Here is a 54389-nt window from a genome sequence, read left to right as displayed (position 1 = left end):
TAGCGATGCGCACCACCGGCCTGGGTGGCGACAGCCAGGTGCATCTGAACACCAGCGGGCTGTCTGGCGGGCTGACATTGGGACCGCGCCGGGTGGTGCCGGTGTCGCTGATTGCGACCGATGCGCCCGATGTCGTGCATGCGGCCCTGGATGAGCAGCTGCGTAATTCCACCGCGGGCGAGTTTGACGGGCGCTTCGTCCGGGCGGTCCCTGGGGTGCCGGTGGCGGGCCTGAGCGAGCGGGAGGCCGGGCTGCTGGCGCGGATCGGGATGCAGGTGCATCCGCTGGGCCAGATCCTGCGCACCCGGATGGAGCATGGCTCGCTGGGCCGGCTGGTGGACCGCGGGCTGGTGCAAGTCTCCGGTGTGACGCCTTCGGATGCCAGCCATGTGCTGGGCCGGGTGGAGGCCTGGGACCGCGAGGCGGCGGAGAAGGCGCTGACGCTGTTTGTCCGCCGGCGGATAGGCAGTGGCGACATGGTGGCAAAAGACGCCGAAACCCTGGCGCAGATGATCATTGATCAGCTGACGGAGCAAACCGCTTTGACCTTGTTAGAGTCTGCTTTTGCCGAAGAAGCCGAGAGTTTTGGCCTGCCGGAGAAGGATTTGGCCCGGCATGTGCTGCTGCAAAGGGGCCTGGCCCGGCACCGTGGCCTGCTGGCGCTGGATGCGTCGCTGAATGTGGATGTGGTGGGGCTGGGCGCCTCTGCCCCCAGCTATTATCCGGCGGTGGGGGAGCGGCTGCATTGCAACATGATCCTGCCGGAACATGCCGGGGTGGCGAACGCCATCGGCGCGGTGGTGGGCCGGGTCACCATGCGGCGCAGCGGCACCGTGACGTCCCCGGCGGAGGGCAAGTACCGGGTGCATCTGGAGAGCGGCCCGGTGGATTTCCCGGCCTCAGACGAAGCACTGGCAGCGCTGGAGGCGGCCTTGGCAGAGGAGGCGCGCGGCGCAGCGGAGGAGGCCGGTGCCGAGGATATCCACGTGCATGTGGAGCGGGATATCCGCTTGGCGCAGGTGGAATCGCGGCAAGTGTTCGTCGAAGGCACGCTGACGGTGGAGGCCAGCGGCCGGCCGAGGGTGGCGCACGCCTAGGCGTCTTGAGCGCTAAAGCGGGTTTTCCGAAAACCCGCTGCCTCCGGCGGGGATATTTTGGGCCAGAAGAAGCAGGGGAGCTTGCTGCGGATCTGGCATGTGAAAAGCCCCGCCGGAGTGCGGCGGGGCTGAAAGCGGCCTGTTAGAGCCTATTCCGCAGCAGCGCCGCGTTTGGGCAGCACCCAGTCGGGGCGCGGGAAATGGCAGGTGTAGCCAGTGGGCAGCCGCTGCAGGTAATCCTGATGCTCCGGTTCCGCTTCCCAGAAATCACCTGCGGGTTCGACCTCAGTCACCACTTTGCCGGGCCAGATGCCGGAGGCGTCGACGTCGGCGATGGTGTCCTCGGCGACCGCTTTCTGGGTGTCGTCCAGGTAGTAGATCGCGGAGCGGTAGCTCATGCCGATGTCATTGCCCTGGCGGTTCAGGGTGGTCGGATCGTGGATCTGGAAGAAGAACTCCAGCAGCTCCCGGTAAGAGGTAACGGCAGGGTCGAAGACGATCTCGATCCCTTCGGCATGGGTGCCGTGGTTCCTGTAGGTGGCATTGGGGACATCGCCGCCGGTATAGCCGACGCGGGTGCTGATGACGCCCGGGCGCTTGCGGATCAGTTCCTGCATGCCCCAGAAACAGCCGCCTGCCAGGACGGCGCGTTCGGTGGTGCTCATTTCACGACCTCCACTTGGTTGATATAGGCGCCATAGCCCTCTGCCTCCATGTCGTCCAGATGGACAAACCGCAGGGAGGCGGAGTTGATGCAATAGCGCAGGCCGCCGCGGTCCATGGGGCCGTCCGGGAAGACATGGCCCAGGTGGCTGTCGCCATGGGTGGAGCGGACCTCGGTGCGGATCATGCCGAGGCTGCGGTCTTCCAGTTCCTGGATGTGGGCGGATTCGATGGGCTTGGTGAAGCTGGGCCAGCCGCAGCCCGATTCATACTTGTCGGAGGAGGCAAACAGCGGCTCGCCCGAGACGATGTCCACATAGATGCCCGGCTCCTTGTTATGGAGCAGCTTGCCGGTGCCGGGGCGTTCGGTGCCCGCGTTCTGGGTCACGTAGAACTCTTCCTCGGAGAGGGCGGCAATGGCGTCCGGGTTCTTGAAGTATTTGGTCATGGTGTCCTCCCGCCTGTTCGCGTTTGGTGCAGAACATGGGGTCTGGATGCGCAAATGCAAAGCCCTGTTACAGGCGGCTCGCAAAGCCGTGTGCTGCGGAGGCCGGGCCCGGGGACAGATGCTCGGTCAGGCAGCGAAGGCACTAGCGAGGTCTCCAGGCAGGTCGAACTCCCGCAGCACCCGGGCGCGGGCGTCTGCCGACATCTTGCGCGCGGTCTTTTCCACGATGCGCTGCACCTTGTCGGCGGGGTGCTTGGCAGCGAAGGGGGCAAAATACCACTTGAGGAAGACAAAGCAGATGATGTCCTCCAGCGCCTGCACCTGGGCGTCGCGCTTGATCCCCTCCTTGCGCAGCATCTTGGCTGCGGCCTCCGTGTCTTCGGCGCCATAGCCTGCGTTCTGCATCAGCGAGGTGACCACATCGGCGTGATGAACAGCCTCGGCCTTGCGCCAGGCGAGGTAGCCGGCCCGGCCTTCGGGGAAGGCCTCGCGGGCCAGCTTCCAGCGTTCCACATGCTGGCCGCGGGCGGCGATCTGCAGCACCTCGGTGGCGTCCGGGAACAGGCGTTGCTGCTCCTGGCTCATCCGCTGGCCATAAAGCAGCGCGGCGGGCTGGCCGTCTTCCAGGGTGGGGTCCTGGGCGTTGGCGGCGTCGATCGCCTCCAGCACCTGTGTCAATTGCGCGCTCATGCCGCGTCCTCCGGTTGGGATCTTGAGATCAGATTAAGCGGTAAGCGCGGAGAGGCGCAACGGGCCGCGCCGCCTTGGCGGCGCCGCGCCCAAGGAGCGGGGGCGGGTGTCAGCCCGGCTTTGCCGCGCGGGAGAGCTCCGCCTTGGGCCGGTCCGCCTGCCTGGCGAGCTGGACGGCCAGGATACCGCCTGTGACGATGGCGACACCCAGCAAGTCAAGCGGGCCCAGTTTTTCGCCCAGCAGGACGCTGGCAACGGCAACGCCGAACACCGGATTCAGGAAATGGAAGGTGGCCGCGCGCACCGCGCCGATGCGGTTCAGCAGCAGCACCCAGATGAAGGTGGCGGTCAGGCCTGGCACAATGGTCGTGTAGGTGAAGGCAGCGGCCAGGCGCCAGGTGGGGGTGACAAAAATCTCCTCTGTCAGCGGCGCGGCCATGAACAGGACGGCCGAGCCGATCAGCATCTGCAGACCGACCACCATCATGAAATTTCCGCCGGAGGTGGCACCGCGCAGGGCGAGGGTTGCGGCGGTCAGTGCCAGCACGCCGATGACGCACAGGCCGACACCCAGCAGGTCGACACCGGCGCTGAGCCGCGTGCTCATGATCAGGGCAACACCCAGGATGCCTGCGGCGAGGCCGGCATAACCCAGCGGCCGCAGCCGTTCGCCGAACAGCGCCCAGCCTGCCAGCGCCACCAGAAGCGGCATGGTGGAGGCGATGATGGCGGCCAGAGAGGCCTCGATCCATTGCATGGCGATAAAGTTCAGGCCGAGGTACAGCGCGTTCTGGCAGATGCCGAAGATCACCGTGGCCCGCCACTGGCCCGGCGTCAGCCGCCAGGTCTGCCCCAGGGCACGGGCGATGGCGACGCCGATCAGCCCGGAGATCAGGAACCGTACCGCCAGGGAAAACAATGGCGAGGCGTCCTGGACGATGATCCTGGCCGAGGTGAAGGCGGAGGACCACATCAGGGCAAAGGCCAGCCCCATGGCAATAGCGCGCGCATCCATCGTGAATTCCTTTCTCCCGCGGTGGACCTTCCGGAATATGCGGGCAGAGATCAAGCCGGGCGGGACCGGTGTCAGCTGAGCCGGGCCGCCAGAATCTGCCAGCTGGCGGCGCCGAAGGCAGCGGCAAAGGCGGCCTCAAATCCACGGCGCAGGCGGATGTAGACGCGGCTGGCCGCCTGGCTGGAGAACAGCAGCGCGTAGCCGTGGAAGATCAGGGTGCTTTGCACCGCGATGGCGGCCATCACCAGCAGCAGCGCCGATACAGAGGTGCCGGGAGGCAGGCCGATGGCGTAGAGCGCGCCGAAGAACAGCACCGCCTTGGGGTTGGTCAGATGCAGCGCCAGACCTTTGCCATAGGCGCTCCGCAGCGTTGGCGCGGCGGCGGCGCGCAGCATTGGCGCACCGGGGCGCAGGGCCGACCGGGCGGAGCGGATGGCAAGGTACATAAGGTATCCAGCGCCGGCATAGCGGACCGCCTCGAACATCCAGGCGTTGGCCAGCATCACCGCGCCCAGCCCGAACGCGGCGGAGACCGACCAGATCAGCGAACCGGTGCAGACCCCCGCGGCCAGCGCCAGACCGGGTTTGCGGCCATGCTGCATCGAGGTGCCGGCAATGGTCAGCGTCGCCGGGCCAGGGCTGGCGGCGCCCAGGAAGGCGGCTGCCAGGATCATCACCAGATTGACGTTTTCCATGATGCCCTCCCTTGGCCGCCACCCAAAGGATGCGTGTGCCGGGCGGTTCTGGCAAGCGGCAACGCTGCGGCGGCGGACGAACCGTCGGCCGGCACGGCCCGCCAGGCAAAAGAAAAGGGCCGCCCGCGGGGGCAGCCCTGAAACCGTCCGGATGATGTCCGGGATCAGCCGTTGACGCTGTCTTTCAGCGCTTTGGCGATGGTCATCTTGACCACCTTGTCGGCTTCCTTGGTGAATTTCTCACCAGTTGCCGGGTTGCGCACTTCGCGCTCGGGGCGCTCGCGGCAGTAGATTTTGCCGACGCCCGGCAGAGTCACGGCACCGCCGCCCGACACTTCGCGGGTGATCAGCGAGCAGACCGCTTCCAGCGCAGAACCTGCAGTTTTCTTGTCACTGCCCATTTCCTCGGCCAGTGCGGCAACAAGCTGGGTTTTGGTCATCGGTTTGGACATTCTTCGTCTCCTTAAAGCTGCCCGAACTGTGGGGCCTCATCGCGAGACATTATCGTTATGTTGTATGGTAACACAACTTCTTGTGTGCTCCGTATAAGGGAAAACAGGCATTTTTTGCCGGAAAACAGCGAAAATCAGCCTTAAAGGAAGGCGGTTTCGTCGAACGAACGCAATTTCCGGCTGTGCAGCCGCTCCAAAGGCATGCCGCGCAAACGCTCCATTGCTCTTATGCCGATTTGCAGATGGCGTGCAACCTGGGTCCGGTAAAAGTCCGACGCCATGCCCGGCAGCTTCAGCTCGCCGTGCAGCGGTTTGTCAGAAACGCAGAGCAGCGTGCCGTAGGGCACCCGGAAGCGGTAGCCGTTGGCGGCGATGGTGGCGCTTTCCATGTCCAGCGCGATGGCGCGGGATTGGGACAGGCGCTGCACCGGGCCGGACTGGTCGCGCAGTTCCCAGTTGCGGTTGTCGATGGTGGCGACAGTGCCGGTGCGCATGATCCGCTTGAGGTCAAAGCCTTCGTATTCGGTGATCTCCGCCACCGCTTCCTCCAGCGCGACCTGGATTTCGGCCAGGGCCGGGATCGGGGTCCAGATCGGCAGGTCGTCGTCCAGCACGTGGTCTTCGCGCAGGTAGCCATGCGCCAGCACGAAGTCCCCCAGCGCCTGGGTATTCCGCAGGCCCGCGCAATGGCCGACCATCAGCCAGGCGTGCGGGCGCAGCACCGCAATGTGGTCGGTGGCGGTCTTGGCGTTGGAGGGGCCGACGCCGATGTTGACCAGGGTGATGCCGTTCCCGTCGTCCCGCTTCAAGTGATAGGTCGGCATCTGCGGCAGCTTGGCGATGTCCGGGATCTTTGCCGATGGATCGGTGATCTGGTGATCGCCGGTGCTGACAAAGCTGGTGTAGCCGGAATTGGGGTCCGCCAGCTGGGCGCGGGCATAGGCTTCGAATTCGGCCACGTAGAACTGGTAGTTGGTGAACAGCACGTGGTTCTGGAAATGCTCGGTGCTGGTGGCGGTGTAATGGGTCAGCCGGGCCAGCGAGTAGTCGACGCGCTGGGCGGTGAACAGCGACAGCGGGCCGATGCCGTTGGCCGGCTGGTAGGTGCCGTTGACGATGTCGTCGTTGGTGGTCGACAGGTCCGGCACATCAAAGACGTCGCGCAGGGTGAAACCGGCGGCGCCGTCCTGGGGCACGGTGAGATCCGGGCGCGAGGCGACCGCAAAATGCACCGGGATCGGGGTGGCCGACACGCCGATGGTCACCGGCTGGCCGTGGTTGCGGATCAGGAGGCCGATCTGCTGGATCAGGTAATTGCGGAACAGGTCCGGCCGCGTCACCGTGGTGGCATAGGTGCCGGGCGCAGAGACATGGCCGAAGCTGAGGCGGCTGTCCACCTGGGCGAAGGTCAGGGTGGAAAAGCGGATCTCCGGGTAAAAGGCGCGGATGCGCTGGTTGTCCGGCGCGCCGTCGGCCATCGCCCGGGAGAACTCCTCGCAGATGAAGCCGGTGGCCTGCCGGTACAGCAACTCCAGCCGGTCGACGGCCTCGGTCGCGTCGTTGAAGCTTTCGTCCGGCGGATGGCCGGGGTGTTTTGTTGTTATCATTGCACGGGCTCGATCACCGGAATTTTCTGGAAAGTGCGGACGTCGACAAGGCCCAGGTCGGAAATCCGGAGTTCCGGGATCACCACCAGCGCCAGCAGCGAATGCTGCATATAGGCGTTGTTCAGGCTGCAGCCGCAGGCCTGCATCGCCTCAACCATCTTCTGCGCCTTGGCGGCGACATCGGTTGCGGGGCTGTCGGACATCAGGCCTGCGATCGGAAGCTCAATCAGAGCAAGCTCCTCACCATCCTTATAAAGGGTAATGCCGCCGCCCGCCTCGGCAAGCCGGTTGGCGGCCAGCGCCATCTGTTCGCGGTCGGTGCCGACCACGATCATGTGATGGCTGTCATGCGCCACGGTGGAGGCCATCGCCATCTTGCCGGTATAGCCGAAGCCCGAGACAAAGGCATTGGTGACGCCGCCAGTGGCGCGGTGGCGCTCGACCAGGGCGATCTGGCAGACATCGCCGCTGCCCTCGACCAGCCCGTCCACCACCGGCAGCTCCGCCTGCAGCGCCTTGGTCGGGGCCTGGTTTTCCACCACGCCAATCACATTGGCGGTGACCGCATTGGCGCCTTCGGGCGCGGTGAGTTCAAAATCCTGCGCTGTTAGCTCATGCCCCAGATGGACGGTGCCGCGGGCGCTGGCGGGCCAGTCGTAATGCGGGCAATCTACCTTGATAGAGCCTGATTCCGCCACGATTTGCCCGCGGGCGATCACCACTTCTATGGGCAGTTCGGTGAGGCTTGAGGTCAGGATCACATCGGCGCGCCGCCCGGGGGTGATGGAGCCGATCTCCCGCTCCAGCCCGAAATGGGTGGCGGTGTTGATGGTGGCCATCTGCAGGGCGACAACCGGGTCGCAGCCGCAGGCAATGGCGTGGCGCACCACCCGGTTCATGTGGCCGTCATTGACCAGTGTGCCCGAATGGCAATCGTCGGTGCAGAGGATGAAGTTGCGCGGATCGAGGCCCTTCTTGGTCACCGCGGTGATCTGGCTTTCGACGTCATACCAGGCAGAGCCCAGCCGCATCATCGAGCGCATCCCCTGGCGCACCCGGGCGATGGCGTCGGCTTCGCAGGTGCCTTCATGGTCATCCGCCGGGCCGCCCGCCACATAGGCCGCAAAATCCGGGCCGAGGTCGGGGGAGGCATAGTGGCCGCCCACCGTCTTGCCCGCGCGCTGAGTGGCGGCGATTTCGGCCAGCATCTTGGGGTCGGCATTGGCGACGCCGGGGAAGTTCATCATCTCGCCCAGACCGATGATTCCGGGCCAGTTCATAGCCTCTTCCACATCCTCGGCGGAGATTTCGTAACCTGTGGTCTCCAGCCCCGGTGCGGAGGGCGCGCAGCTGGGCATCTGGGTGAAGATGTTTACGGGCTGCATCAGCGCTTCGTCATGCATGTAGCGCACGCCGTCCAGACCCAGCACATTGGCAATCTCATGCGGGTCGGTGAACATCGAGGTAGTGCCATGCGGGATCACCGCGCGGGCAAATTCCGCGGGGGTCAGCATGCCGCTTTCAATATGCATGTGGGCATCGCACAGGCCGGGGATCATGTAGCGGCCGTTGGCCTCGATGATCTGCGTCTTTGGCCCGGTGCAATAGGAGGCATCCGGCCCGACATAGGCGATACGGCCCGCCTTGATCGCAATATCATGGTCCGGCAGCTGCTCGCGGGTGTGGACGTTGACCCAGATGCCCTTGCGGATCACCGTGTCGGCCGGCGCGCGGCCTGCGGCGACTTCGATCAATTGCGGGGCGGTGTCGGGCCAGCTTGGGAAAATGTTATCTGACATAATCCAATTGTTCCGATTGCAGGCGGGAAGGCAAGCGGATTGCTTGCATTGCCATCAAAGCTTCATGCGGGCGGTGGAAAGGCACCGAAGACTGACGCATTTGGCATTGCCGCGGCAGAACGATCGCTTGCAGGATGGTTCTGCTGTTCTTGGAGAGGGCCTGGCATGGACTACCAAACGGTGGATGGAGACAGCTTCGGACGGTCCCTGAGCGGGATCGGGATCAATCTGCTAGTGCGGGATGTTCCGGCAGAAGTTGCCTTTTTAGAGACTGTTTTGGGCATGAAGGGCCATCAGGTGACGCAGGATTTTGCCATCGTTACCTATGGCGGACAGGTCTTTCAGCTGCACAGAGACGGGACCTATGCGGAAAATCCGCTGCTGGGGCTGCTGCCGGAAACCCCGCCGCGCGGCGCCGGGATCGAGATCCGCCTGTATGATACCGATCCGGATGAGGCCGTGGCGCGGGCGGAGGCAGCGGGGGTCATCATCCTGCAGGCGCCCGCGGACAAGCCGCACGGCCTGCGCGAGGCCTACATCCTGTGTGATAACGGCTACGCCTGGGTGCCCAGCCGGCCCAAGGGGTAAGCGGCGGGAATTCCTCCCCTTTCGCTGCGGCGATGGCCGGTCCATGCTGGGCGGAACCGTTTGGATGCCGCGAGGGACCGCTGATGCACGCCATTGCCGATACAACTGCCTTGGTCGAGGAAGGGGTGCTGACCCCGGATCAGGCCCGCACCATCGAGGCGCGCTCGCGCGAAGTGATGGTGTCGCTGGCGGTGAATGCGATCCTGTGTTTCGGGATCATCGCCGCCACTGCCGGGTTCATCTTCTGGCTGGCGGACCCGCTGGCGGTGGCAGTGACCGGCATCCTGATGCTGGGCGGCGGGCTGGCGGTGCTGGCGCGCGGCGGCGAGATGTTGCGGATGTTCGGCAATTCCGCCACGCTGATCGGCGCGGGCATGCTGATGGGCGGCGCCGGGATCGAGCTGGTGGACAAATACGAGGACATCGCCGGCTGGGTGATGCTGCCCGCCGGCGCGCTGGTGGCGCTGATCTGCACTTGGCGCTGGCGGCACGGGGCCTGGTCCACGGGGTTTGTGCTGGGCGCGATCCTGCTGATGGGGCTGGCCATGCATCTTGCGGCGATCGAGCTGCTGCTGCAGCAATACGGCATCGGCTCGCCGCTGCGGAACCTGGCACTGCTGTATTATGCGGCGGCGCTGGCCCTGGCAGGCTGGCAGGTTGATGTGCGCTTTGTCACCGCGCTGGCGATTGCGCCCTTTGCACAGATGCTGGAGACCGGCACCGGCTATTTCCATGCGGCTTATGTGTTCTATTCGCCGGAATCGACGCTGACGATCCTGCAGATGGTGCTGCTGATCGTGTTCTGTGTCTGGGGCGCGTCCCGGCTGGCTGAGCGCGACGCCCGGCATCTGCGCATCCTGGCGATCCTGGGGTTTGTGGTTGCAAACCTCTGCGCGCTGGTCGGCTCGCTGTGGGGGGATGTCGTTGGCGAAACCGTCTGGGGCCCGGGCCGCTTCAGCGATGGCTACGAGGACTGGGACGCCTTTTCTGCCGCCCGCGATGCCTTCCGCGACAGCGCGCTGTTCATTTCCGAGAACGTCTATTCGGTGCTGTGGGCGGTGGTGCTGGCGGCGGTTATCTTCTGGGCGGCGCAGCGGCATCAGCGCGGGCTGTTCAACGCGGCGCTGACCTTTGCCGCGATCCATGCCTATACGCAGATCTTCGAATCCTTCGCGGATGAGCCGCTGGCCTATGTGATCGGCGGTCTGGCCGCGATCCCGCTGGCCTGGGGATTGTGGCGGCTGAACCAGTGGATGGCCGCCAAACAGGGCTAACGGTGGGCGGAATCGCCCACCCTACGTAGGGTGGGCAATTTGCCCACCACCGCGCAAGGTCCGCGGAGTGACACCAAACTCCGCTTTGAACGCCCGCGTGAGGGCGCTCGGGTCGTCATAGCCGCAGCGCAGGGCAATCTCCGATACGCTCAAAACAGTCTCTAACACGAGCTTTCTGGCCTGTATCAACCGCAGCCGACGGTAGACGGCCTGCGGCGTTGCCCCCAGTTCGGCCTTCATCCGGGCCTCCAGACCCTTCTGGCTGCGGCCTGCTTTCCTGGCCACGGCAGCAATCGGCAAGGGCGCTTCCAAGTTAGCCTGCATCACCGCAACCGCGCGGGCCACGGACTTGCCGCGCACCAGGATCGGGTCCTGTGTCTCCGTCGCCTCGGGCGCCATGAACAGGGCGGCGACCTCCAGCCGCAGGGCGGCGCCGTGCTGCTCGCCAATCAGCTCCATCATGGTGTCAAAGGCGGCAAGCGCGCCGGTGCAGGTGATGCGGTTGCCATCCCAAACCTGGCGGGCGCGTTCGGCCTGGACCTCAGGGAAAGCCTCGGTGAAGCGGCCCAGCTCCTCCCAATGGATTGTGGCCCGCCGCCCGTCCAGCAGCCCGGCGCCTGCCAGCAGCCAGGCGCCGGTGTCAAACCCCGCCAGTCGCTTGTAGCGGCGCGCGGCGGACTTAAGCGCCCGGGCGGTGGCCACGGTGGCATGGCGCAGGAAGTCATAAGACGGCATCGCGATCAGCAAATCGCCGCTGCATTCGCCTAGCTGCCCATGCGCCCGCACCTCCATGCCGGACGAGGACACCGCCGGTGCGCCGTCCAGAGTCAGGAACCGCCAGGCATAGGCCTGCCGCCCGGCAAAGGTGTTGGCCGCCCGCAGCGGCTCCACCGTGTTGGCCAGGCAATGGGCGGAGAAGGCGTCAAACAGCAGCACATCAATTTGCTGCAACGCAGCAGTATCTTTTGTCCAATTCCGCATGATTATTTCTATCTCTGCACGATAGGCGCACGCAAGCGGCGTACTCTGATCCGCAACAGATTTGCCAAGGAAGACCGCCATGCAGTTCGGGATGACCGAAGAACAGTCTATGATCGTCGAAACCACCCGCGCCTTTGTGGAAAAGGAGCTCTATCCGCATGAGGCGGAGATCGAGCGCACTGGCCATTTGGACATGGATGTGATCCGCGATGTGCAGAAGAAGGCGATGGAAGCCGGGCTCTATGCGGCCAACATGCCCGAGGAGGTGGGCGGTGCCGGCCTCGATACCCTGACCTGGCTGATGTACGAAAAGGAACTGGGCCGTGCCAATTACGCGCTGCACTGGACCGGCGTTGCGCGCCCGTCGAATATCCTGCTGGCCGGCACACAGGAGCAGAAAGAAAAGTACCTGTTTCCCTGCATGAAGGGAGAGAAATGGGATTGCCTCGCGATGACAGAGCCGGATGCAGGTTCCGACCTGCGCGGCATGAAGGCGACTGCGCGCAAGGATGGCGATGACTGGATCCTGAACGGCACCAAGCATTTCATCAGCCACGCGGACATTGCCGATTTCGCCATCTGCTTCATGGCCACCGGGGTCGAGGACACGCCGCGCGGGCCCAAGAAGAAGATCACCGCCTTCTTCGTCGACAAGGGCACGCCGGGATTTGAGGTGCGCGACGGCTACGGCAACGTCAGCCACCGCGGCTATACAAACTCGGTGCTGGAGTTTGACGATTGCCGCCTGCCGTCCTCTGCCATTCTGGGTGAGGCGGACAAAGGGTTCGAGGTTGCCAACACCTGGCTGGGCGCCACCCGCCTGCAAGTGGCCGCCACCTGCCTGGGACGTGCTGAGCGCGCACTGCAACACTCGGTGGAATACGCCGCCGAGCGCAAGCAGTTCGGCCAGCAGATCGGCAAGTTCCAGGGCATTTCCTTCAAGCTGGCCGACATGGCGTTGGAGCTGAAGGCGGCGAACCTCCTGACCTGGGAAGCTGGCTGGAAGTTCGATCAGGGCACTGTGACTGAGGCCGACATGTCGATGGCCAAGCTGAAGGCAACCGAGATGCTGGCCTTTGTCGCCGATGAGGCGATCCAGATTCACGGCGGCATGGGGCTGATGGATGAACTGCCGCTGGAACGCATCTGGCGCGACGCGCGGGTGGAGCGTATCTGGGAAGGCACCAGTGAAATCCAGCGGCACATCATCAGCCGCGAGATGCTGCGCGCCGTCGGAGGCTGATCCATGACCGGGTCCGGGAAACCCCCAGAGAAACCTACCGTTACCATTACCTACTGCACCGGCTGCAACTGGCTGCTGCGGGCCGGCTGGATGGCGCAGGAGCTGCTGCAGACCTTCCAGGGCACCTTGGGCGGGGTGACACTGGTTCCCGGAGACACGGGCGGGATCTTCGAAATCCATGTTGACAAGGAACTGGTCTGGGACCGCAAGCGGGACGGCGGCTTTCCGGATGCGAAAGAGCTGAAGACCCGCGTGCGCGACCGGATTGACCCGGACCGGGATCTGGGCCATCTCGACCGGCCTGCACCTTGAAACCCGGCAGTTTTTCGCCTTCGGCGAGGATATTTGAAGGCCAGAAGAAGAATGAAACCAGATCCAGCCCCCGGAGGGCAGCGCCGCAACCGGGGGGCTTCTCCTGGCGCGGTCATCGGCGTCCCCGCCTGTACCGCGCAACCAGCGTTGCCGCTTCTGGTTAATAAAACCATGTGCTTCTTCTGGCTGAAAATATCCCCGCCGGAGGCTTCCGAACTCTCAACCAGCGGAACCGCTATAGTATGACACGCGACCTTTCCCGCCTTTTCCGTCCCAAATCCATAGCTGTGATCGGCGGCGGCGCGTGGTGCCGCCTGGTGATTGAGCAGTGCCGGAAGATGGGGTTCGACGGCGCCATCTGGCCGGTCCATCCCAAGGCCGAAGACGTCGCGGGCCTGCCTGCCTTCAAGGACGCGGACAGCCTGCCGGAGGCGCCGGACGCGGCCTTTATCGGGGTGAACCGCTTTGCCACAATCGAAGTGGTACGGGCGCTGTCGGCCCGCGGCGCCGGCGGGGCGGTGTGCTTTGCGTCCGGCTTTCTGGAGGCCGCGGCCGAGGACGCTGAAGGCGCGAACCTGCAGGCGCAGCTTCTGGACGCGGCGGGGGAGATGCCGTTTCTCGGTCCCAATTGCTATGGCTTCATCAACTATCTGGACGGTGCGTTGTTGTGGCCGGACCAGCATGGCGGGCAGCGGGCGGAGAAAGGCGTGGCCCTGGTCACCCAAAGCTCCAACATCGCCATCAACCTTACCATGCAGAAGCGCGGGCTGCCGCTGGCCTATGTGGTCACCGCTGGCAACCAGGCGCAGTCGGGTATTGCCGCCATTGGCGAGGCGCTGCTGGAAGACGACCGCGTCACTGCGCTGGGTCTGCATATCGAGGGCTTTGGCGATCTGCGTGCGTTTGAGGCGCTGGCTGCCCGCGCCCGCGAGCTGGGTAAGCCGATTGTCGCACTGAAGGTCGGCAAATCGGCTGAGGCCCGGGCTGCAACGGTTTCCCATACCGCCTCGCTTGCGGGCGGTGATGCGGGGGCGGGGGCTTTGCTCGCTCGCCTCGGCATTCCGCGTCTCGAGGATCTGCCATCTTTTCTGGAGACCTTGAAGCTGCTGCATGTGACGGGGCGGCTGCCTTCGAACCGCATCGCGACAATCAGCTGCTCTGGCGGGGAGGCCAGCCTGGCGGCGGACACCGGCCACCCCCGCAACGTCGTGTTTCCGCCCCTGAATGACCGCCAGAAAACCGACCTGCGCAACGCGCTTGGGCCGATGGTGGCATTGGCGAACCCGCTCGACTACCACACTTATATCTGGCGCGACAGCGAGGCGATGACCAAAGCCTTCTCGGCCATGATGGATCCGCAGCTGGCGATGACCATGCTGATCGTCGACTTCCCGCGCGAGGACCGCTGCGATGCATCGGACTGGGAGTGCACCATTCAGGCCGCCATCGGTTCGCGCGAGCGGACCGGGGCCAATGTCGGCCTCGTCGCCACTCTGCCGGAACTGCTGCCGGAGGCCGTGGCGGCCCGGCTGATGGAAGCAGGCGTAGTGCCTTTCTGCGGCCTGAGCGAAGCGATTGCCGCCTGTGAGGCCGCCAGCCTGCCGCTGCCGGAAACACCTGTGCCGCTGCTGCTGCCGACGCCGGCTGTAGAGCCGGATCTGGTGCCCGAAGCCGATGCCAAGTGGCAACTGGCAAGCTACGGGTTGCGTGTTCCCCGGTCCAAACGGGCGGCCTCTGCCACCAATGCCCGTGCGGTGGCGGTCGATGTCGGCTTCCCGGTGGTGCTGAAGGGCGAAGGCGTCGCGCACAAGACTGAAGCGGGGGCTGTGGTGCTGAACCTGAACTCCGGCCAGGAAGTGAGCGATGCCGCCTTCAGCATGCCCGCGTCGCGCTTTCTTGTCGAGGAAATGGTTGCCGGCGCGGTGGCCGAGCTGCTGATCGGCGTGGTCAAGGACCCGGCGCATGGCTTTGTCATGACGCTGGCGGCGGGCGGCACTTTGACTGAGCTGATGGAGGACAGCGCGTCCTTCCTTCTGCCCGCTTCCGATGCGGACATCGAAGCGGCGCTCCAGTCGCTGCGCATCGCAAAACTGCTGGATGGCTACCGCGGCGCCCCGGCGGCAGACCGCGAGGCGATCCTGCGTGCCGTCCGCGCCGTCGAAGCCTATGTCATGGAAAACGCGCTGGGGCTGGAGGAGATCGAGATCAACCCGCTTTTGTGCACGCCGGCGGATGCGGTGGCCGCAGACGCGCTGATGCGGCGGAAATACTAGGGCTTTGGCCCGGAAACAGAACGGCATGTCCCATGCCAGGAGGAGATGAGATGAGCGACAGCCCCGAGAACAGCCCCGTGAAAACCCGCCGTGACGGCGCCATTCTGGAAGTGACCCTGGACCGGCCCAAGGCCAATGCCATTGATCTGAAAACCAGCCGGGTGATGGGCGAGGTGTTCCGCGATTTCCGCGATGATCCGGAACTGCGCGTGGCGATCCTGACCGGCGGCGGCGAAAAGTTCTTTTGCCCGGGCTGGGACCTGAAGGCAGCGGCTGACGGTGATGCGGTGGATGGCGATTACGGCGTCGGCGGTTTTGGCGGGCTGCAGGAGCTGCGCGATATGAACAAGCCGGTGATTGCCGCTGTGAACGGGATCGCCTGCGGCGGCGGGCTGGAGCTGGCGCTGTCGGCCGACATGATCATCGCTGCCGATCACGCCACCTTTGCGCTGCCGGAAATCCGCTCCGGCACCGTTGCGGATGCGGCCAGCGTGAAACTCCCCAAACGCATCCCCTATCACATCGCCATGGAGCTACTGCTGACCGGGCGCTGGTTCGATGCCGAAGAGGCCAACCGCTGGGGCCTGGTGAATGAGATCGTGGCGGCGGATCAGCTGATGGACCGCGCCTGGGAGCTGGCGCGGCTGCTCGCCTCCGGCCCGCCGCTGGTGTATGCGGCGATCAAGGAGATCGTGCGCGATGCCGAGGACAGCAAGTTCCAGGACGCGATGAACCGGATCACCCGGAGGCAGCTGAAAACCGTGGACGTGCTCTATGGTTCCGAGGACAACCTGGAAGGCGCCCGCGCCTTCGCTGAAAAGCGCGATCCGGTCTGGAAGGGGCGCTGACGCGGTACTCCCGCCAGTTGCGGGACATCTGAAGATGCCCCTGCACAGTTGGGCCGGGCGCCGCGCTTGGCGCGGCGCAATCCATTCGCTGAGAAGCTCTTGAGGAGCAGGTCTGCTCCTCAAGCAGCCAGTCCGATTTTGTGATCCGTCAGCACAGCCTCAAGGGCAAGCCGCGCGTGCCGCGCGGAGGCTGCGCCTCCCTTGACCCTGTGCAAACGGCAGGGGCTACACTTTCTGAAACAAGGTGATAAGCGCGGTGTCGTTCTTGTGCGCGCCGGTGGCACCTAGGCCGTAGATCTGCACTTCGGGCAGGGTCAGGTTCCTGATCCATTGCCCGCGCAGCAGCCGGTCGAAGGCGTCAGCAAATCCCGCCTTTTCGTAGAACTTTGCGTTCACCGACAGCGCAAACCAGGCATCGGGCGCGGCCACGCGCAGCAGGGCAGGCAGCACCTCTGGGCCGAGGTGGCCGTGGGTGAAAGTGCCGGAGGACACCACACCGCGGTAGGAACCGCGCGGAACCGGGATGCCCTCCATCAGGTCGGCCTCGATCACGTCGCGGTAGGCGTCCTTGCGCAGGGCTTCGGCCAGCATCGCAGCGCTGATGTCAGTGGCGTCGACGGGTTCGATCCCAAGTGCCCGCAGCGCCTGGCCGCAAAGGCCGGTGCCTGCGCCGGCGTCCAGCACCGGGCCCTCGCCGCCGGCGGCGGCAAAGGCCTTGGCAGTTTGTGCGGGCAGCAGGTAATCCTGACCGGCGGCGAAGTCCTGGTCGTATGTGCCGGCCCAGTCCGCATAGAGCCGCCGTGATTCCTCAGGCGTGCTCAGCGTATAGGCATCGGTCAATCCCGGTGCTTGCTTTTTCATCGGGCCATCAAAGTCGCTTGGGAGATTCGAATCAACCCTTGCACCCCGGCCACCGCCAACGCATCTAGGTGCCATGGGAAGAACACTGCTTTGTCTTGGATTTGGCTATACCGCCCGGGCGCTTGCGCCGCGACTGCAGGCGGACGGCTGGAGGGTTATCGGAACCTCGCGGGATCCCGTGGAGGCCGATGGCGTGGAGATGATCACCTGGCCCGGGCAAGAGGTGCCGCTGGACGGGGTAACGCATATCCTGAATTCGATCGGGCCGAATGCGGAAGGCGACCCGGTGCTGGCGGCGATCGGCAGCAGGATTGCCGCTGCTCCCGGTCTGGAATGGGTGGGCTACCTGTCCACCACCGCGGTTTACGGCCACCACGACGGCGCCTGGGTCGATGAGGACACGCCGGTCACTCCCTCCAGCCAGCGCGGCGACTGGCGGGCCCTGGCGGAGGCGCAATGGCAGGCGATTCCCGGTCTGCCCCTGCATATCTTCCGCCTGGCCGGTATCTATGGCCCCGGCCGCGGCCCCTTTGCCAAGCTGATGGCGGGCAAGGCGCGGCGGATCATCAAGCCGGGGCAGGTGTTTTCCCGCATCCATGTGGACGATATCGCCCAGGTGCTCGCGGCCTCCATCGCGCAGCCTCGGCCGGGGGCGATCTACAACGTCTGCGACGATGATCCGGCCCCGCCGCAGGATGTGCTGGGCCATGCCGCGGAACTGCTGGGTTTGCCCATGCCTGCCGAGGTGCCGTTTGACGAGGCGGGCATGACCCCGATGGCGCGCAGCTTCTATGGTGAGAACAAGCGGGTGCGGAACTGGCGTATCAAGGATGAGCTGGGGGTGGACCTGCTGTATCCGACCTACCGCGAGGGGCTGCGGGCGGTGCTGGAGGCCGAGGACATGGAAAGCTTTGTGCCGCCGGCGGAACCGCCGGGGGTTTAAGGACAAAGGCCGCCTGCACTTGCAGCCCCCGGTCTAAGCCTGCCTACACAGGCTTCCGCCTTGGGATGAAGCCAGTTAGGCCCGCTTTTCGCCAATCGTCGCGACGCCCAGAACCTGCAGCACCTTGGCCTCGATCTGCGGGGCGTTCATCGCGGCCACCTCGTACATGTCCGCCGGGCTGGCCTGGTCGATAAAGGTATCGGGCAACACCATCGAGCGGTACTTGAGCCCGTTGTCAAAAACGCCTTCCTCTGCCAGAAGCTGCGCGACATGCGAGCCGAAACCGCCGACTGCGCCTTCCTCGATGGTGATCAGCGCCTCGTGGTCCGCGGCCAGCTGCAGGATCAGATCGCGGTCCAGCGGCTTGGCAAAGCGGGCGTCGGCGATGGTGGGCGTGATGCCCTTGGCCGCCAGCGCTTCGGCGGCCTTTTTGACCTCGCCCAGCCGGGTACCGAAGGACAAAAGCGCAACGCGCTTGCCCTGCTGGACCATCCTCCCCTTGCCGATTTCCAGTACTTCCGGGGTTTCGGGCATGTCGACACCTTCGCCCTCACCGCGCGGGTAGCGGAAGGCGATGGGGCCGTCGTCATAGGCTGCGGCGGTGGCGACCATATGGGCGAGTTCCGCCTCATCCGCAGCGGCCATCACAACCATGCCCGGCAGGTTGGCCATAAAGGCAATGTCGAAGCTGCCGGCATGGGTGGCGCCATCAGCACCGACCAACCCTGCGCGGTCGATGGCAAAGCGCACCGGCAGGCGCTGGATCGCCACGTCGTGCACGACCTGATCGTAGCCGCGCTGCAGGAAGGTGGAATACATCGCGCAGAACGGCTTCATTCCGCCCGCGGCCAGCGCCGCGGCAAAGGTGACGCCGTGCTGTTCTGCGATGCCCACGTCAAAGCAGCGCGAGGGGTAGCGTTCGGCCATCAGGCTGAGGCCGGTGCCATCTGGCATCGCCGCGGTGACGGCGCAGATCTTGTCGTCCTTGGCGGCCAGCTTGACCAGCTCATTGCCGAAGACCGAAGTGTAGGAGGGCGCGTTGGAGGGCGCCTTTTTCTGCTCGCCAGTCACCATATCGAACTTGGCGGTTGCGTGGCCCTTGTCGCGGGCGCGCTCAGCAGGTCCGTAGCCCTTGCCCTTCTTGGTGAGCACATGGATCAGGATCGGGCCGGTCGCCCGCGCCTTGACGGTGCGCAGGACCGGCAGCAGCTGGTCCATGTCGTGGCCGTCGATGGGGCCGAGGTATGAGAAGCCGAGCGCTTCGAACATCGTGCCGCCGACCGCCATGCCCTTGAGCATATCCTTGGCGCGTTTGGCGCCTTCGCGGAACGGTTCCGGCAACAGCGAGACCGCGCCTTTGGCAGCCGCCTTCAGCTCCTGGAACGGCTCGCCCGCGTAGAGGCGGGACAGATAGGACGACAGCGCGCCCACCGGCGGGGCAATCGACATCTCGTTGTCGTTGAGGATCACGAACAGCCGCTTGCCCAGATGGCCTGCGTTGTTCATCGCCTCAAACGCCATGCCGGCCGACATCGAGCCATCGCCGATCACTGCGATGGCGTCCCCGTTGCCCTCGGGGATCACACCGCCCAGGTCGCGCGCGACGGCAAAGCCAAGCGCGGCACTGATCGAGGTGGAGCTGTGGGCGGCGCCGAACGGGTCATAAGGCGACTCGGAGCGTTTGGTGAAACCGCTGAGCCCGTCCTTCATCCGCAGGGTGCGGATGCGGTCGCGGCGCCCGGTCAGGATCTTGTGCGGGTAGCACTGGTGGGACACGTCCCAGATCACCTTGTCCCGCGGTGTGTCGAATACCGCGTGCAGCGCGGTGGTCAGCTCAACCACGCCAAGGCCCGCGCCCAGATGGCCGCCGGTGACGGAAACCGCGGAAATGGTTTCCTGCCGCAGTTCGTGCGCGACTTGCACCAGCTGCGCATCCGTCAGCCCCTTCAGATCCGCGGGGCGCGTGATCTGATCCAGAAGCGGGGTCTTGGGCCGGTCGGGCATGGTGTCTCCTTGGGCTGCGCCGGGCGGGGTGCCGGGGCGTGGCGCGCGGGGTTAGCTGTCGCGCGCAATAACGAAACGCGCGGCTTCCTTCAAGGTTTCGGCATCCTCACCATAAAGTGAGAGCGCGGCGCAGGCCTCGTCACACAGGGTCTGCGCGCGGGCTTTCGCCTCTGCCAGCCCCAGGAGCGAGACAAAGGTGGCCTTGCCGGCATCTGCGTCCTTGCGCACGGCTTTGCCCACCTTTGCGGCATCCCCTTCCACATCCAAGATGTCGTCGGCGATTTGGAAGGCAAGTCCCAAGGCGCTTGCGTATTGCCTCAACGGTGCCGGGTCTGCCCCGGCCAGAACTGCGCCGGCGGTGGCGGACCATTCAATCAGGCAGCCGGTCTTGCGGCCCTGCAGCCGGGTGATTTGCTCTAGCGTCAGCGGACCATTTGCGGTTTCGGCCGCAATATCAAGCATCTGGCCCGACACCATACCATCCTTGCCGGACGATTGCGCCAGCCCGCGGATCAGAGTCAGCGCATGGGGCCCCACACTGGGATCTGCCAGCAGCTCGAAGGCGAAACTCTGCAGGCTGTCGCCCGCCAGCACCGCCATTGCCTCATCCCATTTCCGGTGCACGGTGGGCTGGCCGCGGCGCAGGTCGTCGTCGTCCATGCAGGGCAGGTCGTCATGCACCAGTGAGTAGGCGTGGATGCATTCGATGGCGAGCGCGGCCTCGATCGCGGCCTCCGCCGGAACACCGTGCAAGCGGGCGCTTTCCAGCACGAGGAATCCGCGCAGCATTTTGCCGCCAGTGATGGCATAGCGCATCGCGGCGTGCAGGTCGTCGCTGCCCGCCAGCCGTGCCTCCATATGCGCGGTGATGCGGGTTTGCGCGTCTTTCAGCGCCTCCGCAAAGGGGCGCGTCCGGGTGTCTGCGGCGGCGCTCATGGCTCAGCCGGCGTCCAGCGGCTGGGTGCCCTTGGGGGTGCCGTTGGCGTCGAGCGTGATGGCGGCCACCTTTTCCTCGGCGCGTTTCAGCTCGTCCTCGCAGCGTTTCTTCAGCGCCGCGCCGCGCTCGTAAAGCGCAATCGACGCATCCAGCGCCACATCGCCGCGCTCCAGCTGGTCCACCACGCCTTCCAGCTCACGCATTGCCTGTTCAAAGCTCATCTGGTCTACGGGGGTCTCAGTCATGCCGGTGCCTTTATCAGTTCTTCCACATGCGCGCGGGTTGCCGCGGCCAGCGCGTTCAGATCATATCCGCCTTCCAAAGTCGAGACGATACGGCCCTGGCACAGCTCACTGGCAAGCTTGCACAGTTCCGCGGTGAGCCAAGCGAAATCCGCGGTGGTCCAGTTGAGGCTGGCAAGAGGATCGTCCTGATGGGCGTCAAAGCCTGCGGAGATGATGATCAGCTCCGGTTTGAAGGCGCGCAGGCGCGGGAAGGCCTGGCCCTCATAGGCTGCCTGCATTTCTGCCCGGCCCGATCCCGGCGCCAGCGGCAGGTTGAGGATCTGGCCATGGGCGCCGTCCTCGTCCGGGCGGCCGGAGCCGGGCCAGAGCGGCATTTGCTGGCTGGTGATCACAAGCGCGCGCGGCTCATCCCACAGCAGGTCCTGGGTGCCGTTGCCGTGATGGACGTCAAAGTCCACCACGGCTACCCGTTTGAGGCCGTGATGGTCCAGCGCGTGCTTGGCGGCCAGCGCCGCATTGCCGAACAGGCAGAAGCCCATTGCAGTGTCTGTTTCCGCGTGATGCCCCGGCGGGCGCACCGCGGCAAAGGCGTTCTGCACCTCGCCGCCCAGCACCATGCCGACGCCGCGCACCACTGCCCCCGCCGCGCGGAAGGCTGCATCCATTGATCCGGGGGACAGGAAGGTGTCGCCGTCAATCTGTGCCCAGCCTTCTGCCGGGGAGGCCCTGCGCAGGTCCGAGAGGTACGACGCGGGGTGGATGCGGAGAATGTCATCCTCCGCGGCCATCGGGGCTGTCACGCGCCTCAGGTCCAGTGGCTCCAGCGCGTGCAGGATGTGCTCCAGCCTGGCAACCCGTTCGGGGTGGCCGTCCGGGGTCACGTGGTTCAGGCAGTCCGCGTGGGTGATCAGAGCGGTTGTCATTCAGCGTTCCTCCTGCGGCCGGGCTTGGCGCGACCCTAGGGGGCGGCGGCCTTTGGCTGCAAGGGGAAACCCGGGGCGCTGCCCCGGACCCCGGGATATTTTGGGCCAGAAGAAGGAACCGGGAATGCGTTAATCCGGTGCCAGCATGTAACCCGCCCCGCGCACCGTCTGCAGATACTGCGGCTGCTTGGGATTCGGCTCGATCTTGCGGCGCAGCCGGGTGATCTGCACGTCCACCGCGCGTTCCTGCGCCTGGCCGCGGTCGCGGCCCAGGTCCTCGACCAGCTTGGTGCGGGAGACCGGCTCGCCGGGCTGGGCCGAGAAGATTTTCATCAGCTGGCTTTCGGTGCCGGTGAGGCGGATCAGCTCATCGCCCTGCCACATCTCGCCGCGCTCGATGTCGTAGCGGATGGCGCCGAGGTGCAGCACCTTGGGCGCGGCCTCCTGCGCCACGGTGTCGGGCATCCGCCGCAATATGGCGTTCACCCGCAGCAGAAGCTCCTTCGGTTCAAAGGGTTTCGGCAGATAATCGTCCGCGCCGGCCTCCAGCCCGGCGATCCGGTCTTCGGTCTCGCCCCTGGCGGTCAGCAGCAGGATCGGGGTGGACATGGTTTCGCGCAGGGATTGGGTCAGCGAGATGCCGTCCTCGCCCGGCATCATCACATCCATGATGATCAGATCGAAATCCAGCCCCGCCAGCACCCGCCGGGCATGGGCCGCATCGCGTGCCGCGGTCACCAAAAAGCCCGAGCGCATCAGGAACTTCTTCAAGAGGCCGCGGATGCGCTCATCATCGTCCACGATCAGCAGATGGGCGTCATGCATGCTCATGCACCCGTTTCGCGCAGCTTGGCATAGGCGCGGCGCATGTCGGCGTCCATCATCGCTTCCAGCACCTTCTTGAAACCCTGCACCGCCTCGGGGCCTGCGTCCTTGTAGGCGGCGCGCATCCGGGCGCGCTGGGCGTCCGACAGGGTGGCCTCCAGCGCGGCGCCCTGATCGGTCAGGTAGAGGTGGCGTTCGCGCTTATCCAGCTCGCCCACCTTGCTTTCGACCAGGCCGTCGCCGATCAGGGTCCGCAGCACCCGGTTCAGAGATTGCTTGGTGACGCCCAGAATACTTAGCAGATTGTTCACCGTGGTGCCGGGCGAGCGGTTGATGAAATGGATCGCGCGGTGGTGCGCCCGGCCGTATGACAGTTCCGCAAGGATCCGGTCCGGATCGGCGGTAAAGCCGCGATAGGCAAAGAACATCGCCTCGATCCCCTGGCGCAGCTGCTCATCTGTCAGAAACAGCAGGCTTTCGCCGCTGTAACCCTGCCCTGTCCGGCCTTCAGGCATTCGGTGCCCCCTCGTTTGTCTTGCCGGTCAGTTTATGTCAGTGTTGTTGACATTCCAAGAGTGAAGATGTATCGAATCCCAGCTTTGACGCAATATTGTGTCCGGACCGGTCGCAGTTTGCGCAATTATCGAAAATCACCGCAGAGTTTCAGGAGGGTGCGGCATGGCTGGTTATGACGACCGCGACGGAGTGATCTGGATGGATGGGGAGCTGGTCGACTGGCGGGATGCCAAGGTGCATATCCTGACCCATGCGATGCATTATGCGTCTTCCGTGTTTGAGGGCGAACGCGCCTATAACGGCAAGATCTTCAAGAGCCGGGAGCATTCCGAGCGGCTGGTCGCCTCGGCCAAGGCGCTGGACATGCCGATGCCCTATACCGTCGACCAGATCGAGGCAGCAAAAGAAGAGACGCTGAAGGCCTCCGGTCTGCAGGACGCCTATGTGCGCGCGCTGGTCTGGCGCGGCGCGGGAGAGGATATGGGGGTCGCCTCGGCCCGCAATCCGGTGCGGATGGCCATCGCGGTCTGGGGCTGGGGCGCCTATTACGGCGATGCCAAGATGCAAGGCGCCAAGCTCGACATCGCGGAGTGGAAGCGGCCCAGCCCGGAGACCATCCCGGTGCATGCCAAGGCGGCGGGCCTTTACATGATCTGCACCATCTCCAAGCACAAGGCCGAGGCCAAGGGCTGCTCGGATGCGCTGTTCATGGACTACCGCGGCTATGTGGCGGAGGCGACCGGCGCCAACATCTTTTTCGTGAAGGATGGCGAGGTGCATACGCCGCTGCCGGATTGCTTCCTGAATGGCCTGACCCGGCAGACCGTGATCCAGATGCTCAAGGACAAGGGCGTCACCGTGCATGAGCGCCACATCATGCCGGAGGAGATGGAAGGCTTTGAGCAGTGCTGGCTGACGGGCACCGCCGCCGAAGTGACCCCGGTCGGGCAGATTGGTGACTATACCTTTGAAGTTGGCGACCTGACCCGCGAGATCGCTGAGGACTACGAGAAGCTGGTCCGGGCGTAAGCGCACTGCAGGTCTGATTGAAAACCCCCGCCCGTGTGGCGGGGGTTTTTCTTTGCGGCTGCGGCCGCAGGCTGCATGTCACAGAACATAGCGTCCTTTGCCATTTTCCTGCACATTTTCCGGGACTGTGCCATAAACGGGGCTATTGCAGAAAAGTCATTCCAGGCCGGCTGCAGGCTCGGCCCGATACGAAGGAGCAGGAACGCGATGGACCTGAGCATTGCCTATGTAAGTTATCTTGAGCTGGTCCTGCGGCTGGTTTGCGCCGCTGCTGCCGGGGCGCTTCTGGGGCTGGACCGGGAGCTGCGGCACCGCAAGGTGGGCATGCGGACCTATATGATCGTTTCGCTTGGGGCGGCAGGTTTCACGCTAATCACCATGGAAATGTCGATGGAGGCGCTGGCGCTTGAAATGGGCGCTGATCCGACCCGGATCATGCAGGGGCTTGTCGGGGCGATCGGCTTTCTCGGTGCCGGGGCGATCATCCAGGGGGATGAGCGGGTCGGGGGCATGGCGACCGCAGCCAGCCTGTGGGTGGCCGGAGGTGTCGGCATGGCCTCGGGACTTGGGTATTATGTCCACGCGGTGCTGCTGGCGCTGGGTGCCGCTGGCATCCTCGCGATGAGCCGTCTGATGACCAACCGCGGCAGAAAGGACCGGCCGGACTTTCACGACTGACTGCGCGCAGGAACGGGTTTCCAGGGCAATGCCGCTCCCCTTGGCCTTGGCAAGGCTGCGTCTGATCGTTCACATTCCCTTGCAGATCGTCCGGGACCATGGACGGCGGATGCCAGACGCCTAACATCAGGGCCATGTTGGACCTGCTCAGCGATATCCTCACCCGGCTGTCCCTCAAGGGGACGCTTTACTTCCGCACCTCCTTCACCCCGCCGTTCGGGATCCAGGTGCCGGACTACGAAAACGTCGCGCGGTTTCATTTTGTGCAGCGGGGCGAGCTGAACGTGCATGTGCCGGCGAGCGGCGAGACGCTGCGGTTGAAGCAGGGCGATCTGGTGCTGATCCCGCATGGCGCGGCCCATATGCTGCTGTGCAACGAGGTGCAGCCGCCGGAGGCGCTGCCGCTGGAGCAGGTGCTGGAGGATGCAGGCTATGACGGCGGCGGGGTGCTGGTTTACGGCGGCGCGGAGGAGGTGCGCGATACCCAGCTGATCTGCGGCCATTTCTCCTTTGCCGCCATGCCGGGGCGGCGCGGTGCCGGGCATATGCTGATCGACCGGCTGCCGCCCTATATCGTGATAGAAAACTACGGCGAGGCTGCCGGAGCCTGGATCGAGGCGACCTTGCGGATGATCGGCTCCGAGGTGGAGGGCGCCCGCATCGGCGGCGACCTGATTTCGCTGAAGCTGTCCGAGGTGCTGTTTGCCCAGGCCATCCGCGCTTATCTGGAGGTTCAGAGCCCCAGTGGATCGGCGCTGGCGGGGTTTGCCGACCCGCGCATCTCGCGGGCGCTGACAGCGTTCCACAAGGCGCCTGCCAAGGAATGGAGCGTCGAGGGCCTGGCGCGGGAGGCAGGCATGTCCCGCACCGCCTTTGCCCAGGAATTTGCGGCCAAGATGGCGGTGACGCCGATGCAATACCTGACTAGCTGGCGGATGCAGATTGCCTGCCAGGGCCTGACAGAGCAGGGGCTGAATGTGGCCGATGCGGCAGAGATTGCCGGCTATGCCTCCGAGGCGGCGTTTTCCCGCGTGTTCCGCAAACAAGTGGGCATGTCACCCGCGGCCTACCGGCAGCAGCATTGCGCGGCCTGAGGTCCCAAACGCCCGTTGTTTGAACGATCTGCAAGGTTTGCCGGAGGGGCTGAAATTCACCGTCCGGACAGTCTGCGCCACTCTGGGGACAGAGCCGCCGAATGGGCGGCCCGAAAACTTCCGGAAAAAGGACCTGACCCATGCCCCTCCGTTTCGTGACCCGTACTATTCATGCCTATCTTGATTATCCGGTGGCCGCCGCCCTGATGGGGCTGCCGTTTCTGTTGGGTCTTGGCGAAAGCAACCCGCTGGCGCTGTGGCTGTCGGTGGCAACCGGCATAGCCGCCTTTGTGCTGACGCTGCTGACCGACCACCACCTCGGCCTGGTCCGGGTGCTGCCCTACAAGCTGCATCTGACCGTTGACCTGATCGTTGGCCTCGCCTTTCTGGCGGCGCCCTTTATCTTCGGTTTTGCCGGGCTGGATTCGGCCTTCTATCTGCTGAACGGGGCAGCCGTTGTTGCGGTGATTTCGCTCAGCGCGCCGGAGGAAGCCGAGGCCGCCTCCGCCTGATGCCTATTGGCGCAGCAGCCAGTCCACCACTGTTTTGGCCCGGCCCTGTGCGCTGGGCCACAGCACGTAAAACCCTTGGTCGCCCAGCCGCGGCGCCTGCCACAGGATGTCCAGCGGCTGATTGCCCAGGAACATCCGCGGCACCAGTGCGATGCCTTGGCCGTTCACGGCCGCATCCATCGCCAGCGCGGTCTGGTTGAATTGCAGAACCCGGCCAGTGGCCGTGAGCCCTTCCTGCCGCAGCAAGAGGTCCCAGTGCCGGTGCCCGTCCTGGATCAGCGTAAGCTGGGCGATTGCCGGCAGATCCAGGGATTCTTCCTTTGTCAGAGCCAGATCCGGGCTCGCGACTGCCACCAGATCCACCAGCGACAGCAGCGCACAGTTCAACCTGCCCTCTTGCGGTTTGCTGCCCTGGCGGACGGCAATGTCGATGCCATCCCGCTTGAAATCAGCCAGGCTTTCCTCCGCAACCACCCGCAGGTCAATGTCGGGATGGCGGGCCTGGAACTCCGGCAGCCGCGGCACCAGCCATTTCGAGGCAAAGGACGGCGGCACCGACAGCGTCACCCGTTGTACAGCGGGGGCCAGCGTGGCGGTCGCGTCGCGGATCAGCGCCAGCGCCTGGCTGACCGGTGCATGGTAGCTGCGCCCGGTGTCGGTCAGGGTCAGCCCGCGGGCATGGCGGTGGAACAGCTTGTGGCCCAGATCCGTCTCCAGCCGGCGCACCTGCTGGGCCACCGCGCCTTGGGTCAGGTGCAGCTCCTCTGCCGCGCGGCCGAAATTCAGGTGGCGGGCGGCGGCGTCGAACATCCGCAGGGCATTGAGGTTGGGCAGGCGCATCAGGTTCCAGCCAGTAGTTTTCCTGCAGTCTGGCGCGATGAGACATGATTGGTCAAGCGGCCGCTGAGCCGCCATTCTGAAGGCCAGCAAAGGAGTATGAACATGACCAAAGTTGCTCTCTTCACCGCCGCAGGCAGCGGCATGGGCGCGGATGCTGCCCGCCACCTTCACGAACAGGGGTATGAGGTTGCGATCCTCTCCTCCTCCGGCAAGGGCGAGGCTTTGGCTGAGGGCCTGGGCGGGGTGGGCCACACCGGCTCCAACCTAAAGCAAAGCGATCTGCAGGCGCTGGTGGACAAGGCGATGGAGCGCTGGGGGCGGATCGACGTGCTGGTGAATTCGGCCGGCCACGGGCCCAAAGGCGATATCATGGAGATCAGCGACGAGGATTGGCATCTGGGGATGGAATACTACCTGATGAACGTGATCCGCCCTTCGCGTCTGGTGGCACCCATCATGGCAGCACAGGGCAATGGTTCGATCATCAACATCTCCACCTTCGCGGTGTTTGAGCCGGATCCGCTGTTCCCGACCTCCGGCGTGTTCCGGGCGGGGCTTGCGAGTTTCACCAAGCTGTTTGCCGACAAGTTCGCGGCCCAGGGCGTGCGGATGAACAATGTGCTGCCGGGCTTCATCGACAGCCTGCCGGAGACTGAGGACCGCAGGGCGCGCATCCCGATGGGCCGTTATGGCACGGCGCGCGAAGTCTCGGCGCTGATTGCCTATCTGGCCTCAGACGATGCCGCCTATACCACCGGCCAGAACATCCGCGTGGACGGTGCGCTGACCCGTGCGGTCTGAGCTGGCCCGCGTGCAGCGCAGGTGAAAACGCAAAAAAAGCGCTGGTTAGAGCCTTGCTAGATGCCCTTTGGATTGCTCGCAGCCCGGGCCTTGCCGCGCTGCAGGCCCAGCCGGTGCTCACGCCAGATCACCAGCACATTGCCGGCAATCACCAGCGCTGCGCCGGCCAGCATCACCAGCGTTGGCCATTCATCGAACCAGAAATAGCCGATCACGATGGCAAAGATCATCGAGGCATAGTCGTAAGGCGCCAGCATGGAGGCCGGGGCAAAGCGGTAGGAGGAGGTGACCAGGATCTGCGCCACCCCGCCGACCAGCCCGGCGCCAACCAGCAGGGCGGCGGTTTGCGCATCCGGCATCACCCAGCCGAAGGGCGCAGTCAGCAGCGCGAGGCCCGAGGCGGTCAGCGAGAAATAGAACACGATGGCCGCGGTATGCTCGGACTGCACCATGCGGCGGATGTGGATCTGCACAAAGCCGCGTGCGACGGTGGCGCCGACCACGAGCAGGACGCCCAGCATGGCGCCATCCTCCAGATCGCCGCCGAGGCGGGGCCAGATCATGATCAGCACGCCCAAGAGGCCGATGGCCACGGCGCTGATCCGCACCATCCGGATGGTCTCTCCCAGAAACAGCGCCGCCAGGATCAGCGTGAAGATCGGCGTGGCATAGCCGATGGCCGTAACCTCCGGCAGCGGCAGCAGCGCCAGTCCCATGAAGGTCATCCCCATCGCCGAGGTTCCGACCAGACCGCGCCACACGTGAAACATCGGTTTCTTCGTGACCAGCCCGTGCCGAAGCTCTCTGCGCGCGGCCAGCCAGATGACGATCACCGGAATGGCAAAGAAGGAGCGGAAGAACACCGCCTCGCCTGCCGGCACGGTCTCAGAGGTGGCTTTGATAATCCCCGACAAGGCGGTGAACAGCGCAATCGCGGTCACCTTCAGCAGGACCGCCAGCACAGGCCGATGCGATGTTAACGATTTCGCCATGGCGCGACCCTGCGCCCAAGCGCCGCAAAGATCAATGGCTTGATTTCGGCAGGTCAAGGCGCGCAAATGGCGCCGCCAGATGAAGGAGCCGCCGATGTATGACGCCAACCACCTGATCCGCCAGCTGCGCGACTCCTCCATAGGGCGCGAGGAGGATGTCTTTGCCCGGCTCCCGGACGGCGGCACGGTCACCTTCGGCGCGCTGTTTGCGGGCGCGGAGCGGATGGCAGCGGCCCTGGCAGCTCAGGGCGTGCAGCCCGGCGACCGGGTGGCGGTGCAGGTCCAGAAAACCATTCAGGCGATTGAGCTATACCTGGGCACTGTCATGGCTGGCGGTATCTTTCTGCCGCTCAACACCGCCTATACCGGGCCGGAGGTGGCTTACTTTGCCGGCGACGCCTCTCCGCGCGTGGTGGTCTGCGACCCGGCCCGGCTGGAGGAAATCACTGCCATCGCCGGAGGGGCGCAGGTTCTGACGCTGGATGCCGCGGAGCAGGGCAGCTTGCGCGATCTGGCGGAGGCTCAGGACGGGTTTGACCCCGTTTCACGTCAGCCAGACGATCTGGCGGCGATCCTCTACACCTCCGGCACCACCGGCCGCTCCAAGGGCGCGATGCTGAGTCATGATAACCTTGCCTCCAACTCGCTGACCCTGCGCGACTGCTGGCGGTTCACCCAGGACGACGTGCTGATCCACGCGCTGCCGATCTTCCACACCCACGGGCTGTTTGTGGCGACCAATGTGGCGCTGTTTGCGGGCGCCCAGGTGGTATTCCTGCCGGGGTTTGATGCGGATGCGATTCTGGAGGCGATGCCCGCGGCCACGGCGCTGATGGGGGTGCCGACCTTCTATACCCGTCTGCTGGCGGATGCGCGGCTGACGCGGGAGCGGGCGGCGAACATGCGCCTGTTCATCTCCGGCTCCGCGCCGCTGCTGGTCGATACCCACGAGCAATGGCAGGCGCGCACCGGCCACCGCATCCTGGAACGCTACGGGATGACCGAAACCAACATGAGCACATCGAACCCCTACGAGGGTGAGCGCCGGGCCGGCACCGTCGGCTTCCCTTTGCCGGGTGTCGAAGCGCGGGTGATGCGGGATGGCGCCGAGGTGCCTGCCGGAGAGATCGGCGTTCTGGAAGTGCGCGGGCCGAACGTGTTTCAGGGCTATTGGCAGATGCCGGAGAAAACCGCCGAGGAACTGAAGCCGGACGGCTGGTTCATCACCGGCGACATGGCGAAGATCGACGCCGATGGCTATGTCACCATCGTCGGGCGCGAGAAGGATCTGATCATCACCGGCGGGTTCAATGTCTATCCCAAGGAGGTTGAAAGCCTGATTGATGATTTGCCCGGCGTGCTGGAAAGCGCGGTCATCGGCGTGCCGCACCCCGACTTCGGCGAGGGTGTGGTGGCCGTAGTGGTGCCGGAGGGGGAGGGCACCAGCGCCGAGGCGATCAAGACCGCGCTCTCCGGCCAGCTTGCCAAATTCAAGCAGCCCAAGGAGATCATTCTGCTGGACGCCCTGCCGCGCAACACCATGGGCAAGGTGCAGAAGAAAGCCCTGCGCGAAGCATACGCAGGGCTGTTTGCCTAATCTTTGCTCCACCCGGCCGAGAGGCCGGGCTGCGCCCGCCCAGGCAGGCACAGCCCTCAGGTCTTAGTGTGTATGAGCCGCCGCGTGCGCCTCTTCCTGGCGCCATTCCCGCACCGCCTGCGCCAGGATCTGAAAGGCGGAGTTCAGGAACAGACCGCCCATGATGCCGGCCACGATCAGGTCAGGCCAGCCTGTCGCGGTGCCCCAGACGCCAAGTGCTGCAATCATCACCGCCACATTGCCAATCGCGTCATTGCGCGAGCACAGCCAGACCGAGCGCACATTGGCGTCTCCGTCCTTGTAACGGGCCAGCAGCAGCACCGAGATCAGGTTCGCCGCCAGCGCCATGAAACCGATCAGTCCCATGATCTGCGCCTGCGGCACGCCGACGTAAAACACCTGATAGACGGTGGAGCCGAACACCCACAGCCCCATCAGCAGCAGGCTGATACCCTTGCCGAGCGCCGCCAGCGCCCGGGTGCGCAAGGTCGCTCCGATCACCGCCAGCGAAATGCCATAGGTCAGCGCGTCGCCCAGAAAGTCCAGCGCGTCCGCCTTCAGCGCCTGGCTGCCGGACAGCTGGCCCGCGCCCATTTCCACCGCGAACATGCCGGCATTGATGGCGATCACCACCCACAGCCTGCGTTTGTAGTCGTCTGAGACCCCGTCGAATTTTGCGTCGTGATTGCAGCAGCCTGCCATTGCTCTTGTCCTCATTTCCGATTCGGGATCAATGTAGGGCCTCTAGTCACTAGAGCTTCAAGAGGTTTTGCAAATGTTTTCCATTGGCCAGCTGTCCAAGGCCACCGGCGTGAAGGTGCCCACCATCCGCTATTACGAGGAGATCGGGCTGCTGCCGCCGCCGGGCCGCAATGCCGGCAACCAGCGCCGCTACGGTCAGGACGGGATGGATGCGCTGGGTTTCATCAAACATGCGCGCGACCTCGGGTTCCCGCTGGAGGACATCAAGGTGATGATGTCGATTGAGGGGCAGCTGGGCGAGGATTGCTCAGAAGTTCACCGGATCGCCGAGGCCCAGCTGAGCGCAGTGCGCGCGCGGATTTCCCGGCTGGAGCAGCTGGCAGGAGAGCTGGAGCGCATCACCCATCTGTGCGGCCACGGGCAGGGCGGCGAATGCAAGGTGCTGGCGGCGCTGGGGGATCACGGGCAATGTGAAGGCGAGCATTCCTGAACGGCCAAGGGCGAAGCTGCCACAGCACGCTTCACCCTTGGAAATAGGACTAAGCCCTTCTTAGGGTCTGATATTCAGCCGATATGGCCCTGGTTTTCACCGATCTGGCCGCGGTGCAGCAGCAGGTGGTCCAGGATCACGCAGGCCATCATCGCCTCGGCCACCGGCACCGCGCGGATGCCGACGCAGGGGTCGTGGCGGCCCTTGGTGATCACCTCGGTGGCGGAGCCATCCTTGCGGATCGACTTGCGCGGGGTGAGGATCGAAGAGGTCGGCTTCACCGCAAACCGCACCACCACGTCCTGCCCGGTGGAGATCCCGCCCAGGATGCCGCCGGCGTGGTTGGAGGAATACTCCGGACCTTTGGCGCCCATGAAAATCTCATCGGCGTTTTCCGAGCCCTTGAGGCGGGCGGCGTTCATGCCTTCGCCGATCTCGACGCCTTTGACCGCGTTGATTGACATCATCGCGGCGGCCAGATCAGTGTCCAGCTTGCCATAAACCGGCGCGCCGATGCCTGCGGGGACGCCGCGGGCGACCACCTCCACCACCGCGCCAACCGAGTCATGTGCCTTGCGCAGCGCCTGCAGGTAGTCTTCCCACTCCTGCACTGCGCCGGCATCGGGGATCCAGAAATCATTCTGCTCGATCGCGTCCCAGTCAAAGCGGCTGCGGTCGATCTCCAGCGCGCCCATTTGGGTCATGTAGCCCTTGATCTCCAGCCCCGGCACCAGCGCCTTGATTGCTTCACGTGCAACACCGCCCGCGGCAACCCGCGCCGCGGTCTCGCGCGCCGAGGAGCGGCCGCCGCCGCGGTAGTCGCGGTTGCCGTATTTCTGGAAATAGGTGATGTCGGCATGGCCCGGACGGAAGGTCTGGGAAATCTCGCCGTAATCCTTGGACCGCTGGTCGGTGTTTTCGATCATCAGCTGTACGGGCGTGCCGGTGGTCATGCCGTCGAACACGCCGGACAGGATCTTCACCGCGTCCGGCTCATTGCGCTGGGTGGTGTTCTTGTTCTGGCCGGGGCGGCGCTTGTCGAGCCACTGCTGCAGCATTTCCGGCTCCAGCGGCACATTCGGCGGGCAGCCGTCGACGGTGGCGCCAAGCGCGGGCCCGTGGCTTTCGCCCCAGGTGGTGACGCGGAAGAGGTGTCCAAAGCTGTTCATCGACATGAGGCGCGGTCTCCTTTGCGGGACGTGCTTAGCGGGCAGGGGCCTGTGTCTCAAGAGGGTTTCTCTGCGGCAAACGGGGCAAGGGGGCGCTGCCCCCGCCGCCTGCGGCGGCTCCCCCGGGATATTTCCTGCCAGAAGAACTGGGGGCCGGCGCTGGCAGCGGTCCAGTTTGCCTGAAGCATAGGTCCTGGCCGGGCTTTGGCTTGTCATTGCTGCGCTCCGGGCCTAAGGTCCGCGCCACCTCGGGGTGCGCTGCGGCGCTGAGATGACACCCGTTGAACCTGAACCGGATCACACCGGCGGAGGGAAGGTACTGGACAGCCTCCACCCTTGCCCAAAGCCGCAAAGGAGGATGGCATGAAACATCTTGCATTTGCAGCGGGACTGCTTGGCGCCTCGGCCGCTTTTGCCGAAACGCCCGAACTCACCGTTTACACCTACGACAGCTTTGTCTCCGACTGGGGTCCCGGCCCGGTGGTGGAAAAGGCGTTTGAAGAGGTCTGCGGCTGCGACCTGAAACTGGTTGGCGCTGGCGACGGCGCGGCGCTGCTGGCACGGGTGAAGCTGGAGGGCGAACGCTCCGACGCTGATGTGGTGCTGGGGCTCGACACCAACCTGACCGCGGCGGCCAAGGAAACCGGCCTGTTTGCGGAGCATTCGGTCAGCGCCGATTATGCGCTGCCGGTCGAGTGGAGCGACGCGACCTTTGTGCCCTATGACTGGGGCTACTTCGCCTTTGTGCATAACGCCGATGCGGCGGCGCCTGCGGATTTCAAGGCGCTGGCCGCCAGCGACATGAAGATCGTGATCCAGGACCCGCGCTCCTCGACTCCGGGTCTGGGCCTGCTGTTGTGGGTCAAGGCCGCCTATGGCGACGAGGCGCCGGAAATCTGGAAGGGCCTCTCTGACAACGTGGTGACTGTGACCAAGGGCTGGTCCGAGGCCTATGGCATGTTCCTGGAAGGCGAGGCTGATATGGTGCTCTCCTACACCACCTCGCCCGCCTATCACCTGATCGCGGAGGAAGACGGCTCCAAGGCGGCGGCGGCCTTTGACGAGGGCCATTACATGCAGGTGGAAGTTGCCGGCAAACTGGCAAACAGCGACCAGCCGGAGCTGGCCGATCAGTTCCTGGCCTTCATGGTGTCGGATGCCTTCCAGTCGATCATCCCGACCACCAACTGGATGTATCCGGCGGTGACGCCCGCGGGCGGCCTGCCCGAAGGCTTTGATACCCTGATCGCGCCGGAGAAATCGCTGCTGCTGAGCGAGACGGAAGCCGCAGAGGTGCGCGATGCGGCGCTGGGCGAATGGCTGGACGCGCTCAGCCAGTAAGCGCCCTGCCCGGGATCGGCGCGGCCCTTTTGGTGGCTGCGCTGATTCTGGGAACCCTTGGGGCTGTTGCCCTGAGGGCTGAATCAGGCACGGGCTTTGGTGCCAGCGACTGGGCCGCGCTGCGGTTCACGCTGACCCAGGCGGGCCTGTCGGCGCTTTTGAGTGTTGGCCTCGCCATCCCCGCCGCCCGCGCACTGGCGCGGCGGCGGTTTCCGGGGCGGAGCCTGCTGATTGCGCTGTTGGGCGCGCCTTTCATCCTGCCTGTCATTGTGGCCATCCTTGGCCTGCTGGCGGTGTTTGGCCGGGCTGGCTGGCTGAGCAGCCTGCTGGGGATATTCGGTTTGGACCCTGTGCAGATTTACGGGCTGCACGGGGTGGTGCTGGCGCATGTCTTCTTCAACCTGCCGCTGGCGACCCGGCTGATCCTGCAGGGCTGGCAGGAGATCCCTGCCGAACGCTTCCGCTTGGCAGCACAGCTGGACGCCGGGCCGCTGGCGATGTGGCGGCTCTTGGAAGGCCCGATGCTGCGGCGGGTGGCGCCCGGTGCGCTGGCGGTGGTGTTTGCCATTTGCCTGTCCAGCTTTGCGGTGGCGCTAACCCTGGGTGGAGGCCCAAAGGCAACGACTATCGAGCTCGCCATCTATCAGGCTTTCCGGTTTGATTTCGACCTGGGCCGCGCGGCGCTCTTGTCTGGGTTGCAGCTGCTGCTGACTGGTGCCGCCGCGCTGGTGGCGCTGCGGGTGTCGGCGGGCGAAGGCTTTGGTGCCGGCCTTGACCTTGCGGTGCGGCGCTGGGACGGGCAGAGCGCCCTGGCGCGCAGCTTGGATGGCTTTTGGATTGTCCTGTCCGCCGCGTTCCTGCTGCTGCCGCTGGCGGCTATCGTGCTGGCAGGCCTGCCGGGTGTTCTGTCGCTGAAAGCGTCCGTCTGGCAGGCGGCGGGAAACTCCGTTCTGGTTGCCGCGCTCAGCACCGTGATCCTGCTGGGGCTGGCCTTGCCGATGGCCGCCGCCGCGGCTGCCGGGCGTGCTGGTCTGACCGAGCTGTCGGGTATTTTGGGTCTCGCGGCCTCGCCGCTGGTGATCGGCACCGGGCTGTTCATTCTGATCTATCCCATCGCTGACCCCTTTGCGCTGGCGCTGCCGGTGACGGCGCTGGTCAATGCGGTGATGGCGCTGCCTTTTGCCATGCGCATTCTGGTCCCGCGGGCGCGGGAGGTGCTGGGGCGGTATGGCCGCCTGTCGCTGTCGCTGGACATGCAGGGCTGGGCCTTTGTGCGCCGGGTCTACCTGCCGCGGATGCGGGCGCAGACCGGGTTTGCCGCGGGATTGGCGGCGGCGCTGTCGATGGGCGACCTCGGTGTGGTGGCGCTGTTTGCCGACCCGGATTTTGCAACGCTCCCTTTGCAGATCTACCGGCTGATGGGGGCCTACCGGATGGAGGCGGCGGCCGGCGCGGCGCTGCTGTTGCTGATGCTGTCGATGGGGGCATTCTGGATTTTGGACCGCGGGGGGCGCTGGCATGCTGAGGCTTGAGAACTGCCGGATCATGAACGGCGATTATGCGGTAGAAGCGGATCTGGAGATCGCAGCCGGCGCCTGCGTCGCGGTGATCGGGCCTTCTGGCGCCGGCAAATCAACGCTGGTGGAGGCGGTGGCGGGTTTTCTGCCCGTTACCCGCGGGCGTATCTCGTGGAACGGCGCGGACCTGACCGGCACGCCGCCGGGCAAGCGGCCGGTGGCGATGCTGTTTCAGGACGGCAACCTGTTTCCGCATCTGACCGTGGCGCAAAATGTGGCGCTGGGGCTGCATGCGAACCTGCGGTTGAGCGAGGCGGAGTGGAGCCAGGTCGGGGCGGCGCTGGAGCGGGTCGGCCTGGGTGGCGTGGGCACGCGCAAGCCTGCGGCGCTGTCGGGCGGGCAGCAAAGCCGGGTGGCGCTGGCGCGGGTGCTGGTGCAGGGGCGCGATATCCTGCTGCTGGATGAACCCTTTGCCGCGCTTGGTCCAGCGCTGAAGGCAGAGATGCTGGATCTGGTCTCAGACCTTGCGCGGGAAAGTGGCGCGACAGTGCTGATGGTCAGCCATGATCCCAATGACGCCCGCCGGATCGCGGATCAGGTGGTGCTGGTGGCGGAGGGCACGGCGCACCCGCCGCAGGCGACGGCGGAGCTGCTGGACAACCCGCCGCCGGCCTTGCAGGCGTATTTGGGAACGGCCTGACCCCGCTGCCGGGAACGGCCTGCGACGGGGTGTAAATGAAAAGGGGTTTCGCTGCGAAACATCCTTTATTAATATATGGTTAAATTGAGAATTGTGGAGTGAGGACGGTTGCCCGCCGCCTGCGCGGCGGGCCAGTCAGTTGTGTAAGGCACTGTAAAAAGCAGATTTATGCAGCCAGTGCCGCCTCCCGCGTTTTGGTGATCATCAGCGCAGCATTGGCAGCCTCGCGCCCCTTCTCCACGAAGTGAGCGCGGTAGATCGCGTTGTGGTGCTCCGTCTCCTGGTAGTGGTGCGGGGTCAGCGAGACCGACAGCACCGGCACCCCGGTGTCCATGCTTGCACGCATCAGCCCGTCCACCACGGCCTGAGCCACAAAATCATGCCGGTAGATGCCGCCATCCACCACGAAGGCGGCGCAGGCCACGGCGGCGTATTTTCCGGTCTTTGCCAGCTCCTGCGCCAGCAGCGGCATTTCAAAGGCGCCGGGCACGTCGAACACGTCGACCTGCTCTGCCGGGATCAGCTGCAGGAAGCCCTCCAGCGCCCGGTCGACAATGTCAGCGTGCCATTGCGCCTTGATGAAGGCATAGCGGGTGTGTGTCATGTGGTAATCTCCTTGTGGTTCTGACACGTCACCCAAGGCGATCACGAACAGACGGGCGCACGCCTGGCGCCGCCCTTCTGCACGTTCTCTTCCATCCGGACTGTGACCGTCGGCTCTGGAGTTGCACCAGATCTGCTGACACTCCCAAAACCATGGAAGCCGCTCGCGGGCTTGCGGGACTGGCCGCTTACCGCCGGTGGGGAATTCCGCCCCGCCCTGAGAACGGCGAGACTTTGGCAAGCAGCGGAGATGCCTGCAAGCGGGAATTGCGGAACGGGGTCAGGTCTCGACCAAGTTGTAGTGCTTGATGGTGCGTGACTCGACCAGTTCGGCCTCAGCCGGGTCGATGTGCGGACTGGTGTAATCCTCACCCGCAAAAGTCTTGAGCGAGGCCAGATCCTTCCAGACCATCACAAAGCTGAACTCCCGCGGAGTCTCGGAGCGCGGTGCGCCAGGCAGGACAGAGACGATTCCGTCGGTGCCTTTCATCAGCGGGATCGCGGTTTCATGAAAGAACTTGCTGAACTCGGCTTCCTTGCCGGGCCGGATGACGACCTGGAATATCCGCATGATCATTGGAGGCCTCCTGTCACGTGTTACACTGGACCAGTTTAGCACAGTGCGGTGATTGCCCCTTTCCCTCAGGCCCGCTTGCAGTAGGCTGCGGCCAAACAGCGGAGGATATTTCTGATGAAACTCACTTATTCCCAAGCATCCCCTTTTGCCCGCAAGGTTGTGGTGCTGCTGCGTGAAACCGGGCAATTGCAGGATGTCGAAATCCTGGATGTCACAACAACCCCGCTCAGCCCCAGTCCGGATGTGAAGGCCAGCAATCCGCTGGCCAAGATCCCGGCACTGGAGCGCAATGACGGGCCGGCTCTCTATGACAGCAGGGTGATCTGCGCCTATCTGGATGAGCGCGCCGGCGGCAAGCTGTACAGCCGCGGCTGGGACAGCAAGGTGCTGGAGGCGACCGCCGACGGGATCATGGATGCGGCGGTGCTGATGTCCTACGAGAAACGGCTGCGCCCGGAGGACAAGCAGTGGGACGGCTGGCTGAATGCGCAGCGGGACAAGGTGCTGGGCGGCTGCGCGGCACTGAATGCGCGCTGGATGAGTCATCTGCGGGGGCCGCTGGATATCGGTCAGATCGCGGTGGCCTGTGCGCTGGCCTATGTGAACTTCCGCCACCCGGACACAAACTGGCGTCAGGGCAACGAGGCGCTGGCGGAGTGGTTCGAGACATTCGAATCGCGCCCGTCGATGCAAGCGACAAAACCGCCGGCGGCTTGACCCCGGCCTCTTGAAACGGACTGGTGCCGCAACGATATGGGTGCGGCACTGTCACCCAGGCGTGACAGAATTGCCGTCTGCGGCTTTCTGCGCGCCCATGACCGCTGGACGAACGGCTCTCTCCCCGCTAGACACGCGCCAGAGTCACTGCGAGCAATCGCGGTGCATGCGCATGTTTGCCCTAAACGGGCGCTGGAATTGGAGAAAACCTCGTGTCCCACGCAGAAGACCACGAAGGAACCCGGAGAGATTTCCTCTACTACGCCACTGCCGGCGCCGGGGCAGTGACCGCGGGTGCCGCCGTATGGCCCCTGGTCAACCAGATGAACCCCTCCGCCGACGTGAAAGCGCTGTCCTCGATCCTGGTCGATGTCAGCGGCGTGGAAGTTGGCACGCAGATTTCGGTCATGTTCCTGGGCAAGCCGGTGTTCATCCGCCGCCGCACCCAGGAAGAGATCGAGGCGGCCCGCGAAGTGGAGCTGTCCGAGCTGATCGACCCGCGGTCGGAAAACGCCAACAAGCCGGGCACCGACGCGGCTGACGCGAACCGTACCCTGGACGAAACCGGCGAATGGCTGGTGATGATGGGTGTCTGCACCCACCTGGGCTGTGTGCCGCTGGGTGACGGCGCAGGCGAATTCAACGGCTGGTTCTGCCCGTGCCACGGGTCGCACTACGACACCGCCGGCCGGATCCGCAAAGGCCCGGCGCCTGAGAACCTGCACATTCCGCTGGCCGAGTTCACCGACGCCACCACCATCAAGCTGGGATAAGGAAACGCGCTCATGTCCGGTATTCCCCACGACCATTACGAGCCGAAGACAGGCGCAGAGAAGTGGCTGCACAGCCGCCTGCCCATCGTCGGCCTGATCTATGACACCATCATGATCCCCACCCCCAAGAACCTGAACTGGTGGTGGATCTGGGGCATCGTCCTGGCCTTCTGCCTGGCGCTGCAGATCGTCACCGGCATCGTCCTGGTGATGCATTACACCCCGCATGTCGACATGGCCTTTGCATCCGTTGAGCACATCATGCGCAACGTGAACGGCGGCCATATGCTGCGCTACCTTCACATGAACGGCGCCTCGCTGTTCTTTGTTGCCGTCTACATCCACATCTTCCGCGGCCTGTACTATGGCTCCTACAAGGCGCCCCGCGAGATCACCTGGATCGTCGGCATGCTGATCTACCTGATGATGATGGGCACCGCCTTCATGGGCTACGTGCTGCCGTGGGGCCAGATGTCCTTCTGGGGCGCCACCGTGATCACCGGCCTGTTCGGCGCCATCCCCTTCATCGGCGAACCGATCCAGACCTGGCTCCTGGGCGGGCCGGCGGTGGACAACGCCACCCTGAACCGCTTCTTCTCGCTGCACTACCTGCTGCCGTTCGTGATTGCGGCGCTGGTGATCGTGCACATCTGGGCCTTCCACACCACTGGCAACAACAACCCCACCGGCGTTGATGTCCGCAAGGGGTCCAAGGAAGAAGCCAAGAAAGACACCCTGCCGTTCTGGCCGTACTTCGTGATCAAGGACTTCCTGGGCCTGGCCGTTGTGCTGGTGATTTTCTGGGCAATTGTCGGCTTCATGCCGAACTACCTGGGCCACCCGGACAACTACATCGAAGCCAACCCGCTGGTGACGCCCGCGCACATCGTTCCGGAATGGTACTTCCTGCCGTTCTACGCGATCCTGCGTGCCTTCACCTCCGAAGTCTGGGTCGTGCAGTTTGCCTCCTTCATCACCGGCGGCATCGTGGATGCGAAGTTCTTTGGCGTGATCGCCATGTTCGGCGCGATCCTGGCGATGGCCCTGGCGCCCTGGCTGGACACCTCGCGCGTCCGTTCGGGCCGCTACCGCCCGATGTTCAAGTGGTGGTTCGCGCTGCTGGTGATCGACTTCTTTGCCCTGATGTGGCTGGGCGCGATGCCGGCGGAAGAGCCCTATGCGTCGTTCTCGCTGATCGCATCGGCCTATTGGTTCGGCTACTTCTTCGTGATCCTGCCGCTGCTGGGCGTGATCGAGAAGCCGCTGCCGCAACCGGCGACCATCGAAGAGGATTTCGAGGCCCACTACGGCAAGAAATCTTCTGCTGAAGCCACTCCTGCCGAGTAAGAAGAAGGAACACCTAGCAATGTTCAAGAAACTGGCAACCGGTGCCGCCTTCGCTCTGGCCCTGATCCCTGCTGCGTCTTTCGCAGCAGGCGGCGGCGAGCAGCACATCACCGACTACGACTTCTCGTTCGAGGGGCCGTTCGGCACCTATGACCGCAACCAGCTGCAGCGCGGCCTGCAGGTCTACACCGAAGTCTGCGCAGCCTGCCACGGTCTGAAGCTGGTGCCGATCCGCACCCTGTCGGACGAAGGCGGCCCGCAGATGCCCGAAGATCAGGTGCGCGCCTACGCAGCTGACAACTTCAGCGTCTACGATCCGGCACTGGACGAAGACCGCCCGGCCAAGCCGGTCGACAACTTCCCGGAGAACAACAACGCTGGCGCCCCGGACCTCAGCATGATGGCCAAGGCGCGTGCGGGCTTCCATGGCCCCTACGGCCTGGGCCTGAACCAGCTGTTCAAAGGCATGGGCGGTGCCGAATACATTGCCTCGCTGCTGGCTGGATACACTGGCGAGACGAAGGAAGAAGCAGGCACCACCTTCTATGAAAACACCGCCTTCCCGGGCGGCTGGATCTCGATGGCGCCGCCGCTGTCGGATGAGCAGGTGGAATTTGCCGACGGTCACGCCAATGACGTGGAGGCCATGTCGCAGGACGTCGCGGCTTTCCTGATGTGGACTGCCGAGCCCAAGATGATGGCCCGCAAGCAAGCCGGTTTTGTCGGCGTGCTGTTCCTGACCGTGCTGTCGGTGCTGCTGTACCTGACCAACAAGAAGCTGTGGGCGCCGGTCAAAGGCAAGGACTGAGTTCAGTTCCGCTGACTGTGTGAAGCATCAAACCCCCGCAAGCGCCGCTTGCGGGGGTTTTCCGTTTCCAAGGGGGAAAGCGCCCCGGGGAGACTTCGGGCCAGAAAAAAGCAGCGCGGCTCAGGCCAGCGGGCTGACCGTCAGATGCGGCAGCCCGTTGGAGGTTCTCTGCGGCGAGCGGTCGTCTGCATTGATGACCGCCGACACCCGCTGGCGCCAGGACGAGAAGCTGTCGAACTGAACCACGTCCACCGGCGTGTCGAAGTGCAGTGTGATCCGCCGGTGGCCGCTACTGCCGCAGGCCGCCAGCCCGTGAACATAGCCGGTGAAGGGCTGGCCGAGATAGCGCCCCTCGACCCGCATCCCCACCCGCAGTTCCGGCGCGTTCGAGGCGCGGGCGCTGAGCGTGTTCCAGTCGCGGAAGCCGTAGTAGTGGGCGATCCGCTCCAGGGCGGTGCTGTGGCTGATGGGCTGGCCCTGGGCCACGGAATGCTTGCGCAACAGCCGTGCTTCGGCCTTGAGCTGCGGCACGGGGGGCAGGGCAGAGTTAGTCTGCATGGATATACCTTTCGCAAAAGGGTGCATATGCCGTTGCAGACAGGGCTCGCGTTGCTGTCCGGGCGTGCACCCAGGCGTCAGGATAAACCTTGTCCGAATTTCACCATGGCCAGAGGCCGCGAGCGGCAGGTATCCGGGACCTGTGATGTGAGATTTAGCGGGAAATTCGGAGGAAGGCAATTCCCCGCAGCCTCAAGCCACCAGCTGGTTGCCTGCCACACCGGTAATCTCGGCCGTGACGATCCGGCCTTCTTCCTGCGGTGCGGCAAATGTCACCTCGGTGAACTGCTCGGTGCGGCCCATATGCGGGTTTTCCATCAGGATGCGGTGGGTCTTGCCGATCTGCGCAGCCAGGTGGCGCTCCACTTGCGCATCGCCGGCCGCACGCAGGCGGGCGGCGCGCTCCTTGATCACATTGCCGTTCACCTGGTTCGGGATTCTGGCGGCCGGGGTGCCTTCGCGCTTGGAATAGGGGAAGACGTGCAGCCAGGTCAGGCCGCAGTCGGTGACCAGCTTCAGCGAGTTCTCGAAATGGGCGTCGGATTCGGTCGGGAAGCCCGCGATGATATCGGCGCCAAAGGTCATCTCCGGGCGCAGGCGGCGGGCTTCCTCGCAAAACGCGATGGCGTCGTCGCGCAGGTGGCGGCGGGCCATGCGTTTCAGGATCAGGTCGTCGCCGTGTTGCAGCGACAGATGCAGGTGCGGCATCAGCCGCGGCTCGGTGGCGATGGCCTGCATCAGGTTCTCGTCCGCCTCGATCGAATCGATGGAGGAGATGCGCAGGCGCGGCAGGTCCGGCACCAGTTTCAGGATCCGCATCACAAGGTCGCCCAGGAGCGGCTGTGCGGGCAGATCGGCGCCCCAGGAGGTGAGGTCCACGCCCGTCAGAACCACCTCGTTGTAGCCCCTGTCCACCAGCCGCTTGATCTGGTCGATCACCACGCCAGCAGGGACCGATCGGGAGTTGCCGCGGCCGTAGGGGATGATGCAGAAGGTGCAGCGGTGGTCGCAGCCGTTCTGGACCTGCACATAGGCGCGGGAACGGGTGCCGAAACCGTCGATCAGATGGCCTGCGGTTTCGGTCACCGACATGATGTCGTCGACCTGGACCTTTTCCGTGGTGCCAATGAAATCCGGCCCCTTGGCGATCTGCTGCCAGGTTTCGGCCTGCATCTTTTCGGTGTTGCCGATGACGCGGGTGACCTCTTCCATCGCGGCAAAGGTTTCCGGCTCTGTCTGGGCGGCGCAGCCGGTCACGATGATCGGCGCCTCCGGATTTTCCCGGCGCAAGCGGCGGATCTCCTGGCGCGCCTTGCGCACGGCCTCCGCCGTCACCGCGCAGGTGTTCACCACCACGGCGTTCTCCAGGCCCGCCTGCTGGCTCAGCTCCTTCATCGCCTCGGTCTCATAGGCGTTCAGGCGGCAGCCAAGGGTGGTGAACTTGGGCACGCTCATGCCAGTGACTCCAGGAATTCACGGGTGAAGGTGCCGTCGAACACATGCATGGTCGGGCCGGTCATCCAGACGCCGTCCTCTGCCCAGTCGATCCACAGGGTGCCGCCATCGAGGTCGATCTGCACCTTGCGACCCGTCAGCCCGCGGCGGGCGGCCGCAACGGCTGTCGCGCAGGAGGAGGAGCCGGAAGCCAGAGTCACCCCCACACCGCGCTCCCACACGCGCATGCGGATGCGGTCGGGGCCGGTCACCTGGGCAACCTGCACATTGGTGCGCTGAGGGTAGAGCGGGTGGTGCTCATAACGGGGGCCGAATTCCTCCAAGGGGATAATTTCGGCGTCCTCGACAAAGAAGGTGCAATGGGGGTTGCCCATGCCGGTTGCCGTGGGGCCGCCCTCAATTGGCAATTCCAGCGTGTCAACTTTCTCGGCCAGGGGAATGTCCTGCCAGTCCAGCTGCGGCGCCCCCATGTTGACGGCGGTGAGCCCGTTGCCGGCGTCGCGGGCATAGAGGTCGCCGCGGTCCGTGGTCAGGTGCAGCTCCGGTTTGCCGGTTTCAAGAATCAGATGGCGGGCAATGCAGCGGGTGGCATTGCCGCAGGCGCCGGAGGTGGAACCGTCGGCGTTGTAGAAGGTCAGATGCGCATCGCCCTTGCCGCTTGTAATGACGGTCAGCTGGTCGAACCCGACGCCGAACTGGCGGTGGGCGATTCCCCTGGCCATTGCCGGGGTGATGGCAATGTCCTGCGCGCGCGCGTCGACAACGACAAAGTCGTTGCCCAGCCCGTGCATCTTCATGAAGGGGAGTGCGGTATCTGCGGAGGTGCTCATGGCGGGCATATAGACCCGGCGCAAAGATGAATCCAGCCTTCGGTTAGAAAAGTTGAAAAAAGGGGTTGACCCCCCGCGCTACTCCCCCTAGATACGCCGCCTATCGGGACAGTGAGACACACGCTGCCAAGCAGTTCCGAAGCGAAATAAGTGCTTGAACCTTTTGGAAAAAACACTTAGACCGCGACGAAGAAGTGGGCCGTTAGCTCAGTTGGTAGAGCAACTGACTTTTAATCAGTGGGTCGCAGGTTCGAATCCTGCACGGCTCACCACTTCCTCCCAAAACACCGCTGAAAACAAGTAAGATGTTGATCCCCTTCGGGGATTCTCTCGACCGTCCAGGCGAGGGGAAGAGCGTGTCGGGGGAGTTGCCAAACCTCTCCTGCCTTTGGGGCAAAATTCCGTGTGCCTGTGTTTAACACTTCCAGTCGCTTGCTGTGCTGGTGAACAGCCCGGCGCAAGGTTCCAAGACTTCCTGCGGAAACGCGGCAAAGGCGCCGCCGGTAAGCGCATGGATCAGGAATTTCAAATCTTTAGAAGCAGAAAGCAGGGTTTACAGGTCCGTTGTTTGGAGGTCTGACTAGGTGGAAGGCTATTCCAAAAGGATTTTCAGATGGGTGAGGTTCTGTTTGCACTGCCGGAGACGCCGGTGATTCCGGTTGCCGGGGAAGCTGCGGGCTATCCTGTAGGGCGGGTGTTTTGTGTCGGACGCAACTATGCGGCCCACGCCGCTGAGATGGGCAATGAAGTGGACCGGGAGGCGCCGTTCTATTTCACCAAGGCGGCCGCCAATGCGGTGTTGTCAGGTGCAGAAGTGCCCTATCCGCCGGGCACCGGGAACTTTCATCATGAGATGGAGTTGGCCGTGGCCATCGGCGCACCGGTGTTCCGGGCCTCTGCCGAGGAAGCACGGCAAGCGATCTTTGGCTACGGCTGTGCGCTGGATATGACCCGGCGGGATCTGCAGATCCGCGAGCGGCAAAAGCAGCGGCCCTGGGATCTGGGCAAGGATCTGGAGAACGGCACGGTCCTGGCGCCGCTGACCCGGGCGGCGGACTGGGGCGGGCCGGAAAAGCAGCGGATCTGGCTGGAGGTGAACGGGGAGATCCGGCAGGACGCCACGCTGGATGAGATGATCTGGTCCGTGAAGGAGATCATCTGCCATCTGTCCGGCTTTTACCACTTGCGGCCTGGAGACCTGATTCTGACCGGTACGCCTGCCGGTGTCGGGCCGGTGCAAAGCGGCGACCGGATGCATGGCGGAATTGACGGGCTGGCGCCGGTGGAGCTGTCCTTGACTGCTGCGGAATGACGCAAGGCGGGCGAGCGGATGTTTATTGTTGCTTTGCGCTGGCTTCAATATGTATCAATTTGAATGTGATTGCGGGGGGCTTCGTAACATATCAAGCGGAAAATCTGCCTGGGACAAAAGTCAGCAGGCGGATTTCATGAGTAGAAAATGCATAATCTGCTGTTGATGGTTACAAACGCACCTAATAGCAGAGAGGCAGCCGGTTCGTTAAACGAACCTTCGGCGGGGCTCTGACGGCAGAAACGGAAAGATAAACGCTGGATTCCGCAGCAAAGTTGCGAAGGCGGGAATCCGGTAAGGGATGAGGTCAAAGGGAGGACGATATGACCACTCGGAGAAAGCTACTGGGCGCCGTTGGCGCGGCAGCTGTCGCGGCATTCTGCGCGGCACCGGCATTTGCGCAGGAGGTGACGCTGAAACTTCACCAGTTCTTGCCGGCGCAGGCAAACGTGCCGAAACTGATCCTGGATGTCTGGGCGGACAACGTCGAGGAATCCTCTGGCGGGCGCATCAAGGTTGATCGCTTTCCGTCGATGCAGCTGGGCGGCAAGCCGCCAGAGCTGATGGACCAGGCCATTGACGGCGTCGCGGATATCGTCTGGACCGTGGTGGGCTATACCCCGGGCCGCTACCCCTCGACCGAGGTGTTCGAGCTTCCGTTCATGATGACCAATGCGCGGGCCGTGTCGCACGCCTATTGGGAAATGTTCGACAAGCACATGAAAGACACCGAGTTCAAGGATGTGAAAATCCTGGGCACCTGGGTGCATGGGCCGGGCATGATTCATACCGCCGATCCGGTGGAAACGCCGGAAGACCTGGAAGGCATGAAGATCCGCGGCGGCGGGCGTTCGGTCAACGCGCTGCTGACCGAGCTGGGCGCGACCCCGGTCGGGATGCCGGTTCCGGCGATTCCGGAAGGCCTGTCCAAGGGCGTGATCGACGGCACCACCATTCCGTGGGAAGTCACCGCGGCGCTGAAGGTTCCGGAACTGGTGGAAAACCACACCGAGTTCACTGGCAAGGCGCTATATACCCTGACCTTCGTTCTGGCGATGAACAAAGAAAAGTATGAGAGCCTGCCGGATGACCTGAAAAAGGCCATCGACGACAACTCCGGCCTGGAATTCTCGGTCTTTGCCGGCGGCACCCAGGCGGATTCCGACGGCCCCTCGCGCGAGATGGCGCTGGATCTGGGCAACAACGTGATCACCCTCGACGAAGAGCAAACCGCGGTCTGGCGTGAACGCGCGCAGCCGATCTATGACCAGTGGATCGCTGACATGAAGGAAAAGGGCCTCGATGGCGCTGCCCTGATCGAAGAAGCCAGCGCGCTGATCGAGAAATACACGCCGCAGTACCAGTAAGGCGTTTGTATTGATAAAAGTGAAGGGCCGCGCGGCATTGGCACTGCGGCCCTTTGCACACCGGAACAAGGCAACTTAACCATGCACAAGCTCATGATGCGGCTGGCCAAATCAATGGCCTACCTGGGCGGTGCGGTCCTCACTCTTCTGATCATTCTGACATGTGTTTCGATCGCTGGGCGCCTGCTCAACGGTTTCTTCCATGGCGATTTGATGGAGCGGATCGCGCCAGGGTTTTCAAATTGGATGACGGGCTGGGTCGGGCCAGTGAACGGCGACTTTGAACTGGTCGAGGCCGGGGTGGCGTTTGCCATCTTCGCCTTCCTGCCATTGTGTCAGATCACTGCTGGCCATGCGTCGGTTGATGTGGTGGCCGATGCCTTCCCGCGCGGCGTGAAGCGGTTTCTGCGGATGGTTACCGAAGTGGTCTTCGCCGCGGTGCTGGTTCTGATTGCCTGGCGGCTGGGGGCAGGGCTTGCCGGTAAATACACCAATGGCGAAACCTCCTTCCTGCTCGAGTTTCCGGTTTGGTGGGCCTACGCCATCAGCCTGGTGGCGGCCGTCGTGGCAGCCATCGTGGGCATCTACATGGGTGCAATCCGCACCATCGAATTTTTTACCGGCCGGATCCTGGTCTGGGACGGCGTGGAGGGTGAACAGTGACGGCTCTTGAAATTGGCATCGCCTCCTTCCCGGTTCTGATGCTGCTGATCTTTCTGCGGGTTCCGATCGGGCTTTCGATGTTTCTGGTCGGCCTTGGCGGGCTGATCTGGGTCACGGATGGCACCCAGGTCGCCTTCGGGCGGCTGAAAAGCGAGACCTATACCACCTTCTCCTCCTATTCGCTGACCATAGTGCCGATGTTCCTGCTGATGGGGCACTTTGCAACGCTGGGCGGCATGTCCACTGCGCTGTTCAAAGCGGCTGAAGGGTTTTTGGGCCACCGCAAGGGCGGTGTCGCGATGGCGGCCATCGGCGCCTGTGCCGGCTTTGGCGCGATCTGCGGCTCGTCTCTGGCGACCGCAGCCACCATGGGCCGGGTGGCGCTGCCCGAGCTGAAGCAATACGGCTATGCCGGCGGCTTTTCCACCGCCACACTGGCAGCCGGCGGCACGCTGGGCATTCTGATCCCGCCTTCGGTGGTGCTGGTGATCTATGCGATCCTGACGGAACAGAACATCGCCAAGCTGTTTCTGTCGGCCTTCATCCCGGGCCTGCTGGCGGCACTAGGTTATGTGGTTGCGATTTCCATTTATGTGCGCCTGTTCCCGGAAAGCGCGGGCACCCGCCCGCCGGTTCCGATGCGCGACCGTTTTGCCGCGCTGTTCCATGTCTGGCCGGTGCTGCTGGTGTTCGGCCTTGTTGTCGGCGGTATTTACCTGGGCTGGTTCACCCCGACCGAGGGCGCGGCCGTGGGGGCCTTTGGCACCGGGTTTATTGCCTGGACCAATGGCGGGCTGACCCGCGATACGCTTGCCGACAGCTTCCTGGTGACGGCGCGCTCCACCGCGATGATCTTTTTCATTGTGCTGGGTGCGGGATTCTACAACGGCTTCCTGGCGCTGACCAAGGTGCCGCAGGAGCTGGCCGACTTCGTCGTGAGCCAGGGTCTCAGCCCCTGGATGGTTCTGGCGCTGATCCTTGCCTTCTATCTGGTGTTCGGCTGCCTGATGGATTCGCTGTCGATGATCCTGCTGACGATCCCGATCTTCTTCCCGGTGATCTCTGCCATGGACTTTGGCTTGCTGTCGCTGCCCGCGATGCAGGCGGATGCCGCGATGGAGGTGCTGAAGGCCGGTGTCCCTGAGGGGATGGGGGCAGAGATGCTTGCCTCGATACAGGATGCAATTGCCACCGGGGCTGAACTGACCCGGGAGCAAATGAAGGAACTGGGCATCCGGGTGACCGAAGGCCGGGTGAACCGGATTGAGGCGGAATATGTCGCGATCTGGTTCGGTGTGCTGGTGCTGATCGTGGTGGAGGTTGGCCTGATCACCCCGCCGGTTGGCATGAACCTGTTCATCATCAACGCGATGGACCGCAAGACCAAGATGATCGACACCTATAAGGCGGTCATGTTCTTTGTCGCCTCCGACCTGATCCGGGTGGTCATCCTGGTGGCCTTCCCGATCATCACGCTGCTGCCGCTGATGCTGATGCAGTAAAGCGTTGCCCTCTCCCGTCTCGCGCGGGGGAGGGTCTGCGGCCAGCCGGTCTCAAGATGGAAATATTTTGTGACACCGGTCTGGATTGACCAGACTCACCTTTTGGGGTCCGCTGATCCTGTCCGTCACCACACACAGGGGAGACCAGCCATGCCCATCAGCCGCAGCAAATCCGACGCGCCGAGGGTCAAGGCGCTGTCCGCCAAGGTTTCGGGGCTGCAAGGACCCTGTCTGGGCTGCACCAACTGCGTTGGATTGTGCGAGGCGCTGATTGATGCGCTGGTGCTCCCGGATCTGGTCCTGAGCCGCAAGCGCGGCGGTTCGTGACGCAGCGGTGCCGGCGGCCTTTGCCGTTTACTATCTCAAACCCGCGCCGGTAGGATGCGCCTGCAGAAACGGTCGGGGCGGCATAACATGGCAGGGCAAAACACTTTCGTTCACGAAATCCGCGTCGGCTGGGGCGACTGCGACCCGGCGCGGATTGCCTATACCGGACGGCTGCCTGCCTTTGCGCTGGAAGCGATCGACGCCTGGTGGGAGCATCACCTGGACGGTGACGGCTGGTACCAGATGGAACTGGACCGGGGCACCGGCACGCCGTTTGTGCACATGAGCATCGACTTCCGGTCTCCGGTCACGCCCCGGCACCGGCTGATGTGCGAGGTCTGGCCGGCGGCTTTGGGCAGCAAGTCGGTGACTTTCCGGGTCAATGCGCGGCAGGACGGCGTTCTGTGTTTCGAAGGCAAATTCGTCTGCGTCTTCATCGCGCCCGACACCTTCACGGCCAAACCGGCACCCGGCGACTACCGTGCCGTGATCGAGGCGCAGCTGCGGCCGGAATGACGCTGCTCAGCGCAGCCAGCCATCAGCGAAAACCACTCTGCTGACGCCTGCAAACCGCGCCACCCGGTCCAGCTCGGCCTCCAGCCGCCGTGTGCGGGACCGCGGCCATTTCATATCGCTTTCCGGCCAGACAGCGGTCACGCGCAGCAGGTCTGCGTCCCGGTCCGCTTTCATGTCGATGCGGCCCGCAAGGCGGTCGCCCTCCAGAAGAGGGAAGACGTAGTAGCCGTATTGCCGTTTGGGGGCGGGGGTGAAAACCTCGATCCGGTAGTGGAAGCCGAACAGCCGCTCGGCCCGTTTGCGGTCGCGCAGTGCGGGGTCGAACGGGCTGAGCACCCGCATCCGGCCAGGTGCCGGCCCCAGTTCCCCGGCTTCTCCGACAGTGCCAGGACGGCTGAACACCTTGCGCAAACTGCCATCGGCCTGCTCGACGCAGATCTCCTCAAGCCCGCCCTGGCGCAACTGCTGCGCACACCAGGCCTTGGCTTCCGCCGGAGAGGCAGTGTCCCAGAAGGCGGCCAGCTCTCCCGATGTGGCAAAGCCCAGGCGGTCCAAAGCGGCAGAGCACAGCCAGTTCACCGTCGCCGCCTCATCGCAATGGGCAGTGGGGCGCAGATGCTCCTCAATCACCCGTTCTGTCAGGTCATAGCGTTTCTGGAACCCCTCGCGACCCACCACCGTCAGCGCTCCGGAGCGCCAGAGGTATTCCAGCGCGGTTTTGGACGGATGCCAGTCCCACCAGCCTCCAGAGCTCTTTTTCTCGCCCTTGCCGAGGTCGGAAGAGCTGACGGGCCCGTGGTCGCGGACGTGGTTCAGGACGGTTTCAAATTGCGCCTCGAAACCGTCGCGCCGCCAGTTGCGCCAGCGTTTGCGCAGCAGCTCGGTGTCGCGCCGGAACCTTAGATGCCACTGAGGGTAAAACGCCATCGGGATCATCGCGGCGTCATGGGTCCAATGCTCAAACAGCCCGCGGTCCCGTTCGTAGAGCCGTTTGAGGTTCTGCGCCCGGTAACCCGGCCGGCGGGAATAGAGGATTACGTCATGGGCGCGCGCAACCGTGTTGATGCTGTCGAGCTGCACGAACCCCAGCCGCTGGATCAGCTCCAGCAGATCAGCCCCTTTGGCCGGGCCTGCGGGCTGCTCCAGCAGCGCGTGGCGGTCCAGAAACAGCCGCCGCGCACTGTGGTTGCCAAGCCGTTGCAGCGCCATCAGCGCCGTTTCAGCGTGTCGCCATAAGAGATCGTGGGGGTCAGCGTGATCTGGGTTTCGATTTCGGCGTCGGGGTCTTCCAGCTGTGCGGCGATGATCTCAGCCGCCTTGCGGCCGATTTCCAGGCGGCAGGCATCCATGGTGGCGAGCTTGCGGGGCAGGCCTTGCAGCAGCTCCACGCCGTTGAAACCGGCGAGGCCGATCTGGCCAGGCACGTCGATGCCCTGATCCAGCAGATAAAGCAAGCCGCCTGCTCCGATCATGTCGTTGGAATAATAGAGAAAATCCAGCTCGGGCGAGCGCTCCAGCATGGCCTGGGTCATCTCGCGCCCCTTGGCCAGGGCTGAGCCGCCGGAATAGAACTCGCGGTCCTCGATCTCCACGCCCTCCTTGGCCAGCGCCTCGGTGAAGCCTTCGAAGCGTTTGCGGGCGCGGTGGTCGAGCGGCATCTTGGTGCCCATGAAGCCGATATGGCGGTAGCCTGCCTTCAGGATCGCCTTTGCCATCTCGCGCCCTGCACGGCGGTGAGAGATGCCAACCATCGCGTCCACCGGCTTGCCGTCGGTATCCATGATCTCCACCACCGGGATACCGGCGCTGCTCAGCATGGCACGGGCGGCTTCGGTATGCTCCAGCCCCGCGATGATCACGCCGGAGGGGCGCCACGAGAGCATCTCGTACAGCACTTTTTCCTCTTTTTCGGGCTGATAGTCAGTGACGCCGACAACCGGCTGCAGCTCGGTGTTCTCCAGCACTTGGTTGATGCCGGTCATCACCTCCGGGAACACCATGTTGGACAGTGACGGGATGATCACAGCCACCAGGTTCACCCGGTTCGAGGCCAGCGCGCCCGCAATCTTGTTGGGCACATAGCCCAGTTCCTTTGCGGCGCTCAGCACCTTAGTGCGCGTCTTCTCCGACACGTCGCCGCGGTTGCGCAGAACCCGGCTTACAGTCATTTCGGAAACACCGGTTGCTTCGGATACATCGCGAAGGGTAAGCGGGCGCTTGCTGTCCGTGGTCACGTTCCTGAGCCTCTTGTTATGTCTGCCTTTGACGTTAGCGCAGACATCACTTGCTGCACAATGGAAACTGCGCGCGGCAAAACGGCTTTGGGCTGTGCCGATCCCATTGTGATCGCAGGACGGATTTGCTATCGCGGAAAGACGCGGCCCCGTGGCTCAACTGGATAGAGCAGCCCCCTCCTAAGGGGCAGGTTGCAGGTTCGAATCCTGCCGGGGTCGCCATTAAAATCAGTATCTTAAAGGAAATCACGCCGTTTAGATGGGCTTATCCGGAACGATACCCGGAACGAAACTTCCTATTTGGGTCGGCTCTTGAGAAGGCGTGAAATCGCGTCTTACACGTTCAAAACTTGCGATTTTTGCCGCTGATGTGGGAAACGCGGCGTCGCCTTGCCGAAGACTCTTGCTATAGACACCAGTCTGATTCAATTTATGGGTGAGCACGAGACGGCATAGAGGCAAAAAATTGAACCAGCAGAACATCGGAGGGGCCCAACAGCCCGTGGCACTTCCAGTTTCTCAAACTGAAAGCGCCCACGAAGAGCGTAGAGAGATTTTATCACAGATAGCAGCAGCAAGAGATTCCAAGGTGTTGCTGTATGTCACCAGTGACCGGCCTGCGATGGAAACCCAAATCGGCCCGGATGTTGATGACATTTTTGTTGAGCATTTGGATGAGCTTTGGCCTGCACAAAAAATCACTGTAGTTCTCTACACAACCGGCGGGAACACAGCGACAGCCTGGAGATTGATCAATCTGCTCCGAACGTTTTGTGAGGAGCTGGAAATCATCGTTTTGGTCAAGGCGCTTAGTGCTGGCACGCTGATGTGCCTTGGCGCAAACCGGATCGTGATGTCAAAACAATCCACACTTGGGCCAATTGATCCAAGCGTGAACAACCCTATGAATCCGCATGTGCCAGGGACCAACCCGCCGCAAAGGGCCCCAGTGAGCGTGGAGGCAGTTCAGGGATATCTGGATGTGGCAAAGCAGCTTGGTGTGGAAGACTCCAACAGTCTTGCAACCGTTTTGACGCACCTGTCGTCCCAGATTCATCCATTGGTCTTGGGGCAAATTTTCAGGACCAGAACACAGATACGAGATCTGGCGACGAAGCTCCTGGTTCATCAGGAGATTGAAGGCCAGAAGAAAGAACAAATCATCGACTTCCTCTGCAGTGAAAGTGGAAGCCATGACCACACAATCAACCGCCGCGAGGCAGAGTTGCTTGGTCTCAAAATTGAGAAACCGAGCGAAGAATTTTACGCGATATTAAGAAATCTATATAAGAATGTCAGTGCAACACTGAAACTACGAGATCGGTTTGCCCCGGACGTAGAGCTTGCAAACCACCCGGCTGTGCACTACCGGGTGCGGCGTGGATTGATTGAAACGGTAGAAGGCGGAAGCCATCAATTCATCACCGAGGGTGTCCTGCAGAAGGTGCAAGTGCCGCAAAATGGCGCACCACCTGCGATTGGCTTTCAGGACAATCGGCTGTTTGAAGGGTGGAAAAGGGAGGATCAACCGTGAATTATTTAATGCAAACATCAGATGTCAGCTTCATCGAGAGAGAAAGTTCTGCAGCGGAACTTTCCTTCACAACAACGACCGCACGCACGGACACTTTTGCAGAATATATGCGCAGCGCGATATTGTTTGATCAAGGAACAATTGTGGTCCCGGTTGAAGAGATCGACTTCACGCAAATCTCGCCTGTTTGACGTTTCCTACAGCAAAACACTTCAAGGCAGGCTTTGGCCTGCCTTTGTATTTTCTGGGCAAGATGTTTTTTAGCGCTGCCGGAGTGCGCAGACTGTTGATGGCAAATCCTATCCGGTCGCACGCTCAGATGGTGCCAAACAAGCGCTAAAGATTGAGCAACGGTTCAGGACATGACCGCTAAGGGCGGGCAATGGTGGGCCTGAAATTATTGTTGCTACCTTGCTACTTGGGTGGTTGCTCCCTCTACCCATCTCAGAATGACCCTGTCTTGGTTTCCTGGATCGTCGGTGTTTTGTCGATCCCTGCACTTCGCTCGAAAGGCGCGCTCCCCTCCGCTTGTTCGGAATGACAATGACCTGCCCCCCGCTGGTCC

The 54389-nt window shown here is 63.9% G+C and carries 57 protein-coding genes, 2 tRNA genes and 2 riboswitches (1 of these 61 running past the window's edge); of the genes, 32 read left to right on the top strand and 27 right to left on the bottom strand.

Going from position 1 to position 54389, the window contains the following annotated elements; all coding sequences use genetic code 11:
* A protein-coding gene (locus B2P87_RS06130; RefSeq protein ID WP_141891700.1) for a hydantoinase/oxoprolinase N-terminal domain-containing protein crosses the window boundary here: on the top strand, window positions 1-1097 show its 3' portion. The gene continues 910 nt to the left of window position 1, outside the view; only the last 1097 of its 2007 coding nucleotides appear in the window; its start codon lies beyond the left edge, outside the window; its stop codon occupies window positions 1095-1097.
* Between the two features lie 149 nt (window positions 1098-1246).
* Here B2P87_RS06130 and msrA read toward each other — a convergent pair whose 3' ends face one another.
* From msrA to ade, 8 genes are all read right to left on the bottom strand, one after another.
* Entirely contained in the window at window positions 1247-1762 is a 516-nt protein-coding gene (gene msrA, locus B2P87_RS06125; RefSeq protein ID WP_141891701.1) for a peptide-methionine (S)-S-oxide reductase MsrA, read from the bottom strand.
* The gene (msrB, locus tag B2P87_RS06120; protein ID WP_058287416.1) at window positions 1759-2208 is read right to left on the bottom strand and encodes a peptide-methionine (R)-S-oxide reductase MsrB; all 450 of its coding nucleotides are present in this window, start codon (window positions 2206-2208) and stop codon (window positions 1759-1761) included. Before msrB ends, msrA begins: the two co-directional genes overlap by 4 nt.
* Window positions 2209-2334: 126 nt before the next feature.
* On the bottom strand, window positions 2335-2898 hold the full coding sequence (locus tag B2P87_RS06115; RefSeq protein WP_058287417.1) for a DUF4202 domain-containing protein: 564 nt from the start codon (window positions 2896-2898) through the stop codon (window positions 2335-2337).
* Window positions 2899-3007: 109 nt separating this feature from the next.
* Window positions 3008-3913: a DMT family transporter gene (locus B2P87_RS06110; RefSeq protein WP_141891702.1), complete on the bottom strand. Its 906-nt coding sequence runs from the start codon at window positions 3911-3913 to the stop codon at window positions 3008-3010.
* Window positions 3914-3984: 71 nt separating this feature from the next.
* Window positions 3985-4608, bottom strand: a complete 624-nt coding sequence (locus B2P87_RS06105) for a LysE family translocator (protein WP_141891703.1) — start codon at window positions 4606-4608, stop codon at window positions 3985-3987.
* 164 nt (window positions 4609-4772) lie between these two features.
* Window positions 4773-5060, bottom strand: a complete 288-nt coding sequence (locus tag B2P87_RS06100) for an HU family DNA-binding protein (protein WP_008553440.1) — start codon at window positions 5058-5060, stop codon at window positions 4773-4775.
* A gap of 140 nt (window positions 5061-5200) precedes the next feature.
* A complete protein-coding gene (locus B2P87_RS06095; RefSeq protein WP_141891704.1) occupies window positions 5201-6667 on the bottom strand; it encodes an AMP nucleosidase in 1467 nt (488 codons plus the stop codon).
* The gene (gene ade, locus B2P87_RS06090; RefSeq protein WP_141891705.1) at window positions 6664-8466 is read right to left on the bottom strand and encodes an adenine deaminase; all 1803 of its coding nucleotides are present in this window, start codon (window positions 8464-8466) and stop codon (window positions 6664-6666) included. The genes B2P87_RS06095 and ade overlap by 4 nt, the downstream gene beginning before the upstream one ends.
* 165 nt (window positions 8467-8631) lie before the next feature.
* Here ade and B2P87_RS06085 point away from each other — a divergent pair, with 165 nt between their 5' ends.
* Together B2P87_RS06085 and B2P87_RS06080 are read left to right on the top strand one after the other, a co-directional pair.
* Window positions 8632-9054, top strand: a complete 423-nt coding sequence (locus B2P87_RS06085; protein WP_141891706.1) for a VOC family protein — start codon at window positions 8632-8634, stop codon at window positions 9052-9054.
* 83 nt (window positions 9055-9137) lie between these two features.
* Window positions 9138-10328: a hypothetical protein gene (locus tag B2P87_RS06080; RefSeq protein WP_208764506.1), complete on the top strand. Its 1191-nt coding sequence runs from the start codon at window positions 9138-9140 to the stop codon at window positions 10326-10328.
* A gap of 21 nt (window positions 10329-10349) precedes the next feature.
* Here the strand turns inward: B2P87_RS06080 and B2P87_RS06075 are convergent, their stop codons facing one another.
* Complete coding sequence (locus B2P87_RS06075; RefSeq protein WP_141891707.1) at window positions 10350-11309, bottom strand: GlxA family transcriptional regulator; 960 nt, start codon at window positions 11307-11309, stop codon at window positions 10350-10352.
* 79 nt (window positions 11310-11388) lie between these two features.
* On the opposite strand from B2P87_RS06075, the gene B2P87_RS06070 reads away from it, so the two are divergent.
* From B2P87_RS06070 to B2P87_RS06055, 4 genes are all read left to right on the top strand, one after another.
* Window positions 11389-12552, top strand: a complete 1164-nt coding sequence (locus B2P87_RS06070; RefSeq protein WP_141891708.1) for an acyl-CoA dehydrogenase family protein — start codon at window positions 11389-11391, stop codon at window positions 12550-12552.
* A 3-nt stretch (window positions 12553-12555) separates the two neighbouring features.
* Window positions 12556-12864: a SelT/SelW/SelH family protein gene (locus tag B2P87_RS06065; RefSeq protein ID WP_141891709.1), complete on the top strand. Its 309-nt coding sequence runs from the start codon at window positions 12556-12558 to the stop codon at window positions 12862-12864.
* A 242-nt stretch (window positions 12865-13106) separates the two neighbouring features.
* Window positions 13107-15137: an acetate--CoA ligase family protein gene (locus B2P87_RS06060; RefSeq protein ID WP_141891710.1), complete on the top strand. Its 2031-nt coding sequence runs from the start codon at window positions 13107-13109 to the stop codon at window positions 15135-15137.
* Between the two features lie 50 nt (window positions 15138-15187).
* A complete protein-coding gene (locus tag B2P87_RS06055) occupies window positions 15188-15985 on the top strand; it encodes a carnitinyl-CoA dehydratase (RefSeq protein ID WP_141891711.1) in 798 nt (265 codons plus the stop codon).
* Window positions 15986-16210: 225 nt separating this feature from the next.
* Here the strand turns inward: B2P87_RS06055 and B2P87_RS06050 are convergent, their stop codons facing one another.
* Complete coding sequence (locus B2P87_RS06050) at window positions 16211-16846, bottom strand: class I SAM-dependent DNA methyltransferase (protein WP_141891712.1); 636 nt, start codon at window positions 16844-16846, stop codon at window positions 16211-16213.
* Between the two features lie 73 nt (window positions 16847-16919).
* Between B2P87_RS06050 and B2P87_RS06045 the strand changes: the two genes are divergently transcribed.
* The gene (locus B2P87_RS06045; protein ID WP_141891713.1) at window positions 16920-17789 is read left to right on the top strand and encodes an SDR family oxidoreductase; all 870 of its coding nucleotides are present in this window, start codon (window positions 16920-16922) and stop codon (window positions 17787-17789) included.
* A gap of 75 nt (window positions 17790-17864) precedes the next feature.
* Here the strand turns inward: B2P87_RS06045 and dxs are convergent, their stop codons facing one another.
* From dxs to B2P87_RS06015, 6 genes are all read right to left on the bottom strand, one after another.
* On the bottom strand, window positions 17865-19793 hold the full coding sequence (gene dxs, locus B2P87_RS06040) for a 1-deoxy-D-xylulose-5-phosphate synthase (protein ID WP_141891714.1): 1929 nt from the start codon (window positions 19791-19793) through the stop codon (window positions 17865-17867).
* A gap of 51 nt (window positions 19794-19844) precedes the next feature.
* On the bottom strand, window positions 19845-20729 hold the full coding sequence (locus B2P87_RS06035; protein ID WP_141891715.1) for a polyprenyl synthetase family protein: 885 nt from the start codon (window positions 20727-20729) through the stop codon (window positions 19845-19847).
* Between the two features lie 3 nt (window positions 20730-20732).
* Entirely contained in the window at window positions 20733-20975 is a 243-nt protein-coding gene (locus tag B2P87_RS06030; RefSeq protein ID WP_019297546.1) for an exodeoxyribonuclease VII small subunit, read from the bottom strand.
* Window positions 20972-21898: a histone deacetylase family protein gene (locus B2P87_RS06025; protein ID WP_141891716.1), complete on the bottom strand. Its 927-nt coding sequence runs from the start codon at window positions 21896-21898 to the stop codon at window positions 20972-20974. Before B2P87_RS06025 ends, B2P87_RS06030 begins: the two co-directional genes overlap by 4 nt.
* Window positions 21899-22027: 129 nt before the next feature.
* On the bottom strand, window positions 22028-22729 hold the full coding sequence (locus tag B2P87_RS06020; protein ID WP_141891717.1) for a response regulator: 702 nt from the start codon (window positions 22727-22729) through the stop codon (window positions 22028-22030).
* Window positions 22726-23238, bottom strand: a complete 513-nt coding sequence (locus tag B2P87_RS06015) for a MarR family winged helix-turn-helix transcriptional regulator (RefSeq protein WP_058287434.1) — start codon at window positions 23236-23238, stop codon at window positions 22726-22728. The genes B2P87_RS06020 and B2P87_RS06015 overlap by 4 nt, the downstream gene beginning before the upstream one ends.
* 163 nt (window positions 23239-23401) lie before the next feature.
* Here B2P87_RS06015 and B2P87_RS06010 point away from each other — a divergent pair, with 163 nt between their 5' ends.
* The 4 genes from B2P87_RS06010 to B2P87_RS05995 all read left to right on the top strand — a co-directional run bounded on the left by B2P87_RS06010 (window position 23402) and on the right by B2P87_RS05995 (window position 26552).
* A complete protein-coding gene (locus tag B2P87_RS06010) occupies window positions 23402-24268 on the top strand; it encodes a branched-chain amino acid aminotransferase (protein ID WP_141891719.1) in 867 nt (288 codons plus the stop codon).
* Window positions 24269-24475: 207 nt separating this feature from the next.
* Window positions 24476-24946: an MgtC/SapB family protein gene (locus B2P87_RS06005; RefSeq protein ID WP_008557545.1), complete on the top strand. Its 471-nt coding sequence runs from the start codon at window positions 24476-24478 to the stop codon at window positions 24944-24946.
* A 134-nt stretch (window positions 24947-25080) separates the two neighbouring features.
* Window positions 25081-26040, top strand: coding sequence for an AraC family transcriptional regulator (locus B2P87_RS06000; protein ID WP_141891720.1), 960 nt, complete (start codon window positions 25081-25083; stop codon window positions 26038-26040).
* A 140-nt stretch (window positions 26041-26180) separates the two neighbouring features.
* Window positions 26181-26552: an SPW repeat domain-containing protein gene (locus B2P87_RS05995; RefSeq protein WP_141891721.1), complete on the top strand. Its 372-nt coding sequence runs from the start codon at window positions 26181-26183 to the stop codon at window positions 26550-26552.
* A 3-nt stretch (window positions 26553-26555) separates the two neighbouring features.
* Here the strand turns inward: B2P87_RS05995 and B2P87_RS05990 are convergent, their stop codons facing one another.
* Window positions 26556-27392, bottom strand: a complete 837-nt coding sequence (locus B2P87_RS05990) for a LysR substrate-binding domain-containing protein (RefSeq protein ID WP_141891722.1) — start codon at window positions 27390-27392, stop codon at window positions 26556-26558.
* Window positions 27393-27488: 96 nt separating this feature from the next.
* Between B2P87_RS05990 and B2P87_RS05985 the strand changes: the two genes are divergently transcribed.
* Window positions 27489-28193 carry an SDR family oxidoreductase gene (locus B2P87_RS05985; protein WP_141891724.1) on the top strand — a complete coding sequence of 235 codons (705 nt, stop codon included), beginning with the start codon at window positions 27489-27491 and terminating at the stop codon, window positions 28191-28193.
* A 56-nt stretch (window positions 28194-28249) separates the two neighbouring features.
* On the opposite strand, the gene B2P87_RS05980 is transcribed toward B2P87_RS05985, so the two are convergent.
* The gene (locus tag B2P87_RS05980; RefSeq protein ID WP_141891725.1) at window positions 28250-29185 is read right to left on the bottom strand and encodes a DMT family transporter; all 936 of its coding nucleotides are present in this window, start codon (window positions 29183-29185) and stop codon (window positions 28250-28252) included.
* A gap of 94 nt (window positions 29186-29279) precedes the next feature.
* Between B2P87_RS05980 and B2P87_RS05975 the strand changes: the two genes are divergently transcribed.
* Window positions 29280-30782 carry a malonate--CoA ligase gene (locus B2P87_RS05975; RefSeq protein ID WP_141891726.1) on the top strand — a complete coding sequence of 501 codons (1503 nt, stop codon included), beginning with the start codon at window positions 29280-29282 and terminating at the stop codon, window positions 30780-30782.
* A 63-nt stretch (window positions 30783-30845) separates the two neighbouring features.
* On the opposite strand, the gene B2P87_RS05970 is transcribed toward B2P87_RS05975, so the two are convergent.
* The gene (locus B2P87_RS05970) at window positions 30846-31484 is read right to left on the bottom strand and encodes a cation transporter (RefSeq protein ID WP_058287443.1); all 639 of its coding nucleotides are present in this window, start codon (window positions 31482-31484) and stop codon (window positions 30846-30848) included.
* Window positions 31485-31557: 73 nt separating this feature from the next.
* Between B2P87_RS05970 and B2P87_RS05965 the strand changes: the two genes are divergently transcribed.
* Window positions 31558-31974 (top strand): MerR family transcriptional regulator, encoded by a 417-nt coding sequence (locus B2P87_RS05965; protein ID WP_058287444.1) that lies wholly within the window; start codon window positions 31558-31560, stop codon window positions 31972-31974.
* 74 nt (window positions 31975-32048) lie between these two features.
* Here B2P87_RS05965 and aroC read toward each other — a convergent pair whose 3' ends face one another.
* Window positions 32049-33149: a chorismate synthase gene (aroC, locus tag B2P87_RS05960; protein ID WP_141891728.1), complete on the bottom strand. Its 1101-nt coding sequence runs from the start codon at window positions 33147-33149 to the stop codon at window positions 32049-32051.
* Between the two features lie 233 nt (window positions 33150-33382).
* Window positions 33383-33474, top strand: a riboswitch (TPP riboswitch).
* A gap of 32 nt (window positions 33475-33506) precedes the next feature.
* Here aroC and thiB point away from each other — a divergent pair.
* The 3 genes from thiB to B2P87_RS05945 are packed head-to-tail and all read left to right on the top strand — an operon-like array spanning window position 33507 to window position 36701.
* On the top strand, window positions 33507-34484 hold the full coding sequence (gene thiB / locus B2P87_RS05955; RefSeq protein WP_141891729.1) for a thiamine ABC transporter substrate binding subunit: 978 nt from the start codon (window positions 33507-33509) through the stop codon (window positions 34482-34484).
* Window positions 34460-36016: a thiamine/thiamine pyrophosphate ABC transporter permease ThiP gene (locus B2P87_RS05950; protein ID WP_141891731.1), complete on the top strand. Its 1557-nt coding sequence runs from the start codon at window positions 34460-34462 to the stop codon at window positions 36014-36016. Before thiB ends, B2P87_RS05950 begins: the two co-directional genes overlap by 25 nt.
* Complete coding sequence (locus tag B2P87_RS05945) at window positions 36003-36701, top strand: ATP-binding cassette domain-containing protein (RefSeq protein ID WP_141891733.1); 699 nt, start codon at window positions 36003-36005, stop codon at window positions 36699-36701. The genes B2P87_RS05950 and B2P87_RS05945 overlap by 14 nt, the downstream gene beginning before the upstream one ends.
* A 166-nt stretch (window positions 36702-36867) precedes the next feature.
* Here B2P87_RS05945 and B2P87_RS05940 read toward each other — a convergent pair whose 3' ends face one another.
* The gene (locus B2P87_RS05940; protein ID WP_141891734.1) at window positions 36868-37305 is read right to left on the bottom strand and encodes a 6,7-dimethyl-8-ribityllumazine synthase; all 438 of its coding nucleotides are present in this window, start codon (window positions 37303-37305) and stop codon (window positions 36868-36870) included.
* Window positions 37306-37384: 79 nt separating this feature from the next.
* Window positions 37385-37533: riboswitch (FMN riboswitch) on the bottom strand.
* A gap of 51 nt (window positions 37534-37584) precedes the next feature.
* On the bottom strand, window positions 37585-37881 hold the full coding sequence (locus B2P87_RS05935; protein WP_141891735.1) for an antibiotic biosynthesis monooxygenase family protein: 297 nt from the start codon (window positions 37879-37881) through the stop codon (window positions 37585-37587).
* A gap of 114 nt (window positions 37882-37995) precedes the next feature.
* On the opposite strand from B2P87_RS05935, the gene B2P87_RS05930 reads away from it, so the two are divergent.
* The 4 genes from B2P87_RS05930 (at window position 37996) to B2P87_RS05915 (ending at window position 41526) form a co-directional block, all read left to right on the top strand.
* The gene (locus B2P87_RS05930; protein ID WP_141891736.1) at window positions 37996-38598 is read left to right on the top strand and encodes a glutathione S-transferase; all 603 of its coding nucleotides are present in this window, start codon (window positions 37996-37998) and stop codon (window positions 38596-38598) included.
* Between the two features lie 212 nt (window positions 38599-38810).
* On the top strand, window positions 38811-39371 hold the full coding sequence (petA, locus tag B2P87_RS05925) for a ubiquinol-cytochrome c reductase iron-sulfur subunit (RefSeq protein ID WP_058287451.1): 561 nt from the start codon (window positions 38811-38813) through the stop codon (window positions 39369-39371).
* A gap of 12 nt (window positions 39372-39383) precedes the next feature.
* Window positions 39384-40718, top strand: a complete 1335-nt coding sequence (gene petB / locus B2P87_RS05920; protein WP_141891737.1) for a cytochrome b — start codon at window positions 39384-39386, stop codon at window positions 40716-40718.
* A gap of 19 nt (window positions 40719-40737) precedes the next feature.
* Window positions 40738-41526 (top strand): cytochrome c1, encoded by a 789-nt coding sequence (locus tag B2P87_RS05915; protein WP_141891738.1) that lies wholly within the window; start codon window positions 40738-40740, stop codon window positions 41524-41526.
* 120 nt (window positions 41527-41646) lie between these two features.
* Here B2P87_RS05915 and B2P87_RS05910 read toward each other — a convergent pair whose 3' ends face one another.
* The 3 genes from B2P87_RS05910 to dapF all read right to left on the bottom strand — a co-directional run bounded on the left by B2P87_RS05910 (window position 41647) and on the right by dapF (window position 44378).
* Entirely contained in the window at window positions 41647-42084 is a 438-nt protein-coding gene (locus B2P87_RS05910; RefSeq protein ID WP_058287453.1) for a glyoxalase superfamily protein, read from the bottom strand.
* Between the two features lie 192 nt (window positions 42085-42276).
* Entirely contained in the window at window positions 42277-43539 is a 1263-nt protein-coding gene (gene mtaB / locus B2P87_RS05905; protein ID WP_141891739.1) for a tRNA (N(6)-L-threonylcarbamoyladenosine(37)-C(2))-methylthiotransferase MtaB, read from the bottom strand.
* Entirely contained in the window at window positions 43536-44378 is an 843-nt protein-coding gene (dapF, locus tag B2P87_RS05900) for a diaminopimelate epimerase (RefSeq protein ID WP_141892131.1), read from the bottom strand. The genes mtaB and dapF overlap by 4 nt, the downstream gene beginning before the upstream one ends.
* Window positions 44379-44565: 187 nt before the next feature.
* Between dapF and B2P87_RS05895 the strand changes: the two genes are divergently transcribed.
* The 7 genes from B2P87_RS05895 to B2P87_RS05865 all read left to right on the top strand — a co-directional run bounded on the left by B2P87_RS05895 (window position 44566) and on the right by B2P87_RS05865 (window position 50056).
* A tRNA-Lys gene (locus tag B2P87_RS05895) sits at window positions 44566-44641 on the top strand.
* 341 nt (window positions 44642-44982) lie between these two features.
* Window positions 44983-45681 carry a fumarylacetoacetate hydrolase family protein gene (locus B2P87_RS05890; protein WP_141891740.1) on the top strand — a complete coding sequence of 233 codons (699 nt, stop codon included), beginning with the start codon at window positions 44983-44985 and terminating at the stop codon, window positions 45679-45681.
* A 323-nt stretch (window positions 45682-46004) separates the two neighbouring features.
* Window positions 46005-47048 carry a TRAP transporter substrate-binding protein gene (locus B2P87_RS05885; RefSeq protein ID WP_058287457.1) on the top strand — a complete coding sequence of 348 codons (1044 nt, stop codon included), beginning with the start codon at window positions 46005-46007 and terminating at the stop codon, window positions 47046-47048.
* Window positions 47049-47129: 81 nt separating this feature from the next.
* Window positions 47130-47711: a TRAP transporter small permease gene (locus tag B2P87_RS05880; RefSeq protein WP_141891741.1), complete on the top strand. Its 582-nt coding sequence runs from the start codon at window positions 47130-47132 to the stop codon at window positions 47709-47711.
* Window positions 47708-49213: a TRAP transporter large permease gene (locus tag B2P87_RS05875; RefSeq protein ID WP_141891743.1), complete on the top strand. Its 1506-nt coding sequence runs from the start codon at window positions 47708-47710 to the stop codon at window positions 49211-49213. The genes B2P87_RS05880 and B2P87_RS05875 overlap by 4 nt, the downstream gene beginning before the upstream one ends.
* 150 nt (window positions 49214-49363) lie before the next feature.
* The gene (locus B2P87_RS05870) at window positions 49364-49540 is read left to right on the top strand and encodes a hypothetical protein (RefSeq protein ID WP_167510273.1); all 177 of its coding nucleotides are present in this window, start codon (window positions 49364-49366) and stop codon (window positions 49538-49540) included.
* Window positions 49541-49627: 87 nt separating this feature from the next.
* Window positions 49628-50056, top strand: coding sequence for an acyl-CoA thioesterase (locus B2P87_RS05865; protein WP_141891744.1), 429 nt, complete (start codon window positions 49628-49630; stop codon window positions 50054-50056).
* Window positions 50057-50062: 6 nt separating this feature from the next.
* Here B2P87_RS05865 and B2P87_RS05860 read toward each other — a convergent pair whose 3' ends face one another.
* The gene (locus B2P87_RS05860) at window positions 50063-51265 is read right to left on the bottom strand and encodes a winged helix-turn-helix domain-containing protein (RefSeq protein WP_141891745.1); all 1203 of its coding nucleotides are present in this window, start codon (window positions 51263-51265) and stop codon (window positions 50063-50065) included.
* A complete protein-coding gene (locus B2P87_RS05855; RefSeq protein ID WP_008555117.1) occupies window positions 51265-52290 on the bottom strand; it encodes a LacI family DNA-binding transcriptional regulator in 1026 nt (341 codons plus the stop codon). Before B2P87_RS05855 ends, B2P87_RS05860 begins: the two co-directional genes overlap by 1 nt.
* 145 nt (window positions 52291-52435) lie before the next feature.
* Between B2P87_RS05855 and B2P87_RS05850 the strand changes: the two genes are divergently transcribed.
* The 3 genes from B2P87_RS05850 to B2P87_RS05840 all read left to right on the top strand — a co-directional run bounded on the left by B2P87_RS05850 (window position 52436) and on the right by B2P87_RS05840 (window position 54015).
* Window positions 52436-52512: transfer RNA gene (locus tag B2P87_RS05850), tRNA-Arg, on the top strand.
* Between the two features lie 280 nt (window positions 52513-52792).
* Window positions 52793-53824: an SDH family Clp fold serine proteinase gene (locus B2P87_RS05845; protein WP_286852230.1), complete on the top strand. Its 1032-nt coding sequence runs from the start codon at window positions 52793-52795 to the stop codon at window positions 53822-53824.
* Window positions 53821-54015: a hypothetical protein gene (locus B2P87_RS05840; RefSeq protein ID WP_141891747.1), complete on the top strand. Its 195-nt coding sequence runs from the start codon at window positions 53821-53823 to the stop codon at window positions 54013-54015. The genes B2P87_RS05845 and B2P87_RS05840 overlap by 4 nt, the downstream gene beginning before the upstream one ends.
* Window positions 54016-54389: the final 374 nt, after the last annotated feature.

The organism is Leisingera sp. UBA4491 (genome assembly GCF_002388965.1).
Classification (GTDB): domain Bacteria; phylum Pseudomonadota; class Alphaproteobacteria; order Rhodobacterales; family Rhodobacteraceae; genus Leisingera; species Leisingera aquaemixtae.
This window is presented reverse-complemented; position numbering and strand designations above follow the sequence as displayed.

Coding starts and splice junctions, on each gene's coding strand:
- msrA (WP_141891701.1), bottom strand. CDS start 1,762: ATGAGCACCACCGAACGCGCCGTCCTGGCAGGCGGCTGTTTCTGGGGC.
- msrB (WP_058287416.1), bottom strand. CDS start 2,208: ATGACCAAATACTTCAAGAACCCGGACGCCATTGCCGCCCTCTCCGAG.
- B2P87_RS06115 (WP_058287417.1), bottom strand. CDS start 2,898: ATGAGCGCGCAATTGACACAGGTGCTGGAGGCGATCGACGCCGCCAAC.
- B2P87_RS06110 (WP_141891702.1), bottom strand. CDS start 3,913: ATGGATGCGCGCGCTATTGCCATGGGGCTGGCCTTTGCCCTGATGTGG.
- B2P87_RS06105 (WP_141891703.1), bottom strand. CDS start 4,608: ATGGAAAACGTCAATCTGGTGATGATCCTGGCAGCCGCCTTCCTGGGC.
- B2P87_RS06100 (WP_008553440.1), bottom strand. CDS start 5,060: ATGTCCAAACCGATGACCAAAACCCAGCTTGTTGCCGCACTGGCCGAG.
- B2P87_RS06095 (WP_141891704.1), bottom strand. CDS start 6,667: ATGATAACAACAAAACACCCCGGCCATCCGCCGGACGAAAGCTTCAAC.
- ade (WP_141891705.1), bottom strand. CDS start 8,466: ATGTCAGATAACATTTTCCCAAGCTGGCCCGACACCGCCCCGCAATTG.
- B2P87_RS06085 (WP_141891706.1), top strand. CDS start 8,632: ATGGACTACCAAACGGTGGATGGAGACAGCTTCGGACGGTCCCTGAGC.
- B2P87_RS06080 (WP_208764506.1), top strand. CDS start 9,138: ATGCACGCCATTGCCGATACAACTGCCTTGGTCGAGGAAGGGGTGCTG.
- B2P87_RS06075 (WP_141891707.1), bottom strand. CDS start 11,309: ATGCGGAATTGGACAAAAGATACTGCTGCGTTGCAGCAAATTGATGTG.
- B2P87_RS06070 (WP_141891708.1), top strand. CDS start 11,389: ATGCAGTTCGGGATGACCGAAGAACAGTCTATGATCGTCGAAACCACC.
- B2P87_RS06065 (WP_141891709.1), top strand. CDS start 12,556: ATGACCGGGTCCGGGAAACCCCCAGAGAAACCTACCGTTACCATTACC.
- B2P87_RS06060 (WP_141891710.1), top strand. CDS start 13,107: ATGACACGCGACCTTTCCCGCCTTTTCCGTCCCAAATCCATAGCTGTG.
- B2P87_RS06055 (WP_141891711.1), top strand. CDS start 15,188: ATGAGCGACAGCCCCGAGAACAGCCCCGTGAAAACCCGCCGTGACGGC.
- B2P87_RS06050 (WP_141891712.1), bottom strand. CDS start 16,846: ATGAAAAAGCAAGCACCGGGATTGACCGATGCCTATACGCTGAGCACG.
- B2P87_RS06045 (WP_141891713.1), top strand. CDS start 16,920: ATGGGAAGAACACTGCTTTGTCTTGGATTTGGCTATACCGCCCGGGCG.
- dxs (WP_141891714.1), bottom strand. CDS start 19,793: ATGCCCGACCGGCCCAAGACCCCGCTTCTGGATCAGATCACGCGCCCC.
- B2P87_RS06035 (WP_141891715.1), bottom strand. CDS start 20,729: ATGAGCGCCGCCGCAGACACCCGGACGCGCCCCTTTGCGGAGGCGCTG.
- B2P87_RS06030 (WP_019297546.1), bottom strand. CDS start 20,975: ATGACTGAGACCCCCGTAGACCAGATGAGCTTTGAACAGGCAATGCGT.
- B2P87_RS06025 (WP_141891716.1), bottom strand. CDS start 21,898: ATGACAACCGCTCTGATCACCCACGCGGACTGCCTGAACCACGTGACC.
- B2P87_RS06020 (WP_141891717.1), bottom strand. CDS start 22,729: ATGAGCATGCATGACGCCCATCTGCTGATCGTGGACGATGATGAGCGC.
- B2P87_RS06015 (WP_058287434.1), bottom strand. CDS start 23,238: ATGCCTGAAGGCCGGACAGGGCAGGGTTACAGCGGCGAAAGCCTGCTG.
- B2P87_RS06010 (WP_141891719.1), top strand. CDS start 23,402: ATGGCTGGTTATGACGACCGCGACGGAGTGATCTGGATGGATGGGGAG.
- B2P87_RS06005 (WP_008557545.1), top strand. CDS start 24,476: ATGGACCTGAGCATTGCCTATGTAAGTTATCTTGAGCTGGTCCTGCGG.
- B2P87_RS06000 (WP_141891720.1), top strand. CDS start 25,081: ATGTTGGACCTGCTCAGCGATATCCTCACCCGGCTGTCCCTCAAGGGG.
- B2P87_RS05995 (WP_141891721.1), top strand. CDS start 26,181: ATGCCCCTCCGTTTCGTGACCCGTACTATTCATGCCTATCTTGATTAT.
- B2P87_RS05990 (WP_141891722.1), bottom strand. CDS start 27,392: ATGCGCCTGCCCAACCTCAATGCCCTGCGGATGTTCGACGCCGCCGCC.
- B2P87_RS05985 (WP_141891724.1), top strand. CDS start 27,489: ATGAACATGACCAAAGTTGCTCTCTTCACCGCCGCAGGCAGCGGCATG.
- B2P87_RS05980 (WP_141891725.1), bottom strand. CDS start 29,185: ATGGCGAAATCGTTAACATCGCATCGGCCTGTGCTGGCGGTCCTGCTG.
- B2P87_RS05975 (WP_141891726.1), top strand. CDS start 29,280: ATGTATGACGCCAACCACCTGATCCGCCAGCTGCGCGACTCCTCCATA.
- B2P87_RS05970 (WP_058287443.1), bottom strand. CDS start 31,484: ATGGCAGGCTGCTGCAATCACGACGCAAAATTCGACGGGGTCTCAGAC.
- B2P87_RS05965 (WP_058287444.1), top strand. CDS start 31,558: ATGTTTTCCATTGGCCAGCTGTCCAAGGCCACCGGCGTGAAGGTGCCC.
- aroC (WP_141891728.1), bottom strand. CDS start 33,149: ATGTCGATGAACAGCTTTGGACACCTCTTCCGCGTCACCACCTGGGGC.
- thiB (WP_141891729.1), top strand. CDS start 33,507: ATGAAACATCTTGCATTTGCAGCGGGACTGCTTGGCGCCTCGGCCGCT.
- B2P87_RS05950 (WP_141891731.1), top strand. CDS start 34,460: ATGGCTGGACGCGCTCAGCCAGTAAGCGCCCTGCCCGGGATCGGCGCG.
- B2P87_RS05945 (WP_141891733.1), top strand. CDS start 36,003: ATGCTGAGGCTTGAGAACTGCCGGATCATGAACGGCGATTATGCGGTA.
- B2P87_RS05940 (WP_141891734.1), bottom strand. CDS start 37,305: ATGACACACACCCGCTATGCCTTCATCAAGGCGCAATGGCACGCTGAC.
- B2P87_RS05935 (WP_141891735.1), bottom strand. CDS start 37,881: ATGATCATGCGGATATTCCAGGTCGTCATCCGGCCCGGCAAGGAAGCC.
- B2P87_RS05930 (WP_141891736.1), top strand. CDS start 37,996: ATGAAACTCACTTATTCCCAAGCATCCCCTTTTGCCCGCAAGGTTGTG.
- petB (WP_141891737.1), top strand. CDS start 39,384: ATGTCCGGTATTCCCCACGACCATTACGAGCCGAAGACAGGCGCAGAG.
- B2P87_RS05915 (WP_141891738.1), top strand. CDS start 40,738: ATGTTCAAGAAACTGGCAACCGGTGCCGCCTTCGCTCTGGCCCTGATC.
- B2P87_RS05910 (WP_058287453.1), bottom strand. CDS start 42,084: ATGCAGACTAACTCTGCCCTGCCCCCCGTGCCGCAGCTCAAGGCCGAA.
- mtaB (WP_141891739.1), bottom strand. CDS start 43,539: ATGAGCGTGCCCAAGTTCACCACCCTTGGCTGCCGCCTGAACGCCTAT.
- dapF (WP_141892131.1), bottom strand. CDS start 44,378: ATGCCCGCCATGAGCACCTCCGCAGATACCGCACTCCCCTTCATGAAG.
- B2P87_RS05890 (WP_141891740.1), top strand. CDS start 44,983: ATGGGTGAGGTTCTGTTTGCACTGCCGGAGACGCCGGTGATTCCGGTT.
- B2P87_RS05885 (WP_058287457.1), top strand. CDS start 46,005: ATGACCACTCGGAGAAAGCTACTGGGCGCCGTTGGCGCGGCAGCTGTC.
- B2P87_RS05880 (WP_141891741.1), top strand. CDS start 47,130: ATGCACAAGCTCATGATGCGGCTGGCCAAATCAATGGCCTACCTGGGC.
- B2P87_RS05870 (WP_167510273.1), top strand. CDS start 49,364: ATGCCCATCAGCCGCAGCAAATCCGACGCGCCGAGGGTCAAGGCGCTG.
- B2P87_RS05865 (WP_141891744.1), top strand. CDS start 49,628: ATGGCAGGGCAAAACACTTTCGTTCACGAAATCCGCGTCGGCTGGGGC.
- B2P87_RS05860 (WP_141891745.1), bottom strand. CDS start 51,265: ATGGCGCTGCAACGGCTTGGCAACCACAGTGCGCGGCGGCTGTTTCTG.